Here is a 56,058-nt window from a genome sequence, read left to right on the forward strand (position 1 = left end):
GCTCGAGATGGATCTCGAGCCGCGGAGCGCTCAAGCCACCCTGCGCCGTTCACCGCTGAGTTCGGGAAAGGCCCGCAGCACCATGGTGACCAACCGGGACGCCGGTCGGCTGACCGCGTCGGTGACGGGGATGGCGAGCTCTGCCTCGTAGAGCGCGATGGCGGCGGTCAGTTCGGCGTCATCCATCCCCTCGTGGTTGATGGTCAGGCCGATCACCCGCGTGGGGGCGAAGGCCTCGATCAGCTTGATCTCACTGGTTGCCGTGGGCATGGGCAGAAAGGGGAAATCACTCAGATTCCGCCGGGCCGGGGCGTGTTGGAGGATCACCGCTTGGGGTTGGCTGCCCCGCAGGATGAAAGTAGAGGACAGGTAGGCGGGATGGCTGAGGGCTCCCTGCCCCTCGATCACGATCACGGCGGGGTGCTGGCTTTCAAATGCCTCGACAACCGCTCCCTCCACCGCTCCGGAACAGAACTGGGACGGAATGGCGTCGAGGGGGATCCCGAAGCGCCCCCCTTGGATGAGCCCGGTCTGGCCAGTGTTCACCAGCACGGCGTGGATGCCCTGGTCTTGGAGGGCCTTCACCAGCAGGGTGGCCGTGGTGCGTTTGCCGATCGCGCCGTCGGTGCCGAGCACGGCGATGCGCAGGCAGTGGGCCCTGGCAATCGACCCGTCAAACAGCCGTAAATCCTTCAGGGCGGCGGGTCGACGGACGTCTCGGATCGACACCTGCTGTCGATCCGCCACGGCGGCGAACTCGGCGTCGTCGCCAAGGAATTCGCGCATGCCGCTCACCAGGTGGAGGCCGGAGGCCATGGCCCCCAGCAGGGCCTGGCGGTCCTCCGGACGGAACAGGCCGTTGGCTGGAGCCATCCCGTAGATGAAGGTGTCGGCCCGGGCTCCGGCGAGGGCCAAGGCTGCCGCCAGATCGGCCACAATTGGAATGCCGTTGGCGATGCCATCGAGCACCATCCCCGCGTCCAGGCCCGCACGGTGGCTGTCCACCACGGCACGGATCTCAAAGGCCTCGCAGTGACGCACGAGTCCGTGGGCCGTTTTGCCATCGAGTCCGGCGAAATGGCCTTCGCAGTGGATGATGGCCACTCGGCGCTGGGCTGTCGGGAGCCTTCGGAGCGCTGGGGACAGGTCAGAGACCTGTGTTGGGAATGTCAAAGAGGCCAGGCTTCGCCGGCCGCGCACCGTTGCACAGCGCAGGCGCCAGAAGCACAGAAGTGGCCGCTGAATGGCGTGGGTCAGCCCATGCTAGGGGGGATGTCCGGGTCGAGGGGATCGGCCAGCAGCTCGGCGATCTGGTTGTGGCCGTTGCCTTGGGCCAGAAACAGGGCCCGCTCCGCCCGCAGCAGTAGATCCTCAACACCGGCATCCCCCGGTGCCAGGACGGTCAGCCCCCCGCTGATCTGGAGCCGGTGCCCACTGCCGCTGAACACGCCACCCAGTGCGGCGAACCCGCAGCGAATGGCTTCAGCCCGCTCCATGGCCGCTTCGGCATTGGCATTCACCATCAACAGGGCGAATTCCTGGTCGCCGATTTGGCCGATCAGGTCCTGGGGGCAGAGCTGGGAGCGGAGCAGCTCGGCCCCATCCTTGAGCGCCCGGTCCGAGGCCTCCTGCCCCCAGCGGTTTCGGATCTGGCTGAAGTGGTCGATCTCGATGGCCAGGAGTGCCAGGTCTGAGCCAGCCGCCCGGGCGCGCTCCAGCTCCGGTTTCGCCTGCTCCAGGAAGCTGATCCGGTTGGCGAATCCGGTGAGCGGTTGGACCGTGGCCAGTCGACGCAGTTCGAATTCGCGCAGCACCAGCTGGGCCAGGTCTTCGAGCAGCTTCACCTGGTTGGCACTGAAATGCCTTGGCTGGACATCGATCACGCACAGGGTGCCGAGGTTATGGCCGTCGCGACTCTGCAGGGGTGTCCCGGCATAGAAACAGATCTTGGGATCGGTGGTCACCAGGGGATTGGTGCAGAAGCGGGGGTCCTGTCGCGCATCGGGCACCACCAGGGTTTCGTCACCGGCTATGGCATGGGCGCAGAAGGCCATGTCGCGTGGCGTTTCCGTGGCGTCGAGCCCATGGCGGGCCAGAAACCACTGCCGATCGCGATCCACCAGGGAAATCAAGGCGATGGGGGTCTCCAGCACGGTGGACGCCAGTTGGACGAGGCGCGTGAAGTGCTCATCCTCCGGGTGGTCGAGCACGCCCTGGCGCTCCAGGTCACGCTGGCGCTGGACCTCATTGGGCAGGATCGGATAGTCGGGGTACGGCACGCAGGCATCCCGATGATGACCAGCCTAGGAAAGTCGCGGTGCGCCGTCTCAGGCTCGCCATGATCGGATCAAGACCTGCGCCAGAGAACCCATGAGCCTCTCCAAGGAAACCTGCATCCCCTGCCGGGATGGGGCCCCCACCCTCAGCGAAGCCGAGCTGGCCTCCCTGTTGCCCCAGTTGCCGGGTTGGGCCGTGGTCAGCGGCCACCACCTGCGCAAGACCTGGACGTTTCCCGACTTTCAGCAGGCCCTCGATTGGGTCAACAGGGCTGGAGCCATCTGTGAGGCCGAGGGCCATCACGCTGAGTTCAGCCTCGGCTGGGGCCATGCCGAAGCTGTCATCTACACCCACAAAGTGGATGGCCTCACCCGGGCCGATGCGGTTTTGGCGGCCAAGTTCGAAGCTCTCGCTGTCGGGGCCTAGGGCTATCCCACTTCCAGTGCCCAGGTCCAGCTTGTCAGTTCCGCCCCGAACTCCTTCACACAATCTTCCATTGAAAACCTGGTGCAGCCGTCTCGGCAGCAGCGGCTTTCTCCATAGGGTTCAGCAAACGAAGCTCCACCATGTCAGCCCAGGAGGACAGTCACCCCAACGCAGCAATTGGTTCCGACTCCTTCGAGCCCCGCAGCCTGGAATGGCAGGACAACGGTGAGCTGGCCGCCACCGAGGTGTTCGAGCTTGTCAAACGTCTGCGGGCGGTTGAAACCGGCGAGCACGTCAACGAGCTCTGGAGGTTGGGCCAGAAAGCCTGAAGGCCCTTGCCGTTGGGCGCGGCCTCGGTTTGATGGCGTGAGGCCCAACACCCTTCGGGCAGCGCACGCCATGACTGACAGCCCAGTGATCCCAGATGGTTCCGCCGTGGCGGAATGGCGGCATCGGGGCTGCTCGGTGAGGCTGATTCGTCGTTGTGCAGCCGCCGAGGCCTACCGGATTCACCACTGCAGTGGGGTGCCCATGGGCACGGCCGCCAGCCTGGAGGAGGCTCGCAGCTTGATTGATGAGCGCATCCAGCTGTTGCGGCAGCGGCTGGTGGCTGCGGCCTGAACGGGATTCAACAGCAGTGGCGAACATTCTTGTGATCTTGGCTTGATGGTGGCTCTCCTTCCCTTGAGCGCGTCAGACTGAACTCAGCGTCGTTGAGGTCTGGGCAGATGTTCCTGAAGATGCACAACGGGGAAGATGACAGCTTGGTTGAGGTGCTCAATCTCCAGCAGCTTTTCGATCCATTTGCGGGCCAGGTGCTGGGACGTCTGCACGCCGGTGAGGAACTGCAGGACCCGGCCCCCGTCGACAAGGGCCAGCTGGTGTTTCCCTCCGGTGAGACCCTGCCACGCTGCTGGCGTGATCCCCACTACGGCGACCAGGGGTAGGGAGGTTCAGGGTTGGCTTGGGCGACTGGCCGGCATCCGCTCCAGATAGGTTTTGACGGCTAGGGGTTGGGTCTGGTGATAGCCCTGGGGCAGCCAAACGTCCCCAGCACTGGTGGTGACGTGAATCTCCCAGTGGTAGAGCCCCCGATAGGCCCGGGGGTCTTCGCGGAGCAGTTGGGCGTACTGCAGCACCCCTTCGCCGTAATGCCAGCTGTTGTTGTAGCCCCAGAGCCCGCGGCGGATGTCCCGTAGGCCCCCCCGCCGCACCAGATACCGGGCTGCAGCGGCGATGGCATCGTGGGGATCACGGATGTTGCCCTGGCCGATGCCCGGTTCGGCCCAGGTCGTGGGCAGGAACTGCATCGGTCCCTGGGCGTTGGCAACGGAGACGCCATCGATCCGGCCCATGCCTGTTTCCACCAGGTTCACCGCGGCAAGCACTTCCCAGGGGATTCCGGTGGCGGCGGCGGCCTTGCGGTAGTGGCCCAGCAGCACCTCGGCCGGCTCCGGGGCGATGATCCGCCAGGCAGGCACCGCACTGATCGGTCTGCCACGGTGCATGGCCTGAAAGGCCCGCCGTGCGGCCAGGTGTCGGTCGAACACCTTGTGCCACCGATCTGGCAGGGATTCCCGCACCTGGCGGGCCAGGTCAGGCTGGCGGCTGAGCCGTCTGTAGATCACCTGTTGCTGGTGCCCGAGCTGGGGCAGCCGCGGTTCAGGGGTGTCGGTCGATCTGAGCGCCGTTTCCACCTCGCCCAGCAGGTGGGCGATGGCGGTGGCGGTGGTTGGAACCAGGGGGTAGGGGCGGCCATTGCCACTCCGGGGGAGCTGCGGCTGGGCAAGAGGTGCTCCGGCATCCGTGGCCAGGCAGCCGCTTCCGCCGAGCAGCAGGGCCAACCCTGCCAGCAGGCCGAGGCTTGTGCTGTGCAGGCTGGTGATGCGCTGGCCCTGACGGATCACCACGGCTCAGGGCCCAATGCTCACCAGCCGCCGGCGTTGCAGCTCCAGGTGGAAGGCGTGGCTGAGGGCATCCCGTCGCCCCCACCGTTGGATCCCCTGCCAGAGGGACTGCAACCGCCAGCCCAGCCAGAGCAGGCACAGCACCAGTCCCAGCCAACGCATGGTTCAGCCTTGCAACTCAACCGGTTTAAGGACGAATGTCGGCTCTGGCGAGGGCCCACCCCGCCTCTGACACAGAACGCCAGGAAGCGATCCCCGACCTGGGGAGCTTGGTTTGCTCCCGCTGACAGCGGGCGTTCCGGTGGGGCTCCCCTGCCCGTTGCTGGCCTCACTGGGCTCTGCTCGTGTCTATCGGGCGACCCCGGGGCGGTTGATCCCCACCGGTCATGGCGATCCCCTGACAGAACCCGAAATCCTGGACCAAGAACGACAGGATTGCTCCAGTTTTTACCGGGAAGCTTCCGTCATGACCACGTCAGGTTTTCCGATGTCGGACGAGGGGAACACCAATGATCTGACGCTGCGTCAGCTGCGGGAACTGGCCAGCAACCTCGGGATCGGCCGCTACAGCCGCATGCTGAAAGACCAATTGGTCCGTGCGATTGATCGCCAATCAGACCCGACCTCGGAGTCGGCAGAGCGCTCCACTGACTTGCGGGCCCTGGAAGCCGAGATGCTCCCGGCCCCCCGTCCATCGGCCCAGACTTCGGTGGTGTTCCTGCCCCGCGATCCCCAGTGGGCCTACGTGTTCTGGGAGCTGTCTGACAGCGATCGACGCCAGGCGATGGCTGATGGGGCCAGCCAATTGGTGCTCCGGGTGGCCGACGTGACCGGTCTGGGTGGTGGAGCCGCCCACCAGCACACCATGCAGGAAGTGGTGGTTAACAGTCACGCCACCGAGTGGTACCTCCCCGTTCCCCTCAGCGACCGCGACTACCGCGTTGAACTGGGCTATCGCCTCGGTGCAGGCGGTTGGCACTCCCTGGCCTTCTCGGCCGTTGCCCGGGTTCCGGCCCTGCATCCCAGCGAACAGATCCTCGACCAGTTTGTCCCCTTCTCCCTGGAGGCCCCTGCCGCCGCCGCCGCTGCGGTGACGGCCATCCCCCAGGCCGCTCCCGGCATCCACGAACGGGTTTACCAGGCTGCCACGTCCACCTTCCGTGCTTTTGGTCGGGGTTCGGAGGCCTTCCATGACGTGGACGCTGCCGGCGACCATTCCCATGGCCTGAATGCTTCAGGCGTTGGGGTCTGGGCCAGCGGCCGCCATGAATCCGGTGCCGGCGGCGTCGCCTCCCGCCAGCGTTCCTTCTGGCTGGTGGCCGATGCGGAGCTGATCGTCTACGGCGCCACCGATCCAGCAGCCACCCTGCGCATTGGCGACGAGGTGGTGCCCCTGGCGGAGGACGGCACGTTCCGCCTTCAGGTGCCGTTCCGCGACGGACAACAGCTGTATCCGATCACGGCCGTGGCCGCCGATGGGGAGCAGCGCCGCCACATCACCCTCGAATTTGCCCGCACCACCCCTGATGCCCACGTCAACAGCGCGGAGGAAGCCGTAGCCGAGTGGTTCTGAGGGACCTTGGCCCCGTTCAGGGCACCAGGTTGACGAGTTTGCCGGGGACCACAATCACCCGGCTCGGGGCCTTGCCCTCCAGCCATTTGGCGGCGATCTCGCTGGCCAGGGCCAACCGTTCCAAGGTGGCCCTGTCCGCATCGGCGGGAACCTCGAGGTTGCCCCGGACCTTGCCCTTCACCTGGATCACCAGCGGGATCGTTTCGCGCACCAGGGCCGTGGCATCGGCCGACGGCCAGGGCTGCTGGTGGATGCTGATGCGGTCATCCGGGTTGGCCCCCAGCTTGAGCCAGAGTTCCTCGGCCAGATGGGGAGCAAACGGGGCAAGCAGGATCAACAGGGTACGTAGGGCTTCGCAGGCCACCTCGGTGCTGGCGGCCTCCAGGTGCTCGCCCATCGCATTGCTGAGTTTCATCAGCTCCGAAACGGCCGTATTGAACTGGTAGTCGCCGTCGAGGTCCTCGCTGATGGCGGCAATGGCGGTGTGCACCGCCCGGCGCAGCTCCTGCTCGCCCGCACTCAGGCCATCGGCCGCCGGCTTGCCCCCATCCTCGGCCAGGCTCAAACCCCGCGCCACCGCCCCGTCCACCAGGCGCCAGAGGCGCTGCAGGAAGCGGAATTGGCCCTCCACATCGGCGTCATCCCACTCCAGATCCTTCTCGGGCGGGGCCTTGAACAGGATGAACATGCGGGCGGTGTCGGCGCCATATTTGTCGATCACCACCGCCGGGTCGACGCCGTTGTACTTCGACTTCGACATCTTTTCGTAGAACGTTTCCAGCGGCTCGCCACTTCGTGGGTCGCGGGGATCGCTGGGGTCGGCCACATCGGCTGGGGCGATGTATTTGCCGGAGTGGGGGTTCTTGTAGGTGATGCCCTGCACCATGCCCTGGGTGAGCAGGCGGGTGAAGGGTTCATCGAAGCCCAACAGGCCGCGGTCGCGCAGCACTTTGGTGAAGAAGCGCGAGTAGAGCAGATGCAGGATCGCGTGCTCGATGCCGCCCACGTATTGATCCACCGGCAGCCAGGAATCGACCGCTTCGCGGCTGAAGGGAAGGGCGGTGTTCTTGGGATCGCTGTAACGCAGGTAGTACCAGCTGGAGCACATGAAGGTGTCCATGGTGTCGGTCTCCCGCCGGGCTGGCTGACCGCAGCAGGGGCAGTCCACGCGCCACCAGCTCTCAAGCTGGGCGAGGGGCGACCCGCCCTTGCCCACCAGGCTGGCCTCCTGGGGCAGTTCCACCGGAAGCTGGTCGGCGGGCACCGGCACAGCGCCGCAGTCCTCGCAGTGGATCACCGGGATCGGGCAGCCCCAGTAGCGCTGACGGGAGATCAGCCAGTCCCGCAGGCGGTAGGTGATGCGGGCCTGGCCCCAGCCCTCCTGCTCGGCCGCCGCCGTGATCGCCTGCTTGGCCTCACGGCTGGACAGGCCATCGAAGCGCCCGGAGTGAATCAGCACACCGGCTTCGGTCCAGGCGCCGCCCTCGTAGGCGTGCTCATCACTGCCCTCGGGGATCACCACCTGCCGCACCGGCAATTCGTACTGCCGGGCAAACACAAAATCGCGTTGGTCGTGGGCCGGCACGCCCATCACGGCACCCGTGCCGTAGTCGGCCAGCACGTAGTCGGCAATCCACAGGGGGATCAGCTCGCCATTGGCCGGGTTGCGAACGTGCGCTCCGATCGGCACACCGCGTTTGGGCTTGTCGTCGGCGGTGCGCTCCTGCTCGCTCTGACGGCTCACCAGATCGCAGAAGGCCTCCACGTGGATGGTCTGCTCGGCGGTGGTGAGCTGGGCCACCAGCGGATGCTCCGGGGCGAGCACCACGTAGCTGGCGCCGAAGATCGTGTCAGGCCGGGTGGTGAACACGGTGATGCCCTCGCCCGTGTCTGAGCCCCCGCCATCCACCACCTGGAAACGGAGTTCGGCGCCGGTGCTGCGGCCGATCCAGTTGGCCTGCATGGTGCGCACCCGCTCCGGCCAGCCCTCCAGCTTCGGCAGGTCGTCGAGCAGCTGGTCGGCGTAGGCGGTGATCTTCAGGAACCATTGGCGCAGCTTGCGCTTTTCCACCAGGGCGCCGGAGCGCCAGGAGCGTCCCTCGCTGTCCACCTGTTCATTGGCGAGCACCGTCTGATCGATCGGATCCCAGTTGACGGTGGCGTCCTTCTGATAGGCCAGGCCGGCGTCGAGAAACTGCAGGAACAGCCATTGGGTCCAGCGGTAGTAATCGGCGTGGCAGGTGGCTACCTCCCTGTCCCAGTCGATCGATAGGCCCAACCGTTGGAGTTGAGCACGCATGGACGCGATGTTCTGATCCGTCCAGACCCCTGGATCAATGCCCCGTTCGATTGCCGCATTTTCCGCGGGTAAGCCGAAGGCGTCCCAGCCCATGGGGTGAAGCACCTGCTTGCCGCGCATGCGCTGGACGCGGGCGACGACGTCGGTAATCACGTAGTTGCGCACATGGCCCATGTGCAGGTTCCCCGAGGGATAGGGGAACATCGAAAGGGCGTAGTAGGCGTCTCCGGTGTCCCGATCTGGCCTGGCTGGCGTGCGGTGCTGTCCCGTGGCCGTCCACCGCTCCTGCCAGCGGGCTTCGATCGCCTGGGGTTGGTAGCGGGGGGCGTCGCTCACGGCAGCCAGGGCTGGATCAGAGCTGTGATCGTGCCACAGCCCAGAAGGGCAGGGCGGGCTCAGCCCAGGGCGCGGATCGTGCTCGCCGCCGCGCGACTGATCAGGGTCAGGGGCCGTCCTTCGTCCTGGCTCAGGGCCAGATAGTGGATGTCTTGCCAGTGGAGGGTGCCTTCCAGTTCACCCACGCCACTCACCTGAATGGCCACCGGGGTGCGGTGGCGGATCAGGTCCTGCAGGTGGCGGATGCTCGGCTGGGACGTATCGAGGGCGGTCGTCCGCTTCTCGAAAAAGCTCTGCATAGGATTTGCACGTGGCTGCGCTCGCCCCCATCGTGCTCCAGTTCAGCAAATATCAAGGCCTGGGAAACGATTTCCTCATGCTTGATGGCCGGAGTGCAGCCATCGGCGATGACGGCATGGGCCTGACCCAGGAGCGCATTCAGCGGTTGTGTGACCGACGTTTTGGCGTGGGGGGAGATGGGGTGATCCTGGCCCTGCCCCCCCGGGAGGGCGGAGAGCTGCGGATGCGGATTTTCAATGCCGATGGCAGCGAACCAGAAATGTGCGGCAACGGCATCCGTTGTTTGGCCCGTTTTCTGGCGGATAGCGATGGCGATGGTCCGGGCCGGCAGTGGCAGATCGAAACCCTGGCGGGCCGGATTGTGCCGGAGCTCCAGGCCGATGGCACGATCCGGGTGGATATGGGCGTGCCCTTTCTGGAGCCCGCCACCATCCCCACCACGCTGGCCGTTGGCGAGGCCGGTGTGCCCCAGGGCCAGCTGGAGGTTGCTGGCATCACCTTTGCGGTTGGTGCCGCCGGCATGGGCAATCCCCATGTGGTGATTCCGGTGGATGACGTGGCGGCCATTGATCTGGAGCGCTGCGGTGCCGCGCTGGAAGTCGATCCCGCCTTCCCCGCTCGCACCAACGTCCACTTCGTGCAGGCCCTGAGCCCGACCCACCTGGTGATGCGGGTCTGGGAGCGGGGCGCCGGCCCCACCCTGGCCTGCGGCACGGGTGCCTGCGCCACGTTGGTGGTGGCCCATCGGTTCGGATTGGCCGAGCGACGGGCCCGGGTAGACCTGCCCGGCGGTCCCCTCGAGATTGACTGGGATCCCGCCAGCGACCACCTGTTCATGACCGGTCCTGCCCTGGCGGTGTTTGACGGGGTGGTGACGCCCGAGCTCTGGGGCGAGTCCGTTCCCCCAACCCAGGCCGCACCGGCTGCCGATGGGGCATCCGCCAACGCCCCGTCGGTGGATTGCGCCAGCGTCTGCGTCAACGGCTGCATTCGGCCTGAGGCCTGCCCGTCGGCGGAGGCTCGCGCCCGGGTGGAGGCGCTGCTGAACAACAGCTCCCTGGACGACCTGGTGGCCCTGGCCACCGAATCCCTCGAAAACCGCACCAGAGCTCGTTTCGAGCGAGCCATGCCCCCGGGCGGTTGATGGCATCTCCGGGCCTGGCGACCTACTTCGACACCAGCGCCACCACGCCGCCCTGCGAGGCCGTGCTCCGCGCGATGGCCGAGGTCCAGGCCTCGGGCTGGGCCAACCCCTCCAGCCTGCACGGCCCCGGGCTGGCCGCTGCCGAACATCTGGAGCGATCGCGGCAGAGCCTGGCATGGCTCCTGGGCTGTGACGCCGACGAGCTGGTGGTGACCTCCGGCGGCACCGAATCCATCCACCTGGCCCTGCTCGGAGCTGCCGCGCCGCTGCAACCCGGTCGCCTGTTGATCTCCGCGGTGGAGCATCCGGCCACCCAGGCGGCCGCCTCTCGCCTGGCGGCACGGGGATGGCAGGTGCAGACCATCCCGGTGGACCGTCAGGGCCTGCTGGATCTCAACGCCCTCGACGACCTGCTCGCCCCACCCACCCGGCTGGTGTCTTTGATCTGGGGTCAGAACGAGGTGGGCAGCCTGCAACCGATTGAGGCCGTCGGCAGCCGTTGCCGTGCCGCTGGCGTGCTGCTGCATGTCGATGCGGTGCAGGTGCTGGGGCACCGTCCTGTCTGCTTCCGCGACCTTCCCGTGGACCTGCTCAGTGGGGCCGCCCACAAACTGCAGGGGCCCCGGGGCGTGGGCCTGTTGCTGGTCCGTGCCGGCGTGCCCCTCCAGGGCCAGCTCGGGGGCGGGGGGCAGGAGGGGGGCCGCCGGGCCGGGACCGAGCCGGTGGCCCTGCTGGCCGGATTTGCCAAGGCCCTGGAGCTATCCAGGCAGCTCCCCTCAGCGGCCGGACTGCGCGATCCGCTGCTGGAGCAGTTGCTGGCCATTCCGGGCCTTCGGCTCACTGGTCCTCCCCCGGGCCCTCAGCGGTTGCCCCACCACATCAGCCTGTTGGTGTCTCGGCCGGAGGGTCAGCCCCTCTCCGGACGGTGGCTGGTGGGTGCGATGGCGCGCCAGGGCCTGGCGATCAGCAGCGGCTCGGCCTGCAGCAGCAGTGGTTCGGCGGCCAGCCCCGTGCTGTTGGCGATGGGTTGCCCTGAAGACGAAGCCAGCAGCGGCGTGCGCATCAGCCTGGGCCCCTGGCATACCGCTGAGGATTGCAGGGTCCTGGCGACGGCCCTGAGACGCAACCTGGACCTGGCGTCCATGGGCCCGGTCGGGCCAACTCGTTAGCGTCAGCCGGTTAGATCCCGCTCTGATGCTTCCCCCCGACCTGCGCAGCGCCGAGGCCGAAGCCCTGGTGGCGATCCAGGCAGCCCTTGCCGCAGGCGCCAAAGGGCTGTGGTCTGTGGAACTGCGTTTTGAGGGACTGCGCCTCTTGCCGGTGGCCCTGCGCCTGCAGGCGGCCCTGGCCCCAACGGTGGCTGGCCTGCGTCTGCTGTGTGCCGATGCTGGGGCCACGGCCCTGGCCCAGCGGGATGCCCCTGAGGCGGCGTCCCAAATCGCCAGCCTGCGGGATCAGATGCGCCTGCAGCAGGCTGACGGTGGCAGCGAAGGGGTGCTGCTGCTGCTCGCTCCCTCGCCGTCCGACTACGAGGAGGTTGAGCAGGTCTGTGCCCTCCATCGCGGGGCTGTGGTGCTGTTGAACGGCAATCTCGAGGATGCCGCCGTGGGCATTGGCAGCGTGGCCCGCCAACGCCGCAAAGGATTTCTCTCGGGCTGGCAGAGCGCCTATGCCCTGATTCCCACGGGCGATGGCGCCCTGAAGCGGGCTTGCCCCGGAGCCTGGGAGCTCTATCGCCGCGATCCGGATGGGTTTCGCTTCGTGAGTCAGTTCGACCACAAGCCCGATGCTGAGGAGCAGGCCCTGGCCCTGGCCGGCGGCGCGGGTCTGGGATTGGGTGGCAATCTCAAGGTGATGGACGCCTTCATCGAGGGGCTGCGCAACTAGTCCCCAGGGCTGCCCTGGTGGGACCGGGCGAACCTCCGTACACTTCGCCGATCCCCGAGCTATCCGATGGCTGCCCAGAGCGACCCCACTCCCGCCCGCGATGGACGCGCCTGGAGCGTGGTGGATCTCGGTGCTGCCGCCGCCGTCGGACTCGCCCTCGCTGGGGTGATCTGGAGTCCCAAGCTCAGTGGTGCCGTCGCCAGTGCCACGGGTGCCCTCATCCCCGTCACGGTGCTGGTGGACGTGCGCGGTGTGGCGGTGGCCGATCCTGCCGCCCTGATTCAGGCGGCCCAACAGGAAGGCAAGGTGGCGATCGTGATTCGCAACCAGCCCCACGGCTCGGTGGCGGTGAAGCAGGTCGTGCCGTTGCAGCGCAAACTTGTGGCGGTCCAGCCCAATGGCTCCGTGGTGTCGGCTGTGGACCCCAACCAGACCACCCTGGGCACGCTGGACGCCCGTTTCGTGCTCCAGGGCCAGGGCCGGCGGAGTGGTGGCGGCGTGGTCTTCGGCAACCAGAACCTCAAGATTGGCGCCCCGGTAGAGATTGAGGGGGAGCAATACCGCATTGGCGGCACCGTGACCGGCCTGCAGCTGGGAGGCCGGTGACGTGACCTCGCTGCCCCCTTGCCGATGCGTCGCCCTGGCCCTGTTGCCCGCCAGCCTGGCTCCACTGGTGTCCCTGGCGGCACCGGCTCCCCAGACCCCGGCCGTTCCCGCCTTCGCCCCCCTGGCAGCGGCTCCGCTCGCCTCCCTGCCTCCCCTGCCCCCGCCGGTAGGCCTGCCCCTCCTGCAGGCCCAGGTGAGTTGTCCGGCCCTGCAGCAGCGCCTCCTGGCCACGGTGGGAGGCGAGGCATCGGTGTGGAGCATCAGCATTGCCGATCCCCAAGGTCGCCTGTTGGCCGACCTCAATGGCCTGCGGCCGCGCATCCCCGCCTCCAACCAGAAGCTGGTGAGCACGGCCTATGCCCTGGACCAACTCGGGCCCGATTACCGCCTGAACACCCAGCTCTGGCGCCTCACGGACGGCAGCTTCCGCCTCACCGGTGAGGGGGATCCCGACCTGGCCCTGCCCCAGTTGCAACGCTTCGCCAAGTTGGCCCTGGGATCCGGCGGCAGCACCGGGACTGTCCCCAGCGTGGTCAAACTCCAGATCGCCGAAGAACCCCGGCAAGCCTGGTGGCCGCAGGGATGGCATCCCGATGATCGCTACACCGCCTACGGCGCGCCGATCACCCGCTTGGCTGTCACCAGCAACGCCATCCATGAGGCGGTGATGAATCCGCCCTCCAGGCTCCAGAACCTGATGAGCAAAACCATGGGTCAGCAGGGCACCAAGGTCCAGTTGTCGCTGGTGTCTGCCCGCGCCCCCATGCCTGGCGATGCGGTGTTGCTGCATCAGGAACCCTCGGCACCGATGCACAACCTGCTGAGCCTGGCCAACACGGAAAGCCACAATTTCACTGCCGAGGTGTTGCTGCGTCAGGCCGCTGGCAGCTGGGATCTGGGCCAGGCGGCCCAACGGGAGACCCTCTGGCTGATGGAGCAGGGCCTGCCGATGCAGGGGGTGCGCGTCGCCGATGGCAGCGGCCTGGACCGGGCCAACCGGCTCACCAGTCGCTTCCTGGCGGCCCTCCTGCTGCGCATGGACCAGCATCCCTACGGCCGGGACTACCTGGCCTCGATGGCGGTGGCGGGCCAACGGGGCACCCTGCGCAACCTGTACATCGGCACGCCCTTGCAGGGCAGGTTCTTTGGCAAGACAGGCACGATCAGTGGGGTGCGCTCCATCAGTGGGGTGCTGATGACCGCCGATGGGCCCCGCTATGTCAGTGCGATCAGCAATGGAGCGGGATCGCCGAACGACACCATCGGTCGGGTGCTGCGCCAGGCACAGCTCACCCAGCTCTGCCCCCTCTAGCCGGCCAGCTGCTTGAGGGTGTTGGCCACCCGGCGGCGGCGGCTCAGGGGCTCCGTTGCGGCGTCTGACCCCTCCGGTGTCTGCAGTCGCACCAGCTCCCGGCGGCCGCCCAGCACCACCTGGCTCATCTCCTTGAGGCGACCTTCCAATTCACCGAGCACCTGCTCGGCGTAACGGTTGGCCCCCTCCTGAATGGTGGCGGCTTCCTGGCGGCTGCGGGCCACCAAGGCGTCACACTGCTGCTGGGTCTGCTGGCGAAACTGCAGGGCATCGTTGTGCAACCGCTCGGCTTCGACCTGGCTGTCCCGCTGCACACGTGCCCCCTCCTGGCGGATCTGCTCCAGTTCGGCCATGGCCTGTTGGCGGTTGCGGTCGTGCTGCTCCACAAGCTGGCGGTTGCGTTCGGCGCTCTCCTGCTCCAGCTGCTGGCGTCGCAGCGCAAACTGCTGCTCCATCTGGGCCAGCCGGGCCTGGTGCTCCTGTTCGGCCTGGGCCACCTGCTGGCGGGCCTGCAGCAGCAGCTGCTCACACTGCTGGCGCGCCTGATCGCGCAGCTCGGCCACCTGCCGCTCCGCCTCCTGGCGGATGGCGGCGCTGTTGATCAGTTGCTCCCGCTCGCGCTTGCCGGCCGCCACGATCTCCTCGGCCTGCTGGCGGGCCTGGGCGATGAAGTCCTCCCGTTGGCGGATCAGTTCGACGGCCTGGCTCAGTTGGGTTGGCAGGGAGTCCCGCAGGGCATCCATCACCTCGATGGCGTCCTGCTCGTTCACCAGCCGCCCACCGCTGAAGGGAATGCGGCTGCCTTCCAGCACGATCTCCTCGAGTTGATCGAGTTGGTCGAGCACGGTGATGGTGGCCTCGGCCATGGACGGCACTAAGCGGATGTCCGATTAAAAAGCCTGGTCAGGTCTTCTGCCACTCCAGCCGGCACCATGTGGCGCACATCGCCACCAAAGCGGGCCACCTCCTTCACCACCGAACTGCTCAGAAAGCTGTGGTGCACAGCGGTGGCCAGAAACAGCGTCTCCACGTGGGGGGCCAAACTGTGGTTGGTGTGGGCAATCTGCAGTTCAAATTCGAAATCGCTCAAGGCCCGCAGGCCACGCAGGATCACCTGGGCCTGGCTGCGGGCGGCGAAGTCCACGGTCAGCCCGTCGAAACTACCCACCTCCACCCCGCTGAGGTGGGCCGTGGCCCGACGGATCTGCTCCAGCCGTTGCTCCAGGCCGAAGGCGGGCTGTTTGCTGGGGTTTTGCAGCACGGCCACCATCACGCTGTCGAACAGCCGGGCGCTGCGTTCGATCAGGTCGAGATGGCCCAGGGTGAGGGGATCGAAGCTGCCGGGGTAGAGCGCACGCATTGGGCCAGCCTATGGGCGAGCGTTGCGTTTCTAGAGTTGGAACCGTTCCCTGCGTCCCCGGGCGCTCCTGTCGTCATGGCCCAGACCGCCGCCCTCAACGCCGAAGCCAAGAAAACCCTGCTGCGCAAGATCCCCCATGGCGTGTTCATCTGTGGCGTGGCAGAGGGAGAGGAGGTGAACGGCTTCACCGCCAGCTGGGTCACCCAGGGATCCTTTGAACCGCCCCTGGTGGTGATGGCCGTGCGGGCCGACAGCACGAGCAACGGCATGATCCAGCGCACCGGCAAGTTTTCGCTCAACGTGTTGGCTGCCGATCAGAAGGACCTGGCCGCCGTGTTTTTCAAGCCCCAGAAAGGGGTGGGTGGCCGTTTTGATGCCGCTCCCTTCAGCCTGGGCGACCTGGGCTTGCCGATCCTCGACAACGCTCTCGGTTCCGTGGAGTGTGAGCTGGTGGGCCAGGTGGCCCATGGGGATCACACCGTGTTCGTGGGAGAAGTGAAGACCGCCACCCTGCATCGCGATGGTGCAGCTCTGGAGCTGGGGAGCACCGGCTGGCAGTACGGCGGCTGAATTGGCGCTGCCCCTGCTGCAGCAACCCGAACGGCTCAAGGCCCGGCTGAGGGAGGTTCCTTCCGAGCCGGGCTGCTATCTGCTGCGCGACGCCGACGACCGCATCCTGTACATCGGCAAGGCCAAGGTGCTGCGCAACCGGGTGCGCAGCTACTTCCAGAGCGGCAGCGGCCACGGCCACAGCCCGCGCATCTCGTTGATGGTGCGCCAGGTGTGCGAGATCGAGTTCATCGTTACCGACAGCGAAGCGGAGGCGCTGGCCCTCGAATCCAACCTGATCAAGCAGAACCAGCCGCATTTCAACGTGTTGCTGAAGGACGACAAGAAATACCCCTACCTCTGCATCACCTGGAGCGAGGCCTATCCGCGCATCTTCATCACCCGGCGGCGCCGCTTCCGCTCCCCGTTAGACCGTTTTTATGGGCCCTACGTGGATGTGGGTCTGCTGCGCCGAACCCTCACCCTGGTGAAGCGGGTGTTTCCCCTGCGGCAGCGGCCCCAGCCCCTCTACCGCGACCGTACCTGCCTCAATTTCGACATCGGCCGCTGCCCGGGCGTTTGCCAGGAAAAGATCAGCTCCGAGGCTTACCACCGCACCCTGCGTCAGGTGGCGATGGTGTTCCAGGGCCGCAACGAGGAGTTGCTGGAGCTGCTGCAGGAGCAGATGGAGCGCTATGCCGAACGCCTTGATTTTGAGAGCGCCGCGCGTGTGCGGGACCAGCTCCAGGGCATCGACACCCTGACTGCGGATCAGAAGATGAGCATCGGCGACAGTTCCGTGAGTCGCGATGTGGTCGCCCTCGCGGCGGATGCGCGCCTGGCGGCGGTGCAGTTGTTCCAGATGCGGGCGGGCAAGCTCGTGGGCCGGCTGGGCTTCACGGCCGATGCCGTGGGCGCCGATGGCCAGCCCCTCGAGCCCGGTCGGATCCTGCAGCGGGTGGTGGAGGAGCACTACAGCCAGGTGGAGCCCGTGGAGATCCCGCCCGAGCTGTTGCTGCAGCACCCGCTGCCCCAGCAGGACCTGATCGAGGAATGGCTGGCCGAGCGGCGGGGTCGCAAGGTGAGGCTGGCCGTGCCCCAGCGCCAGCAAAAGGCCGACCTGATCGAGCTTCTGGAGCGCAACGCCACCTATGAATTGCAACGGGCCCAACGCGGCGCTGAGCAGCAACTGCTGGCCACGGAAGACCTGGCCCAACTGCTGGAGCTTCCCTCCCCGCCGCGTCGCATCGAGGGCTTCGACATCAGCCACATCCAGGGCAGCGATGCGGTGGCCTCCCAGGTGGTGTTCCTCGATGGCCTGCCCGCCAAGCAGCACTACCGCAAATACAAGATCCAGAGCAGTTCGATCCGCGCCGGCCATTCCGACGACTTCATGGCCATGGCCGAGATCATGCGCCGCCGCTTCCGGCGCTGGGCCCAGGCCAAGGCGGAGGGGGCGGACCTTCAGGCCCTGCGTCGGGCCGCAGACACCGCGCTGCACACCGCTGGACTCAACGACTGGCCCGACGTGGTGATGATCGATGGCGGCAAGGGGCAGCTCTCGGCGGTGATGGAAGCCCTGCGGGAACTCAACCTGCATGAGGAGTTGGTGGTCTGTTCCCTGGCCAAGCAGCGTGAGGACGTGTTTGTTCCGGGGGTCAAGCACCCCCTCGAGAGCGAGCCCGACCAGTTGGGCGTTCAGCTGTTGCGGCGTTTGCGGGACGAGGCCCACCGGTTTGCCGTGAGCTTCCACCGTCAACAACGGGGCGAGCGCATGAAGCGCTCGCGCCTCTCCGACATCCCTGGCCTGGGCCCCAAGCGGGTCAAGGAGCTGCTGGCCCACTTCCGCTCCATCGATGCCATCCAGCTGGCGACCCCGGAGCAGATCGCAGCGGCCCCGGGGGTTGGTGCGGCCCTGGCACGCCAGGTGTGGGACTACTTTCATCCCAGTGATGAGCGCGAGGGTGAGGAGTTGGCCAGTTGAGGCGCCTGGCTTGCTCCGTTCTCCTCCCCGTGGTCCTGGCCCTGCTGCTCCAGCTGCTGCCCGGCCTGCCCCCGCCTGCGTTGGCGGCTCCCGGTCTCTGCGTCGGACCGGTCTGCGGCGATGAGATCCATCGCAGTGCCAAGCACCATTGGCAGTTGCGCCTGCGGGTGGGGGACCAGCGGGGCCAGCACGAGCGGCTGGTGGTGGATTGCAGAAACGGGGTGCTCAGTCCCCTGGCCGGTCCGGTGGAGCGGGGCTATGCCGCCGCCGTGGCACGGCGTGCCTGCCGCTTGGCCGGTGAATCGGGGTAGGCCGGAACGGTTCTCCGCCCCTCCCCGCCGGATTGGACCGGGGCCGGCGCTCCAGAATCGGGGATCATCCCCGTGGTGCCTCCATGGCTCGTTTCACCACCCTCCGGGTCGCCGCCCGTGGCGGTCCGCCCCCCCTGCTGGTGGCCCCGGTGCTGGCCCTGGCCGCGGTAGGTGCCCTCGTGATCGTGCCGTTGCTGGCATTGGCCGCGATTCCGGTGGTGATCACCCTCCTGATGGCAATGGGTTGGCTGCTGGCCTGTGGGCTCGGGCTCTGGGCCCTGATCGAGGGCCTGGCGGCCTTGGAGCGTTGGATGGAATCCGACTCCCGCTTCCAGCAATGACCCGGCCGACTCCCGTGCAACGGGGACGGCCGTGATCGGCATCTGGATCCTGGGTGACCAGCTCTCCCAGTCCCATCCCGCCCTGCTGGCTCTGGAGCAGCAGCTCGGCCCTAGCCAGGCCCGGCGCCAATGCCGCATCCTCTTGGTCGAGAGCAGTTCGGTGCTGGCCTGGCGCCGTTATCACCGCCAGAAGCTGGTGCTGGTGTGGAGTGCCATGCGCCACTTCAGTGCGGAGCTCCACCAGGCCGGTTGGAGCGTCGATCACCTGGAAACCGATCGGTTTTCGGAAGCTCTCCCTGGCTGGATCAGCGACCATGGGATCCGCCAACTCCAGCTCATGGAGCCCGCGGAGCGGCCCTTTCGCGGCGCGATCGAGCGGCTCAGCTTGCCGATCCCGGTGCAGTGGCACGCCTCCAATGCCTTTCTCTGGAGCCGGGAGGACTTCGCGGCCTGGGCCCAGCCCTACAAGCAGCTGCGGATGGAGCTCTTCTACCGGGAGGGTCGACGGCGCTTCAGCGTGCTGATGGAGGGCGGCACCCCCCTGGGTGGCCAGTGGAATTACGACCAGGCCAACCGCAAGGCGCCGCCCAAAGGGCTGCAGGGCCCCGAGCCCCTGACATTTGAACCGGATGCCATCACCGGTGATGTGATCGCCAAGGTGGAACGCCTGGCTGGGGAGCTGGAGGCTGCGGGTGAGCCTGGCCTGCCGGGCCTGAGCCAGCCCTTTCACTGGGGGGTGACCCGAGGCCAGGCCCTGGCGGTGCTCGAGCACTTCATCGCCACCCGCCTCGATGGCTTCGGCCCATACCAGGACGCCATGGTGGGCGGCCAACCCACCCTCTGGCACGCCCTGCTCTCCCCCTACCTCAACCTGGGCCTGCTGGGCCCATTGGAGGTGATCCGTCGGCTGGAGGAGGCGGGACAGGAACGGGGCACGCCGCTGGCCTCGCTGGAGGGGGTGATCCGCCAGATCCTTGGCTGGCGCGAATACACGCACGGCCTGTACTGGTGGTTTGGCGCCGACTACCCCCAGCGCAACCACTTCGCCGCCGATCGGCCCCTGCCGCCCTGGCTCGAGGGTCTCGGTGGCAGCGGCATGGCCTGCATGGACACGGTGCTGGGGGAGTTGAAGGCCAGCGGCTACGCCCACCACATCCAGCGGTTGATGGTGCTGGCTAACTACGGCCTGATCGCCGGCCTCGATCCCCAGGCCTTCACCGCCTGGTTTCACCGACTGTTTATCGATGGTTACGACTGGGTGATGCAGACCAACGTGCTCGGCATGGGTCTGTTTGCCGACGGCGGCCTGCTGGCCAGCAAGCCCTACGCCGCCAGCGGCAACTACATCAACCGGATGGGCACCTACTGCAAGGGCTGCCAGTACAACCCCAAACAACGCAGCGGCCCGCAGGCCTGCCCGTTCAACGCCCTCTACTGGGACTTTCTGGCCCGCCACAGCGATGGTTTGGGTCGCAATCCGCGCATGGCCCTGGTGATCAAGCAGCTGGAGCGGATCGATGCTGAGGAGCTGGCGGCGATCCGGGCTGCCGCTGCGGGTCACCGGGGGCCTGGGCCATCTCCGGGATGATGGTGGGGCACTCGCATCCCCCCATGTCCACGCTGTTGACGGGCGGCCATGGCGATCCACCCCGGACCCGTCGGCATGACTACGGACTGGTGGTTCTGCAGCTCTTCTGGCGGATGCGCCTCGATCTGCTGCTGTTCGCCCTGCTGGTGGCAGTGGCGGTCTGGCGCGGCCCGCTGCAGACCCGCTGGACCCTCACACCGATGGGGATCTCGGTGCTGGGGATTGCCGTGTCGATCTTCATCGCCTTTCGCAACACCCAGGCCATCAACCGCTGGTGGGAAGCCCGCAGCCTCTGGGGGTCGGTGGTGAACCACAGCCGCAAATGGCGAGATGTGCTGCTGTGCCTGCTGCCCCACGAAAGGCTGGTCAGCCAAAGGGGGCGCTGCCTGATGGAGTACCAGGTGGCCCAGGTGTGGCTGCTCAATTTCGAGTTGCGCAATTTCTGGCGGGCCGACCTGCGTCGTGGCGTTGATGGTCTGCTCGCCGATCTGCAGCTTCAGCCCTCAACCTCCCTGCAGGAGCTCTGCAGGCAACGGGCCCGGGCGGTTGAGCGGTTGCACCGCGATGGCTGGATCGACGCCTGGGGCCGTCAGCAGTTGATGGAGGTGGGCAACCTCTGTCATGACGCGATCGGCGGGCTGCAACGCATCCGCAATACACCGATTCCCGCCTCCTACGACGTGTTCGTGCGGATGATCACCTGGCTCTACGGCCTGCAGTTGCTCCTGGAATTCCAGCGCTCCACCCATGTGCTGATCGGAGTGGTGCTCTTCATGGGTTTCCTCACGGCGGAGCGCATCGGCTCCTATGTGGAGGGGCCCTTTGACCGCGATGGCAGCAGCTTCTGCCTGCCCCTCAATGCCATCTGCAGCACGATCACGGAGGATCTGATTCAACGACCGCTCGATTTCGGCGGCTTCCGGCCCAGCCAGGACCCGACGCGTTGGGATTGAGCAGACCACGGATCGCTACGCCCTCCCCCACAGCTCCTGCCGCATCAGGATGATCGGCGGGCCTCTCGTTTCCGTTCAACCATGGGTCGGATCCTCACCTTGGTGCTGGGCCACCTGGATCTGTGGAGCCGTCACGAGCGCACCCGGATCAAGGCTTGATCGACCGGGGATCGGAGGCCCTACCTTGAGGCTCGCTCTGTTCACCACCGCCATGCAGCTGCTGGCCCTGAGCTGGCCTCCGGAGGCCTACCTCTGGTTTAAGACCCTGCACATCGTCGGGGTGGTGGTGTGGTTTGCCGGGTTGTTCTATCTCGTGCGGCTGTTCATCTACCACCGGGAAGCGGAGGAGCTGGATGGCACCCTGCGGCAGGCCTTTCAGGATCAATACGCCCTGATGGAGCGGCGCCTTGCCAACATCATCACCACCCCCGGCATGGTGGTGGCCGTGGTCTGTGCGGCCGGTCTGCTGAGCGTCAACCCGGCCTGGCTCCAGCAGGGCTGGATGCACGCCAAGCTGGCCTTTGTGGCAGCCCTGCTGGCCTATCACGCCTTCTGTTATCGCCTGATGGGCCAGCTGCAGGCGGGTCGCTGCAGTTGGAGCCCCAAACAACTGCGGGCCCTCAACGAACTGCCCACGCTGCTGCTGGTGATCGTGGTGATGCTGGTGGTGTTCAAGGCCCAGTTCCCCACTGGAGCGGCCACCTGGCTCATCGTGGCCCTTGTGGTGTTCATGGCGGCCTCAATCCAGTTCTACGCCCGATGGCGTCGCCTCAGGGCCGAGCGCCTGGCGTCCGGTGCCTGAGCATCCCCTGCGGTCGGTGTTGCGCCAGGTCACCCCGACCTGCTGCCCGACCCGGGTCAACTTTCACTGCCACACCACCTGCAGCGACGGCAGCCTCTCGCCCCAGGACTTGGCGTCCCAGGCTCTCAGGATCGGTCTGGACCACCTCGCCATCACAGACCACCACAGCGTTGCTGCCCACGCCGTGGTCGAGGCGGCCTTCCACGCTGCCGCCCTGGGCGGCCATCCGGTGCCCAGGCTTTGGCGGGGTGTGGAGATCAGTTGTCTGCTGGAGGGCTGCCTGGTACATGTGCTGGCCCTTGGCTTCGGCGAGGAGCACCCCAGTCTTTGGCCCTACCTCCAGGGCCGATCCGTGGTGGGGCCCGCGCTCCAGGCGGGGGCGGTGCTGGAGGCGGGTCGCCAGGCCGATGCCCTGATGCTCCTCGCCCACCCCGCCCGCTACCGGCTTCCCTTTCAACGCTTGATCGCAGCGGCCGATCGGCTGGGATTTGACGGAGCCGAGGCCTGGTACGACTACAAGCTGCAGGCTCGCTGGGCGCCCACGCCGCTGGTCTGCGAGGCCATTGCGGCCGAGCTCCAGCAGCGCGGCCTTTTGCTGAGTTGTGGTACGGATACCCATGGTCTTGCCCTCAATGGCCGCTAGGGTTTGCTGACGCTTTCCTGCCAGCCGATGGGTCTGTTTGATCGCCTGTTCGCCTCCCGCGCCGGCAACGCCAGTTCCAACGCCTCTCCTGCCAAGCCAAAGAAAGAGGCCGAAACCTTTTTCCTCGATGCCGATGCCTCCAGCAGCATGGGCAATGTGGAGTTCATGCGGCGCTCCAACACCATTCGCCGCACCTTCCCCGGAACCGCCGACAGCCCCGGCAACAAGGAGATGGTGGCTGAGGTGGCGTCCATGGAGGCCAAGCTCGAAAAGATGTCCGAGGGCCTGGGGGGCAAGACCACCACAGAGGAGACCGTGGATCTCACCGGTGGCATCCCCAAGCCGGTGAAGAAGACCTTCGCCCAAACCATGTCGGCTGCCGAACTCGAGCAGCGCAAGAAGGGATCGGCCATGGGCGTGAATGTGCCGGGCGGGTCAACGGGGATCGGCAAACCGAAGGAGCAGGAAGCCTCTGCCCAGCCCCAGATCAACCAACCCGCCACGGGCAAGGCCGGTGCGATCGATCCCTTCAAACAGATGGTTAGGGATCTGAACAACTGAATCAGGAGCCCTCGATTCGTCCTTCGCTCTCCAACACCAGCTGGCGCAGGTGCTCCAGCTGGTTGTTCTGTGCCCCTTCCCACAATCCCCGGTTGTGGGCCTCCAGCAGTCGTTCGGCCATGTCCCGCAGGGCCCAGGGGTTGCTCTGCTCCAGAAACGCGAGCACTTCGGGGTCGCGGAGCCACTGGTCGCAGAGGGCGCCATAGCCCCAGTCCGGTACCCGGCCGGTGCTGGCGTCGTAGGCAAACAGGTAGTCGAGGCTGGCGGCCATCTCGAAGCCGCCCTTGTAGCCGTGCTGCTGCATCGCCTGGATCCAGCGGGGATTGAGCACCCGGCTGCGCAGCACCTTGTCCAACTCCCGTTCCAGCCGGTGCAGCCGGGGTCGAGCTGCCCGGGAGTGGTCGCCAAACCACAGGGCCGGCCGCTGCCCTGAGACCCGCTCCACCGCGGCACTCATGCCCCCTTGAAACTGGTAGTAATCGTCGGAATCGAGCAGATCGTGTTCCCGGTTGTCCTGGTTGTGCAGCACCACCTGCACCGCCAAGAGGCGCTGCTCCAGGCCAGCCCGGTCTGCCCGGGCCTCGATCCCCGCCTGGCCTGGCCCCCCTGGCTGGCCGTCGTAGCGCCAGCTGCTCCAGTTGAGGAAGGCCTCGCCCAGGTCGCCCCGCTGCTCCCACTGGCCGCTGTCAATCAATCCCTGCAGCCCGGCCCCATAGGCCCCTGGGGCTGAGCCGTACACCCGGGCGCTGTGGCCTTCCCGTCGGTAGGCGGCCGCCAGGGGGTTTTGGTCCTCCGGTTCCTCCAGGACCGCCACCAGCTCGGTGGCCCGGTTCACCCAGGTCACCAGCTGGGGAAAGGCGTCGCGGAACAGCCCGGAGATGCGCAGGGTGACATCCACCCGCGGGCGGCCCAGGAGGGAGAGCGGGATCACGTCCAGGTCGACCATCCGCCGGGTGGGACCATCCCAGACCGGCCGCACCCCAAGCAGGGCCAACACCTGGGCGATGTCTTCACCGCCGTTGCGCATCGTTGCCGTGCCCCAGACCGACAGCGCCAGGGTCTGCAGGTGCTCCCCCTGGTCCTGCAGGTGTAATTCGAGCAGCAACTCAGCACTGCGGCGGCCCAGGTCCCAGGCGGCCTCGGTGGGAAGGCCGCGGAGATCAACGCTGTAGAAATTGCGGCCCGTGGGCAGGAGGTCGGGCCGGCCCCGGGTGGGGGCGCCGGAGGGACCTGCGGCGATCCGCTCCCCTGCCAGTCCCCGCAGAAACCCCTCCCGTTCGGCCTTGTCGCAGGCGAGCAGGCGGGGCAGCAGCACCTGGCGCAGATGGTTCAGGGCCTGGGTCAAGGCGGGGCCATGGTTGGCCCGCTGCCGCTCCTTGGCCAGGCCGGCGAGTTCCTCAGCCACGAGGCAGAGCGCTCGCTGCTCCAGCAGAGCCACCCCGTCGCCCACCAACCGCGGCGGATCGCCCCCGAAGGTGGTCTGGAGCAGCCCCCGATCCTCCGGCTCCAGGGCTGTGGCGTCGGAGTCAGACCAGGGATCAAAGCCCAGGCCGAGGTCACGGGCCAGGGCCTGGGTGAGACCGGGCTGCTCGGCCAGGGGGCAGCGGGCGAGACAGAGCAGCAGTTCCGCCAGCCGCTCCGGTTCCGGCAGGGTGCCGTAGGTGTGCAGTCCCAGGCGGATCTGGGCTTCTTTCAACTCACAGAGATAGCCGTCGGCGGCATCGAGGCGCGCATCCAGTTCGTCGGCGGTGCCCAGGGGCAGCTGGAGCTGCTCCAGCTGTTGGGCCAGGCGCTGGCGCAGGGGAGCGGCTCTCTCGCTCCCCAGTTGGCTCGCTTCCCAGTACTCATCCAGCAGGACCTCCAACTGCTGCAGCTCGCCATGGAGTCCGGCCCGCCCCAGGGGTGGGGTGAGGTGGTCGAGGATGACCGCCTGGCTGCGTCGTTTGGCCTGGGAGCCTTCCCCCGGGTCGTTGACGATGAATGGATAGAGGTGGGGCATGGGGCCGAGGGCCCACTCCGGAAAGCAGCGATCGGACAGCCCCAACCCCTTGCCCGGCAGCCATTCCAGGTTGCCGTGCTTGCCCACGTGCACCACGGCATGGGCGCCGAACCCTTGGCGCAGCCAGAGGTAATGGGCCAGGTAGGCATGGGTGGGGGGCAGATCGGGGCTGTGATAGCTGAGGCTCGGATCGCGGTCGTAGCCCCGCTCGGGCTGAACCAGCACGGTTACGTGGTGCCAGCGCAGGCCTCGGATCGGAAATCCGGCCGTGCCCCCCCGCGGTGTTTCTAGGCCGGGATCCTGGTGCGGAGCCCCCCAGGCCGCCTCCAGTCGCTCCCGCCCCTGCCTCGGCAATTGGTCATACCAGGCCTGGTAGTCCTCGAGAGGGAGGTGGTCGAGGGGGGGGCGGTGGCCGCTTTCCGGGTCATTGCTGCGGCCGGCGAGCAGCTGCTGGATCAGCTCCTCCCCGCTGCTGGGCCACGCGGGCCCCAGGCCATAGCCCGCTTCGGCCAGCCAGCGCAACATCAGCGCCGTGGAAGCCGGGGTGTCGAGTCCCACCCCATTGGCCAGGCGACTGTTGCGGGTGGGGTAGTTGGCCAGCACCAGGGCGATGTGCCGCTCGGCGGCGGGGGTCTGGCGCAGGTGGATCCAATTGGCAGCCAGTTGGGCAATCCATGCCAGGCGCTCCGGATCCGGTTGGTAGCGCTGTAGGGCTGAGGCCAGCTGCGCACTGGCCCCCACCGTTTCCTTGAAGGCGCCGATCCGTGTGGTGATACGGCCATCCAGCTCCGGCAGGGCCACCTGGAGGGTGAGGTCGGTCGGACCCAGGCCGATGCTGCTCTCCTGCCAGTGGCTGCGGGGTTGGCTGCTGCAGAGCAACTGGAACACGGGAACCCCCAGCTGCTCCCACAGCGGAGCCCCCAGCCCGGCCTCCTCAAACTGCACCGAGGCAAAGGAGGTGCTGCACAGCACGGCCTGCACCTGTTCCCGGCCCAGGAGGTCGGCAACCCCCCGCTGCACGGCCCCATCCCGCAGGCCGCTCACCCAGAGGGCACGGGGGCACAACCCCACCCGGCGGAGGGCGGCGAGGCTCGCCTCCATCAGGGCCAGATCACCGGCCTGCAGCAGGGCCCGATAGGCGATCAGGCCGATCCGGGGGCCCGTCTCCTCGCGCCAGTCATGGGGAAGGGGATCGGCCAGGGGCTCGGGTGTCGGGGGCGCGGGCTGCTCCCCCTGCAGCAGGGCGCGAAGGCTGCCCAGCAGGTGCCGCAGGTTGGCGGGGCCCCCTTCCCGCAGGCATTGGGCCAGGGCCACGGCCAGGGCCGGGTCCACGGTGCCCAGACTGGCCAGGGCGCCCTCCTCCTCCAGGGTGCCGGCCAGCACCAGCAACTGGCGCCCGGCCTGGGTGCGGACCCACTCCTGCAGGCGTTCGAGTCCATAGCTCCAGTGGCCCCGACCGCCCAGCAGCCGCACCACCACCAATTGGGCGTGGCGCACCGTTGAGCTGAGGTAGTGGTCGATCTGGGCGGGATGGCCCAGGGCCGCGAGGTTCAGGCCCCGCAGCTCCGCCCCGAGGAGCTGGGGCTCCTGCGCCAGCAGCTGATCGATGGCCAGCAGATCGGTGTCAGCGCTGCTGAGCAGCAGAACCGACGCGGGGGGTTGCTCCACCAGGGCGCCCCAATCGGCGGCTGCCGTTCCCCCCGGTACCGATGCCAAGCGATGCATGGCCCCATCCTGCTTGCTGCAGTGAGAAGATCGGGGCATCCCGGCCACCGGCCGTCGCGCCTGCACCGCCCGCTTCGCCTCCACCATGCACCAGTTCCTGCCCTTCGCCTGGTTCGGTGGCCGCTGTGTGCCCTTTGCGGAGGCCACCCTGTCGGTGGCCACCCATGCCCTCCACTACGGCACCGGAGCCTTCGGCGGCATGCGGGCCCTGCCGAATCCCAGCGATCCCGCCGAGATCCTGTTGTTCCGCGCCGATCGGCACGTCCGTCGGCTCAGCCAGAGCGCCCGGCTGCTGCTCACTGAGCTGCCGGAGGCCACCATCCATGACGCCATCGTCTCGTTCCTGAAGGCCAACAAGCCCACCTGTCCGGTGTACCTGCGGCCCTTCGTGTACACCAGCGATCTGGGCATTGCGCCCCGCCTGCACAACATCGAGACCGACTTTCTGATCTACGGCCTGGAGCTGGGTGATTACCTCTCCCCGGACGGGGTGAGCTGCCGCATCAGCTCCTGGACCCGTCAGGAAGACCGCTCCCTGCCCCTGCGGGGCAAGATCAGTGGGGCCTACATCACCAGCTCCCTGGCCAAAACCGAGGCCGTTAAGAGCGGCTTTGATGAGGCGCTGCTGCTCAACAGCCGCGGCAAGGTGAGCGAAGCCAGTGGCATGAACCTGTTCATCGTTCGGGATGGGGTTCTGATCACCCCCGGCGTCGACCAGGACATCCTGGAGGGCATCACCCGTGCCAGCGTGCTGGAGCTGGCCAAGGCGATGGGGATCCCCACCCTGGAGCGGCCCGTGGACAAGAGCGAATTGTTCGTGGCCGACGAAGTGTTCCTCAGCGGTACCGCCGCCAAGGTCACCCCGGTCCGTCGGGTGGAGACCACGGACATGCCGGGCCATCGCCCGGTGATGACGGCCATCCGGGACCGGCTCACCGCGATCACAGAAGGCCGCGATCCCGCCTATGACCATTGGGTGACCCGAATCCGCGTCGACGTTTGAGCGCCATGACAACGGCAGTGGCATCCCGGGTGGGACAGCGGATCGGCTTTCTGGAGAGGCTCCATGGCCCGGAGCGCCCCGTGCTGGTCTTCGACGGAGCCACGGGCACCTCGCTCCAGCAGATGGACCTGACCGCCGAGGATTTCGGCGGTGCCGCCCTCGAGGGCTGCAATGAACATCTGGTTTTCACCAGACCCGACGCGGTGCAGGCCGTGCACCGGCAGTTTCTGGAGGCGGGCGCCGATGTGATCGAAACCGACACCTTTGGGGCCACCTCCCTGGTGCTGGCGGAGTACGACATCGCCGATCAGACCTTCGCGCTCAACAAGCGGGCCGCCGAATTGGCCCGGGAGATGGCCGATGCCTACTCCACCCCTGAGAAACCCCGTTTTGTGGCGGGCTCCATGGGGCCCACCACCAAGTTGCCCACCCTGGGGCACGTCGATTTCGACACCATGAAGGCCTCCTTCGCCGAGCAGGCGGAGGGTCTGTTGGCCGGTGACGTTGACCTGTTCATCGTCGAGACCTGCCAGGACGTGCTGCAGATCAAGGCCGCCCTGCAGGGCATTGAGGACGCCTTCCAGAGGACGGGACAGCGGCGGCCACTGATGGTGAGCGTGACGATGGAAACCACCGGCACGATGCTGGTGGGCTCGGATATCGCTGCCGTCGTGGCGATCCTCGAACCCTTCCCGATCGACGTGCTCGGCCTCAACTGCGCCACCGGCCCGGAGCAGATGAAGGAGCACATCCGCTACCTGAGCGAGCACAGCCCCTTTGTGGTGAGCTGTATTCCGAACGCCGGCCTACCGGAAAACATCGGCGGGGTCGCTCACTACCGGCTGACACCTGTGGAGATGAAGATGCAGCTGCTGCACTTCGTCGAAGACCTGGGCGTGCAGGTGATCGGTGGCTGCTGTGGCACCACCCCAGCCCACATCGGTGCCCTGGCCGAGCTCGCCGCCGAATTGCATGCGGCGCCCCGTCCGGTGCGCACCCCCCAGACCCAGCACGAGCGGCCGCTGCTTCAGGTGGAGCCCTCGGCCGCCTCGATCTATGGCACCACGCCGTATCACCAGGACAACTCGTTTCTGATCATTGGCGAACGGCTCAATGCCAGTGGCAGCAAAAAGGTGCGGGAGCTGTTGGCTGAAGAAGACTGGGATGGCCTGGTGGCCGTCGCCCGGGGCCAGGTCAAGGAAAACGCCCATGTGCTTGACGTCAACGTCGACTACGTCGGTCGTGATGGCGAGCGCGATATGCATGAGCTGGTGAGTCGTCTGGTGACGAACGTCAACCTGCCATTGATGCTCGATTCCACCGAGTGGCAGAAAATGGAGGCTGGCCTGAAGGTGGCCGGTGGCAAGTGCATCCTCAACTCCACCAACTACGAAGACGGCGATGAGCGCTTCTTCAAGGTGTTGGAGTTGGCCAAGGCCTACGGCGCTGGTGTGGTGGTGGGCACCATCGACGAAGAGGGCATGGCCCGCACGGCTGAGCGCAAGTTCGCCATCGCCCAGCGGGCCTACCGCGATGCCCTGGAGTTCGGGATTCCGGCCCACGAGATTTTCTACGACCCCCTGGCTCTGCCGATCTCCACCGGCATCGAGGAAGACCGTCTCAACGGGGCGGCCACGGTGGAGGCGATTCGTCGCATTCGCACCGATCTTCCCGGGGTGCATGTGGTGCTGGGGGTCAGCAACGTGAGCTTTGGCCTCTCCCCGGCGGCCCGCATCGTGCTCAACTCGGTCTTCCTGCACGACTGCTGCGAGGCCGGCATGGATGCGGCCATCGTCAGCCCGGCCAAGATCCTGCCGCTGGCCAAGATCAGCGAGGAGCACCAGCAGGTTTGCCGCGACCTGATCTATGACCGTCGCCGCTTTGAGAGCGACGACGCCGGGGCGATCTGCAACTACGACCCCCTCACCGTGCTCACCACCCTGTTTGAGGGGGTGAGTGCCAAAGAGGCCCGGGCATCCGGTCCCTCCCTGGCCGATCTCCCGGTGGAGGAGCGTCTCAAGCAACACATCATCGATGGGGAGCGCATTGGCCTGGAGACCTCGCTCAATGAAGCGCTCCAGACCTATCCGCCCCTGCAGATCATCAACACCTTCCTGCTGGATGGCATGAAGGTCGTGGGCGATCTGTTTGGTTCGGGCCAGATGCAGCTTCCGTTTGTGCTGCAGAGCGCGGAAACGATGAAGGCAGCGGTAGCCCAGCTCGAACCCCACATGGAGACCGTGGAAGGGGAAAGTTCGGCCAAGGGCAAGTTCCTGATCGCCACGGTGAAGGGCGATGTGCACGACATCGGCAAAAACCTGGTGGACATCATCCTCACCAACAACGGCTACGAGGTGATCAACCTCGGCATCAAACAGAGCTGTGAGGCGATTATCGAGGCCCAGCGCGAGCACCAGGCCGACTGCATCGCCATGAGTGGTCTCCTGGTGAAGTCCACCGCCTTCATGAAAGACAACCTGGAGGCGTTCAACGCGGCCGGTATCGCCGTTCCCGTCATCCTCGGCGGTGCCGCCCTCACGCCCCGCTTTGTGCATGGTGACTGCCGTGCGGCTTACCAGGGTCAGGTGATCTATGGCCGCGATGCCTTCGCCGATCTGCGCTTCATGGATGCGCTGATGGAGGCCAAGGCCGCCGGCAGCTGGGACGACCGGCAGGGCTTCCAGGGGCCGATTCCGGAGGGCCTGGGGCTTGCCAGTACGGACAGCGCCACCCCCACCTCCCCGGGGGACGAACCGGCCGCCACGGCGGTGCCCACAGATGGGCAGGTGGCTGGACCCAACGATCACCGTTCCGAGGCCGTGCCCGAGGAACCGGCCCTCGATCCCCCGTTCTGGGGCAGCCAGGTGCTCACCGAGCAGGACATCAACCTGCAGGAGGTGTTCGCCTACCTCGACCGCAACGCCCTGTTTGCGGGCCAATGGCAGCTGCGCAAGACCCAGCAGCAGAGCCGGGAGGAGTATGAGGCGATGCTGGCTGAGAAGGCCGAGCCCGTGTTGCAGCAGTGGATGGAGCGCTGTCTTGAGGAGGAGCTGCTCACCCCACGGCTGGCCTACGGCTATTTCCCCTGTGGGCGCAGTGGCAACGCCGTGGTGGTCTTCGATCCCACCCAGCCTCAGCAGGAACTGGGGCGCTTTGGCTTGCCCCGCCAGCGGTCGGGGAATCGCTACTGCATCGCTGATTTTTACCGTGATCTCTCGCTCGGAGTCGATGGCGCTGTCACGCCTACTGACGTGTTGCCGATGCAAGCCGTGACGATGGGGGAGAGGGCCTCTGCCTTTGCCCGGGAGCTGTTCAAAGCTGACCAATACAGCGACTATCTCTACTTCCATGGGCTTGGGGTGCAGATGGCCGAGGCCCTGGCGGAGTGGGTGCATGCCCGGATTCGGCGGGAACTGGGCTTTGCCGATCCCGCCGACATGCCGTTGCGGGATGTGCTCGCCCAGCGCTACCGCGGCAGCCGCTACTCCTTCGGCTATCCGGCCTGCCCCAATGTGGCGGACTCCCGCCAGCAGCTCATCTGGCTGGGTGCTGATCGCATCGGTCTCACCATGGATGAAAGCGATCAGCTCGACCCCGAGCAGAGCACCACGGCCCTGGTGGCCCTGCACAGCCAGGCCCGTTATTTCTCGGCCTGACCGGACGCGCTCCCTCTTAGCCTGCAGGCGTTCTTGCTGAGCAGGCCATGGCCATTGCAGGCCCCGGCGGCGTTGACGCCGCGATCGCATCGGGCATCGATCTCGATGGCACACCCATCCCCGCGGAAATGATCGCCCTGTACACCGAGGTGATGGACCTGGAGAGTCAGCGCGCCCGCAGCGGCGTTAAGAAGTCGATGCGCAACCGCATCGTCAAGACCGGATCCAAACACTTCGACCAGGCCACGTTGGATGCCCGCCTGCAGGCGGCCGGATGGGAGGGGCTTAAAGCCAAGGAGATTGCCTTCTTTTACTCCTGATCCCTAGCTGCACATCTCCTCGAGGGCATCGATCACCTCTTGCTGAAACTCCTCCAGATCGGAGGAGTCGCTCAGGTCGATTCCCTCTCCGGCGGCATTCTGGGTGAGCTCCTGGAAATGGAAGGCCCCTTCGCCGTGGGCGAGGAATTCCATGGCGGAGGGTTCACCGCTCTCTTTGTAGGCGTCGCAGAGGGCCAGGAAGGCCGCATCCTCGGTGAATTCCCAGCTCATGAAGGGGGCCGCGCTGAAAAACAGGGTGAACGCGCTAACCGACCTTTAACGCCTCCCCCCCGGAATCCGTCAACCACCTCGCCCCACTTTGTGCCGGTGTGTTGCCTTTGGTGCAGCCCTGTGGCTCCCCGGAAAGCCTGGGTTCCGGCCCGATGCGGCGCCCGGATCCCTTGGCCAGACTTGCGGCACTGCCGTTGCCAATCCCTGTCGTGAGCGATTCCAGCCCCAGCCTCCCGCCCTCGCTCAATGTGCTCGGTGAGCCGCTGGAGGTGTGTGGATGCCAGCCCATGACCGGCTGGTTCCGCGATGGCCACTGCCGCACCAATGCCGCAGATCTGGGCCGCCACAGCGTCTGCTGCGTCGTGACGGAGGCGTTTCTGCGCTACAGCGCCGCCCAGGGCAACGATCTGAGCACCCCGGTCCCGGCCTACGACTTTCCCGGACTCCAGCCAGGGGACCACTGGTGTGTGTGTGCCCCCCGCTGGCTGGAGGCCTATGAGGACGGCATGGCCCCTCCCGTGCGGTTGGAAGCCACAGAGGACTCCACCCTCGAGGTCATTTCCCTGGAGCTGCTGCGGGCCAACGCCGCCTAGGCGAACTCCGGGCACTCCTCACCAGGGGATGGGTTGGCCGTCCCAGGCCCAGAAGCCGCCAGACCGCTCCGGGCTGAGCCCTTCCAGGACCCTGAGCAGCTGGGTAGCTGCGCGTTGGGGGCTGAACAGCCGGCCAGGGGGCACGCCGGCCTGGAATGGCGCTGAGAGGGCCGTTGCCGTGGTTCCGGGATGGAGCAGGCTGACGCATCCTTGGGGCTTGCGGCGACGCCACTCGAGGGCAAGGGTGCGCAGCAGCTGGTTCTGGGCTGCCTTGGCGGCGCGGTAGGCGTACCACCCACCCAGCTGGTTGTCGCCGATGCTGCCCACCCGAGCCGACAGGCTGGCGAAGTGGAAGGGGGCATCGCCGGGCAGGCAGCACTCGATGGCTTGGGCCAGCAGCAGCGGTGCGAAGGCATTGATCGCAAAGCTCCGCTCCAGGCCGAGGCGGTTCACCTGGGCCAGGCGCTTCTCGGGTTGGAGCCCGGGCCCGTGCAGCACCCCAGCGGTGTGGATCACCAGGCGCAGGGGAGGGCGATCCCTCAGGCTGGCGCCAAGTCGCTCCAGGCTGGCGTCATCGGTGAGGTCGAGGGGCAGGTAATCGACCCCCTGACAGTCCGCTGACGCTGCGGAGCGCCAATCCCTTCGGGAGGCCCCCACCCGGTGCAGGTGGGGCGCCAACGGAGCGAGCTCCTGCAGAAGGGCCTGGCCGATCCCCCCACAGCCCACCACCAGGGCCGTGCCTTGCCAGGAGCTCCAGTTCGATCGCAGGGGCGTGACCACAGAACGCTTCGGGGGCTGGGACGGCACCGCTCCCTGGCGCATGATGGCAGCGCTGTTCTGCCTGCCGCCTCACACCCGATGGGCCTTCGCATCACCGTATTGGGTCTGGGCGCCTGGGGGCAGACCCTGATGGGGCGCTGGCAAGCCCAGGGCCACCGGGTGGAGGGCTGGTCCCGGAGTTCGGGCGGCAGCCCGATCGATCTGCTGGTGGATTGCGAGCTGGTGGTGTCGGCCGTGGCGATGGCGGGGGTGCAGCCCCTGGCTGAGGCCCTGGCCCCCCACTGGCCCCCAGGCCTTCCCCTGCTCAGCTGCAGCAAGGGTCTCGACCTCTCCAGCCTGGCTACGGCCACCCAGCTCTGGGCCGCCCCATTGCCTGCCACTCCCCTGTTGGTGCTGAGTGGGCCGAATCTGGCGACGGAGGTGCGGCAGGGTCTGCCAGCGGCCAGCGTGTTGGCCGGAACCGACCACGATCTCACCCGCGAACTGCAGCGTCAGCTCAGCGATGAAACCCTGCGTCTCTATACCAACGGCGATCCGATCGGTACGGAGGCTGCTGGTGCCCTCAAGAACGTGATGGCCGTGGCGGCGGGGATTGCCGATGGCCTGGCCCTTGGGGCCAACGCCAAGGCCTCCCTGCTCTGCCGGGGTCTGGCGGAGATCGGCGTGGTGCTGGAGGGGCTCGGCGGGGTGACGAGCACCCTCTATGGCCTGGCCGGTCTAGGCGACCTGCTGGCGACAGCCAACAGCACCCTCAGCCGCAACTACCGCTGCGGCTTGTTGCTGGCGGAGGGATGCAGTGAGGAGCAGGCCCGGGAGCGCATCGCGGCCACGGTGGAGGGCCCCCGCACGGCCCGTGCCGCCTTGCAGCTGGCTGCTCGTCGGGGATGGCATCTGCCCATCTGCGAGCAGGTGGTGCGGGTGCTCGATGGCGAGGCCAGACCGGCAGACGCCGTGCGGGCCCTGATGGAGCGGGACCTGCGACCCGAATGGAGCCAGCCATGATCAGCTCCACGCCCGCGGTACTGGTGGAAGCCTTCGCCGCCGGACCCTGCCGGGGGAATGGGGCCGCCGTCGTGCTGCTCGACCAGCCCTTGGGGGATGGGGGCCTGCAGGCGATCGCCCGCAGTCTCAACCAGTCGGAAACGGCCTTTTTGTTGCGCCAACAGGATCGCTGGTGTCTGCGCTGGTTCACCCCCACCTGCGAAGTGCCCTTGTGCGGCCACGCCACCCTGGCTGCCCTGCTGGCGCTGGGGCATTGGCAGTTGCTGGAAGCCGGGCAGCCGGTGTCGCTCTGGACCCGCAGCGGTCCCCTGGCCGTGCGGCTGGAGCTCCCCGGTGGGCCAAACCAGCCCGCGAGTGGCTCCGTCGTGCTGCCCAGCGCCGGCTTGCTTCCCGCCGAACCGACTCCCCCCCTGATTCGCCTGTTGCAAGGGCGCTTGGGCGTCAAACCAACGGACTACTGGGGCTCGTCCCTGGGCTACCGGATCGCCCTGCTGCCACCGGAGGCTCCGTTGGCGGCGATGGCCAGTGTGGCCTCCGAGTTGCAGGGGCCGGATCGGATGGGATTGGTGCTGATGCAGTCGCTTGAAGGGCTGGAGCAGGATCCGCCCCCCTCCGTCCTGGGTCAACGGGCCGACTATCAATTGCGCTTCTTTGCCCCAGGACTGGGCATCGAAGAGGATCCAGTGACCGGGTCCGCCCATGCCTTGGTGGCGCCGTTCTGGCTCGACCAGTTGAAACGGCCATCGGTCGTGGGCTGGCAATGCTCCCCCCGACCGGGCGGCATGGTGCTCGAAACGGCGTCTTCAGGCATGATCCGCTTGAGCGGTACGGGCCATCTTCTGTGGAACGGCACATTGCACGTGCAAGCCGATGGCTGCGGAGTCGAGCCATGGGCCGCGTTGCTCGCCTGAGCCTGCTCCCGTCTGGGCTGCGGCTCCGCAGTCCCTTCAACCGCCGCTTGATGGTGGCGGGTCCCATGGCCATCGCGGCCGTGGCGGTGGGCTTCGCCGCCCAGGGACTCGTCCCAAAGCCCTACGGCGCCGCCCAGGGCGAACTGCTCGACGCGCTGATTGAGACTCCGCCGCCTCCGCAGGACACCACCGCCGCCGCTGAGGGCCTGCGCCGGCTGGAGGCCCGCCGTGCCGCCGTCCCCACGACGGCCGGCTCCGGCGGCACCCTCGGCCTGGCCGAACCCGAGGCCGGGCCGACGGTGGATCTGGAGATCCGCGTGGCCCTGCTGACTGCTGGATCCAGCCCTGCGCTCTCAGCCACTGGCCCCTGGCAATTGGTGAGCCGGGATGGCCAGTTGTTGCAGCAGGGGGACGGCGGTGCGCCGGTCAATCTGGCTGAGCTCTGGTCCCAGGGTCCCGAGGCCTGGCTCCAGACCACGGGGGGGGCGCTTCTGGTCAATGGCAGCCCCTATGGCGGCCGTTTGCGGTTGATCCGAGACAGTGATGGGCTGCGCCTGGTGAACCATCTCGGCCTCGAGACCTACATCGCGTCTGTGGTGGGTGCGGAGATGCCCAGCAGTTGGTCGATGGAGGCCCTGCGGGCCCAGGCCGTTGCCGCCCGCTCCTACGCCCTGGCCCACATGGCCAGGCCAGCCAACCGTCACTGGCATCTCGGTGACACCACGCGCTGGCAGGCCTACAAGGGCCTCTCCAGGAGTAACGCTCGCACCCGTCAGGCGGCCGCAAGCACCGCAGGTTTGATTCTCAGTTACCAGGGTGGAATCGTGGAGAGCCTCTATGCCGCCAACCGCCAGATCAGTCTTGAGGCCCACGGTCACCTGGGGGCCAGCATGAGCCAGCACGGAGCCCAGGATCTGGCCCAGCAGGGCTTCCGGTACAACCAGATCCTTGGCCACTACTACCAAGGGGCGTCCCTGGCACGCCTCAAGGCCGGTGCGGGCTGAGCAGTACTGGAACAGGGCGCTGGAGCGTTCCGTCGAGGCCCAGCGCAGCGGGGCCCTGGTCCCTCTGGCCACCGAGGTGGTGGATCTGCCGGGGTTGGAGCCGTTTGTGCTGCGCCGGTTGCTCAGCCGCACGCCCAAACACCTGCGCCGTGGCGGGCCCAAACCCAATCCCTTCCTTCCCTGGGAGCCTGAGTTGGAGGTGGAATGCCTCGCTTCCGGACATGTGGTCCTGCTCAACAAATATCCCGTGCAGCCTGGCCACCTGCTCGTGATTACCCAGGCCTGGCAACCCCAGGCGGGCTGGTTGCGTCCTGACGATTGGGCAGGTGTGGCCCAGGTGGCCTCCGATACGGCGGGGCTGTGGTTCTTCAACAGTTCCCCCGCCTCCGGCGCCAGCCAGCCCCACCGCCACCTGCAGCTGCTCCCCAGGCGTAGCGGCGAACCCAGCTGTCCGTTGGCAGGGGCCCTGCAGGCCCAGCTGGAGGAGCGTCAGGAGACCGGGGGCCGTGCCAGCTCGGCCTGGCCTTGGGCCTATTGCTTGAGTCGCCGCCGTGATCCTCTGGCTGGCAGCGACCTCGAGGACCTCTACCTCCGCCATGCCGAGCAGCTGGGCCTGGGCTCACCGCTCCACGATCCCCAACCCCTCCACCCGTACAACCTGCTGTTTGACGACCATTGGATGCTCACGGTGCGGCGCACCGAGGAACACTGTGCCGGTTTCAGCCTGAATGCCCTGGCCTTTGGTGGGTCCCTCCTCGCAACCGAGCGCTCGGATCTCACCTGGTTGCAGCGGGAAGGGCCCTGGCAGTTGCTGCGATCGGTCGCCAGCCCTCCGCTGTCATGAACCGGGTTCCGTAATTTCCCGGTTGCGGAACCACCTGTTGCCGGGCCTGGTTGGAAAGCAAGGGGGAACTGCCCCTGCTGAATCACTCCTGTCACGATGACCAAACCCCTCAAGACCCCTGCCAAAGCCGGGGGCTCGACGTCCCGCCGTGCCCTCCTGCAACGGAACCAGCGGGTCAACCAGTACCGCGCTCTAGTGACCCCGATTGCGGCGCACTATTGCCGCCGTTGCCCCGAACCATTCGATGATCTGATGCAGGTAGGCCTGCTTGGCCTGCTGCGAGCCGCCGAGCTCTATCAAGCCAAGACCGCAACCCCGTTTGAAGCCTTTGCCAGACCCCACATCCGCGGGGCGATCCTGCACTATTTACGGGATTCCTCCCAGGCCGTACGGCTGCCCCGTCGCCAGATGGAGCTCCAGGACAAGCTGCGCCAGCTGAGGGCCGGCTGGTGTGCCCGCCATGGCCAGGAACCAACGGCTGAGGAGCTGCGTCAGGCCCTCGACCTCACCCGTCAGCAGTGGCAAGACCTTCTCAGAGGTCAAGCCATGGCCCGTCCGTCAGCCCTTGGGGCCACGACGGAAGACCTTCAGGCCCTGGCCGCCGATGGCGAGGAGAGCTGGATGGAGCCCATGGAGACCGACCAAACCATCTTGCGCCAGTTAGCCCGGCTGGAGCCCTGTCTCCGATTGGTGATCCAAAAGGTGGTGCTAGCCGGCTGGACCTATCGGCGTACGGCTGCCCTGCTGGAGGTGAGTCCGATGACCGTGCAGCGACGACTCAAGCGGGGGTTGGCCCTGCTTCAAGAGGGCTTTCCCGCTGCGGTGGCGGATGACGCAGCCCTACTAGGGCCCCTCAGCCGTTCCCGGACCCTGCATCACGCTGCATCTGTTGCTCCAGGGTGGTGATGGCTGCCGTGACGGCAGCCAGTTGCCGTTCCGCGCCGTCCCGCCAGAACCGCAGCATGCGCAGTTTGCGTTCCTGATGGCGACGCCAGCTGCTCTGGCCACCTTCGTCGCCGTTGCCGCAGCAGCCAAGGAGGGGGAGCATGAGAAAGTGGAGAAGTGCCCTGAGGTTCTAGCGACCTCGGTGCGTCACCCGAGTGCCGTGTTGCCCGCCCCAACGGGTGTTTCCCCCAGCAATGGTCATGAAGCACTGCTGGACCCGACGACCCTGGCTAGGCCGGCCAGATGCGGCATCCCGTCTTCGGATCGGTCCGCTGTCTGTCCTGTTGATTGCCGGGCTTGTGGGTCCAGGGGTGCTGGTTCAGGCCCCTGCCGCCATGGCCTACGTGGCGCTGATGGCCGGACAACAAGCTCGGCCCCTCAAGGGCAGTTTCAACCAGGTGCCCGTTCTGCACTCCAACCAGCCCGAAGAGGTTGAAGGCGAGGGCATTCTCATCAATACGGCACCGGGCTACGCCTATGCCGCTGAAACGGGCCAGCCCCTGCGCAATGCCGAATACACCTTCAACGGTGAGTTTGGCGTCCACATGCATCACAAATATTTCCCCCCCAACCGGCGCCAGCTTTCGGCATCAGGGCGACGTCCGGAACTCACCCTGGGGCTGATTTTGATCAACCCAGGCGGGCGAGCCGTTCACATCCGTTTCGAAAATGGAGCTGTGCGCAACAGCTTTGAGGCCCCCTACTTACAGCAGTACAAGATGGGCGTGCGGCCCTTGGGACCGAGACCCTGGAATACGGGGCCGGGGGATGCCACCGCGATCCAGATGTTGCGGGGCCGTTTGGATTCCAAGCTGAGCCAAGAGATCACCATCCCGGCCCGCAGCCGCATTGTGTTGTTCCACACCCAGCTCCCAGCCCTGGGGATCGCCAATGCGTTGCTCAAGGGGCGCAGCGACGGCCCATTTCAGATGGCCGTGGTTGCGGCCAAGAATCCCCAGAGCGACTGGGAGTTGCTGTCGGTGCTCGACCAAGGTCGGCTGGCCCCCGGGCGGGTCTATCTGAACCGGATCGCTGACATCAATGGAAGGCGGGTGTTCTCCCGAGTGGGTGGTGTCGCCATTGGCGATGCCTACCAGGCCACCCTCAGCCATGACCTGGCCCAGCAAGGGCCCCTGCACGTCCCCCTCACGAGCACCCATCGCCACAATTTCGGCACCCGGGAAGTGCAGGTGAACCCCCTGGTGAGTCGGATGATCGACTCCTCCCTCGACAATGTGGGCACCTACGGCGTTCGCTTTGACGTCGATCTCAACCTCAAGGGTGCGGGGCCCTATGAGCTGGTCTTGAGCCATCCATCCACCACCGGCAGCAGCCGGCCCTTCACGGCCTTCCGGGGATCGTTTCAGGTCCGCACGGAGGAGGGCCTGCAGGAAATGCATGTGGGCCTGCGCTCCGGCCAGAGCGTGGCTCTCACAACCTTGAATCTGCGTGCCGGTGTAGCGAACCCCGTGCGCGTGAGCTTGGTGTATCCCGCTGACGCCACACCCGGCCATCTCCTGAGTGTGGTGCCAGCCAGTCAGGTCGCCATGGTGCAGGACCGTGAACGCCAGCTCGAGCTGGCCCGCAACGCTGCCAGCAGTACGGCAGCGCCTCTCCCCTCAACCCTGCCGGCGTTACCCGATCCGGACGAGGGAGCCGCCGGAGGGCTGCCCAGCCTCCCCCCCCTGGTGCTGCAACCGGGAGCCCCGACGCTTCAGCCAGAGCTCTCCCCCTATCGCTCCCTCCCGCTGGCCCCCCCACCCCCGCCGGCCCCAGCTCGGACGACCCAGCCACGCTCCACAGCCCCCACTCCAGGCATGGCAAGTGAATCCCTGGTGGATCGCTACCGACAGGCCCTGGAAGCGCAGCAGCAGATGATGCGCGGCTTGATGGGCCGTTAGGAATGGCTGGAAGGGACGATCCGCGTCGGCGCCGGTTCAGCCTGGAGCTTCCGGTGGACCTGCTGGACAAAATCGATGGCCTCAAGGCCGAACTGGGACTGCGCAGCCGCGGCGATCTCGTCGAACGGTTGCTCGAGGACCTCTTCCCCAGCGACAACGACGCCAGCGACGGCAGTGACGCCAACGCCGCTGGTGATCTCCAACGCGATCTGGGTACCAGTTCTCCAACCAGCTTCAACGAGCAGGGTGCCCTTGTGCTGGTGACCCGTGGCGCCGGGGGGGAACTCACCCTCGATCTCGACGAGTCCGACGACAACTGGGCGGATCCCACTCGCATCACCACCCCCCAACCTCGCCAGAGCGGTATCGACCTGCCCGGATTTGTGAGGCGCCAATCCGACCAGCTCAAGCGCAGCCTCCACCCCCGTCAACCCGACGTTCAGGCATCGCTCGAACCCCTGCCCCAGGTTGGCGGAGAGTTGATCGCCCAGGCGTTGGTGCGGGCTCGCACGCACTGGATGGAGCTCTACGGCAACGATGCCAATGAGGCCGTTCTTGAGGCTGCCATGGTCTGGCTGGCCCAGGACATCTGGCCCCAAAGTGACCAGAGCGACAACAGACCGTTCACCTGGTCCCTGGCCTGTGATGTGGTGGGTTCTACCGCCCCGAGTTGGGGTCGCGAACCTGCCAGTTTTGAGCGCGTGATGGTGATGGCGGGACTGCTGGAAGATCCATTCAGCACCTCCACCCTGGAGCTGCGTTTGCCCACGCTGATTCGACGCTTTGTCCATCGCTTCCGCAAACGGCGCAAAGGCACGTCTTTCCAGACCCTGGAGCACACCATGACCCTGCATGGAGCGCTGAAGTTGTTGAAGTTGCCGACAGCACCGGGCCACCGGCTCACCCTCGGACAAATCCGAGACGCCTACCGAGATCTGGCGATGAGCAACCATCCGGATGCTGGCGGCAGCGAAGACAGCATGCGCCGCCTCAACGAGGCCTACCAACTCCTCAAGGAGCTCTACCGCAATAAATAAGTGTCTTGCCTGGCTCAAACACGTCTAGCCTCAAGACCCAATAAGAGCCCCGGCTGAGTCGAATGATTGATCGTGTTGTCGCCGCCTCGCCGACCGACGGTGCCTGCGTTCCCGTTTACCGGACCGCCCGGAGCGAACATTAAACAATCTTCAGTCTTAGCTGAGTCTGGTTATGAGTCTATTTACGATCTTCATCAGCAATTGGCGTGACCTGCCCAACGCCAGCAGAAATAAACGGAGCCATCCAGTCGCATACGTCATATTCTCGGCAACAAGCAAGTCCCAGGTTGTGTCGCAATCACGAGCAATGACCGCAGAATTTTGCGCTCCGTTGCAGCCCTTGTTCGTAGGAAGGAGCTGCGACTCTTGCCATCAGCGGAAAACCGCAAAAACGCGTCATTCTGTCTGTAGCGCTTAGCCAACGAATACCCAGCGCGGCCCTTGGCTGCGCCCTCGTGAATTCTGCCCTCTTTTCCATCAGGGCTTGTCCCGTTTCCTGTCCAATTCTGGTGCGCGGTTCCAAACCGCTGCTCTCTCAGCGTTCTTGGGTTTGAGTACCTGTGTCATACACAGGTACTCACTTGGAATCCCTCTCCTATTCAGCGATTGGTCGTCTCGGCCGGTCTTACGGAAGCGACATTGACATCGTGACCCCTTGGATTACTCCTGCTTGTCTTGTCTCAAACTTGCACTAAAACCCATAATAAGAACATACTGAGAACAATAAGACCATTCACTTGGCCGTTGCCAAGACGTCACGCCACGAGCAGCCCACGCAGGTGAGGTTGAAACGGCCAAGGGGGTAGCAACGGCCTCGCCTTCATTCTCGCAATTCTGGAATGGGTCTCACTAACGTCTAGAAAAAAGACCCAGCTGAGACCGATGTCGGCTGGGTCTGGAGAGTCTTTGACGAGGAATCAGGTGCTGGTCTGCATCCCCTGGATCAGGAAGTCGAAGTAGGGGCCGGCCATCGCGGCTTGTTCCGTGCTCAAGAGTGCAATGGCCGCATCCTTCATGGTGCGCATGGCCTCCACCATGCCAGGCATCGGCACACCAAGGCTGTTGTACATCTCGCGGGCACCCACAAGACCGATCTGTTGGATCATCTCGGTGCTGCCGGCCAGCACCCCGTAGGTCACCAGGCGGAGGTACCAGCTGTAGTCCCGTAGGCACTGGGCCCGTTGCTTTTGTCCGTAGGCGTTGCCCCCGGGGGCGACGTAGTCAGGCTTGCGTTGGAACAGCTGCTTGGCAGCCTCATCCACAATCTTTTTCTCGTTGTCCGTGAGCACCCGAACCACGGCCAGCCGGTCGGCCCCACGGCTGAGGTACTCCACCATGGAGCGCAGCTCGCCGCCGCTCGGATAGCGCAGCTGATCATCTGCCTGGAGGATCAGATCCCGAACGACGCTCATCGCAGCGACCACACGCGTGCATCACTGTATCGACTCCCTCGGGGGAACCTGCCTCTCGATACCAAGGTGTAACGCCCCTTTGCACGGCGTAGGGTGAGGGATTGCCTGGCGCGCGTGGATAGCCTCACCACCGGCAGCAACCTGGACCTATCCACCGGCAGCCGGGTGGAGGTGGAGATCACGGGCCTCTCCCATGACGGACAAGGGGTGGCCCGCCTCAACGATCGGGTTCTGTTCGTGTCTGGGGCCCTGCCTGGGGAACGGGTGAAGGTGCGGCTCACCCACCGGGCTCGGCGCCATTGGCTGGCCGAATTGGACCAGGTGTTGGTTCCTGCTCCGGAGCGGCAGCGCCCTCCCTGCATCCTGGCGGAGCACTGCGGTGGGTGCAGCGTGCAGCACCTGGCGGACTCTGGGCAGCAGCACTGGAAGCACCAGAAGGTGGTCGACGCCATCCGGCGCATCGCCCATCTCGATACCCCAGTGTCTCCCTTGCTCGTGGCGCCCGACAGTCTGGGCTATCGCAACCGCGCCATCATCCCCTTGGAGCGTTGTGAGGATGGTCGACTGCGGGCAGGCTTCTATCGCCGCGGCAGCCACACGATCGTCAACATGAACCACTGTCCAGTGCTGGATCCCCGCCTGGACAGCCTGATCGCTCCGCTCAAGGCCGATCTGGAATCCAGTGATTGGCCTGTGGACCGGGACTTTCGGGAGGGGGGCGGCCTTCGCCATCTGGCCCTGCGTCTTGGCAGTCACAGTGGAGATGTGTTGATCACCCTGGTGAGCAGCCACGCCGAGCTGGAGGGCCTCGAAGTTCTGGCGGCGGCGTGGATGCAGCGCTGGCCCCAGGTGGTGGGCGTGTGTCTCAACCTGCAGCCCCTGGCCACCAACACCCTGATGGGACCGGAGACCCGGGTGGTGGCCGGTCGGGGTTGGGTGGAAGAGCGCTTCAGCGGTCTCACCCTGCAGATTGCGGCTGACACCTTTTTTCAGGTTCACACCCGCCAGGCTGAGCGGGTCGTGCCGTTGGTCCTGGCCGCGCTGGACACAGTCCCCACCGGGATGATGGTGGATGCCTACTGCGGGATCGGCACCTACACCCTGCCGGTGGCGGCCGCTGGCTGGCAGGTGCATGGCATCGAGCTCAGTGCCGAAGCCGTGCAACAGGCCCGAACCAATGCCCGGGAGAACGGTCTCACCGATCGGGCCTCGTTCGAGGCCGGCGTCGTCGCGCAGTGCCTGGCAGCGCACCTGGCCCACTGCGATGTGTTGTTTCTCGACCCGCCCCGGAAGGGTCTGGAGCCCGCCACCCTGGCGGCCATTTTGGAGCGGCCACCGGCCCAGATTCTCTATCTCAGCTGCGATCCGGCCACCCTCGCCCGCGACCTGGCCCAGCTGGTGGCCCATGGGGGCTACCGGCTGGAGTCCCTGCAGCCGCTCGACTTTTTCCCCCAGACCAGCCACGTGGAAACCCTGGCCGTGCTGCGGCGTGGTGCCGCTGGTCCCGGGCCAGGGGCTTAGGCCCGCAGCTGGGCGCCCAGCTGCTTCTCCAGGGCTGCCTGCACCGCGGCATGGGCCTGTTCCACGGCCTCATCGGTGAGGGTGCGCTCGGGATCCCGGTAGCGCAGCCGAAAGGCCTGGCTGCACTGCCCATCGGCCAGCTGATCACCCGTGTAGCGATCGACCAGTTCGGCATGTTCCAGCAAGGGCTTGCCGGCCTTGCGGATCACCTGGAGGAGGTCGGCGGAGCGGCAGTCGGCGCTCACCACAACCGCCAGATCCCGTTCTGACGCTGGCACCGTGGCAAAGGGGGCAAAGGCTGGTTGCGAGCGGTTGCGGCGCGTGGCTGCGGTGAGCAGCGCCCCCAGCTCCAGTTCGAACAGGTGGGTGCTGTCGGGCAGGTCGAGGGTTTGGGCCTGTTCCGGATGGAGTTGGCCAAACCATCCCGCCGGTCGGCCCTCCACCACGATCTGGGCGGCCCGGCCCGGGTGCAGCAGGGCATGGTCTTGCAGGGGACGGTCTTCGCAGGGGATGGCCAGGGAGGCCAGGGCCTGCTGCAGCACCCCACGGGCCTGGCCGTAGGAGAGGGGTTGGGGCTTGCCGCTGCTGGTCCAACGTTCGGCCCGCCGTTCGCCGCAGATCACACCCACGAGCAGGTGTCGCTCTCCGGTCGCACTGAACACCTGGCCCATTTCAAAGGCCCAGAACCCAGCTTGACCGCTCTGCAGGTTGCGGCGGGCAGCGGCCAGCAGCTCGCCGTGCAGGTTGTCGCGCAGATGGCCGTAATCGGCCAGCAATGGGTTGGCCAGGGGGATCCGCCCCGGTGCTGACGCCACCAGGGACATGCTGCAGGCCTCCTGTAACCCTGTGGCACAGAGTTGGCGCCGCAGTCGCCGCTCAACCTGCTGGGCCGGCTCCAGGCCCCCGGGTTCGAGTGGATCGGGCAGATGGCAGGCAAACCGGTCGTAGCCGACCAGCCGCGCCACTTCCTCGATCAGGTCCACCTCCCGCTGGAGGTCCATGGAGCGGGAGGGGGGCACGGTGACCTGCCATCCCTCCCCATCGGGAGTCTCCACCAGGGTGCAGCCGAGCGCTGTGAGGGTTTGCAGGATCTGGCCATCGCTCAGATCGCCCAGCTCCTCGCCCTCCTGCACGGGGCCCAGCAAGTTGTGGAGCGCGTCGCGACGCAACTGCAACGGAACGGCCGGTGCCTGGGGGCGCTGGTGAAGCCAGCGTTCCACCACCTGGGCTCCGCAGAGCTCCTGGAAGAGTTCAACGGCTCGGTCGGCGGCCGTGAGGGTGTTCTCCAGCGGCAGGCCCTTCTCAAAGCGGCTGCTGGCTTCGGTCCGAAGTCCCACGCTGCGGGCGGAGCGACGAACGGATTGGGGGGCAAAGACCGCCGCCTCCAACCAGATGGCCGTGGTGTTGTCACTGACGGCTTCTTCCGCGCCACCCATCACGCCCGCCAGGGCGATGGCCCGGCCCCCATAGGTCACCACGAGGGCTTCAGGCGTGAGGGCCTGCTCCGATCCGTCGAGGGTGGTGAAGCGTTCTCCGGCGCGCGCTTGACGGAGCCCTACGGAGGCCACTTTGGCCTGGCCTCCGCTGAGCGCCGCAAGCCGGGCGCGATCGAAGGCATGCAGCGGCTGCCCCGTTTCCAGCATCACCAGGTTGGTGATGTCCACCACCGTATTGATCGGCCGGATGCCGGCCTTGACCAGACGTTGTTGCAGCCAGCGCGGCGAGGGACCAACTTTCACGCCCTCCAGAGCTGTGAGGCTGAACAGCCCTCCCTCCTCCATGGCCGCCCGGTCACTGGCGTCGACCGGCAACTCTGAAGCTGTCACGGCCGGTGCCGGCATGACAAAGCACGTCTGGCCGCCCACCAAGGCGGCCACCTCCCGGGCAATGCCCTGCATCGACAGGCCATCGGGGCGGTTGGCGGTGATGGCCAGCTCCAGCACCTGGTCATCCAGCCCCAGACTCGGCCCCACCGGGGCCCCTACGGCGGGCACCGATTCGAGCAACTCCTCGAGAACGGCGATGCCATCGGCCTCGGCATTGAGGCCCAACTCCGCCAGGGAGCAGATCATGCCGCTGCTGGGCACGCCGCGCAGTTCGGCGGGCTTGATCGTGAGGTTGACGGCCGGCAGGTGGGCCCCCACCAGGGCCACGGGGACGTGGATGCCAGCTCGCACATTGCTTGCCCCACAGACGATTTGGAGCGGTTCAGGCGCCCCAACCTCCACCACACAGACACTGAGCTTGTCGGCGTTGGGGTGGGGCTGGCGATCGCGCACGTAGCCCACCACCACCCCTGCGGCCTGGGCGGCCAGATCCTCAATGCCGTCAACTTCAAAACCGGCGAGCGACAGGCGCTCCGCTAGGGCCTCCACCGCGAGCGCCTCGCCTGGGGCGGTCACCAGCTCCTGCAACCATTGGAGCGAGACCCGCATCAACCCATCCCATCAGGAAGCGGGATCCTAGGGATCCACAGGGTTCCGGGTTCTGCCGCCAGGTATGGTGGCAGCTTGTCCTTTCGCATCGCACCAGCGGCGCAACGTCCTTCATGGCTAAAAACAAGGGCGTCCGGATCGTGATCACTCTTGAGTGCACGGAATGCCGGTCCAACCCCGCCAAGCGGTCTCCCGGTGTGTCCCGGTACACCACCGAAAAGAACCGCCGCAACACCACCGAACGGCTTGAGCTGAAGAAGTTCTGTCCGCATTGCAACTCCTCAACGGTTCACAAGGAAATCAAGTGAGTCTGGTTTCAGGGCCCTACCACCTGGTGATCGCCCTGTTCCCCTTGCCTTTTCCCTGGCCTTGACAGGCGTCGGCTTCCCTTCACCTCAGCGTTTTTTTCAATGTCCAGTTCCTTTTTCAAGAAGCGTCTGTCGCCGATCAAGCCCGGCGACCCCATTGACTACAAGGACGTCGATCTGCTCAAGAAGTTCATCACGGAGCGCGGCAAGATCCTGCCCCGCCGTCTCACTGGCCTCACTGCCAAACAGCAGCGTGACCTCACCAATGCGGTCAAGCGAGCCCGCATCGTGGCCCTGCTGCCCTTCGTGAACCCCGAAGGCTGAGGCGCATCCGCTGGTCTCAGCAACATTCCAACCCGGCGATCTGGTCGGCCTCAGCGACGAGCGGGGGCCCCAGGTCGCCGTTGTTTTGACTGTCCAATCCACGAAGGCCTCCGTGGCCATTGGTGGTTCAGGACGCCAACAGATCATCCCCCTGCGGCAGCTGCAGTTGCTCTGCCCCCTGCCAGGCCTGGCCACCGTGCCCCAGCGGGTTAGCCAGCCCCCCTGGGGCATCAACGAGGCCAGCCTGGCGGCAGCGCTGCCACCCCGGCGCGATTTTGGTGCGGCCTGGCTGTTGCTTCAGGACGACGGTGCTGCCCTGCCCCTGGACCAGTGGGTCGAACTGGTGTGTTCCCAGCGCGACGGTCTGGCGGTTGCCGCCTGTTGGCTCTGGTGCCAGGGGCCCCAGACCCTGTTTCGCCTGCGTCAGGGACTGGTTCAGCCCCGCAGTCGCGACGACCTGAGACGGCTGCGGCGTGAGCGGCGCCACCAGATGCTCCACGTCCAGGCGGAACAGCGATGGCATCAACTGCTGCGAGCACGGGCCAAGCTCGATCCCCAGTTCCTCGATCCGGAGCAGCAGCAGCAACTGGAGGTGTTGCTGGCTTGGGCCGCTGGTGACTGTGACACCCCCTTGCCCTTGCCCCTGCGGCAGGCCCTGCAGGCTGCCGATTGCAGCCCCGATACTGGCTCCATCCGCCACTTGCTGGTGGATCTGGGGCAATGGGAAGCCCACCATCTGCCGTCCCTCCGTGCCACCACCTGGGAGCAGGGCTTCTCCGCCGCGTTGCTCGCGGAGGCCGATCGCCTGGTGGCGGCTGCCGAGCAGGAGCAGCCGGGCGATGCCACCCGCCTCGACCTCACGGCCCAGCGCAGCGTCACCATCGACGATGCGGACACCTGCGATATCGACGACGGCCTCGCCCTCGAAACCACGCCCTCAGGCCAGCAGCGGATCTGGATCCACGTGGCGGATCCGGGGCGCCTGATCCCCGTGGATTCACCGCTCGATCTGGAAGCGCGCCGACGGGGCACCAGCTTGTACCTGGCCAGGGGCATCCTGCCGATGTTTCCCGAGGCCCTGGCGACCGGGCCGATGAGCCTGCGGGCGGGGCAGCGCAGCGCCGCCTGGAGCGTCTGGGTGGAGCTGGATGGGGCTGGCGCCATTGCCGCCTCGGGCCTCCAGCGCAGCTGGGTGTCGCCCACCTATCGGCTCTCCTACGCCGATGCCGATGAGTTGATTGATCTGGCACCCCCCCAGGAGCGCGACCTCGCCGATCTCCACGTCCTGCTGGAACGCCGCCGCCAGTGGAGGGTGCAGCAGGGCGCCCTGCTGTTGGACCAGCCGGAAGGGCGGATTCGCGCCGACGGCGATCAGGCGCTGCTGGAGATCACCGAGCCAAGTCCGTCCCGGTTGCTGGTGGCTGAGGCCATGATCCTGGCGGGAGCTGCCGTGGCAACTTTTGGGAGGGAGCAGGGCCTTGCCTTGCCCTACCGCAGCCAGTTGCCAGCAACCCTGCCGCCGGAAAGCGAACTGACCGCCTTGCCTGAGGGGCCCGTGCGTCATGCGGCGATCAAACGCTGTCTGAGCCGGGGGCACACCGGTACCGAACCCAGTGGCCACTTCAGCCTCGGGCTGCCTGCCTATGTGCAGGCCACCTCACCCATTCGTCGCTACGCAGATCTGGTGGTGCAGCGCCAGCTGCTGGCCGTGCAGCAGCACACCCCACCGTTGGCCGCCGAGGCCCTTCAGGATCTCCTGACTCAGCTTGATGGGGCTATCCGCCAGGGCATCCAGATCAGCCGCGAGGATCAGCGCCACTGGCAACAGGTGTGGTTCCACGACCACCGCCAGGAGCACTGGGCTGGCCTGTTCCTCCGTTGGTTGCGTCCCCAGGACCGATTGGGCCTGGTGCATGTGGACGCCCTGGGCCTGGATCTGGCGGCCGAGTGTCCCGCCGGATCCCAGCCCGGGGATGGACTCTTGCTGCGAGTGCAGCTGGTGGATCCCCTGCGGGACCAGCTGCGGTTGCTGGCCACCGGCTAGTCAGGGGCCAGCCGGGATGCCCGCAACCAAGGCCCCCAGGGATTCGCACAGCCGATCAGGCGGGCCGATGTCGGCCGCTCCAGGTCCTGGAGCCAGCGGTTGAGCCCGGGTTCGAGAGTGATCAGGGGCCAGGTGTGGGCCTCGGTTCCGCTGGCATCGACTGCCGGCCCGGGGGCGACCGTGATCTGGAAGCCACCCTGGCCATCGGGCGCGACCATGCCGGACCAGAGGGTCTCGAGCCGCTCCGCATGGCTCCTACGGGGGTCAACGGGACGGGCAAAGCTCTGGGCCAGTTGGCCATGGGCCTCCACCAGATCGGGGGCATCCAGCAGCTGCAGCTGGCGGTCGGCCCAGTCCTCGGCGTCCCACGGGGTGTCCCAGAGCGGCACCACCGCTGCCGGTGCCCAGGCATCGCCGATCAGCTGTTCCTGCAGGGTCCGCACCGGCAGGTCCGCTGGCAGCACGTTGTGCCGTACCGCCAGCGCCGCCGCGGCACCGGCGGCCTGGCCGATGTTGAAGATCAAGGGCTGCAGCCGGGTGGCGCCGTTGGCCATGTGGCTGACGCTGAGGCACTTCTCGGCAGCGAGCAGGTTGTCACAGCCGTTGCTGAGCAGGGCCCGGTAGGGAATGGTGAATGGCGTCCCACTCCAGCGGCCGCCCCAGCGGATGCTTTTGGGGGCGAGTGGCCAATCGGGGCCGGGATAGTGGTGGTCGTTGGCATAGTTGCCCACCGCCACCGACTCGACCTGGCCGTTCTCGTTGAGGGGCAGCGGTGCCTGGGATTCACCTGGCCCCAGGGGCAGGAGGTGCTGTTCCAGCACCACCGTGCGCCCCGCCAAACGACGCCCCTCCCGCCAGTAGGGCATCAGGGCCAGAGCTGACGGCCCCTCGAGGGCCGAACGCCCCCCGCTGCTCACCCCGGGCAGGGGGAAGCAGGCCGCCGGCCGGAGCCATCCCCCGGAGGCTGCTTGCAACGCTGTACTGAAGGCCTGGCTGTGGGCCTGCATGGCCGCGCCGATCGGGCCGTCAGGCGCCTGGGGCTCCAGAAGCTCCAGGCCTGATCCATGCCAATCGTTGCCGCCGAGGGGCCAGTTGAGCATCACCAACCCCCCCGGCAACCTGCCGTAGCTGATGGTGCGCTCCAGCCCGAAGGCCTCGGTAGCGGTCCCAAACGGCGCCGCCAGCCGGGGTGTCTCCCCCATGGGCAGCGAGCCGGGTGTCGCACCGGATGGCAATTGGCCCATGGCCACCCAGGTGGGCGACTGGAGCGGATGCTCCCGAAAAAAAGGATCTTTCTCGAGCCTTGCTTGGGCTGGGGCACTGGGCTCCTGCCACTGTTCCTGGGCCTCCCAGCCTTGGCGGTAGGGAGCGGCGCCATGGGCCAGAAGCTCACCGCGGTCGCTGCCGTCAATGACCACCGTGGCTCGGATCTGCAGCACCTCACCCCGATGCTCCACGTCGATGGCGTCAAGGCGCTGACCCTGGCGGTGGACCGCCTTCAACACCACGCCGTCGAGCCATTGCAGGGTTCGCTGGCCCTTGCACCAGTCCCGCAGGATTGCCTCGGCCGTCGCGGGTCGATAGCCAAAGCAGCTCACCCAGTTGTGGTCGAGGCCTTCCGGTTCGCGCCGCTGCAGCTCCCGCAGGAACGCGCCCCAGAGGCCCGTCTGCCAGGGGGAGAGCTCATTTCCATCGGGGGCGCAGACCCCGGCCGCACTCACCATGCCCCCCAGCCAGGGGCCCGGGGTGAGCAACAAAACGTTGGCTCCGCTTCGGGCCGCTTGCAGCGCGGCCGCCACCCCGCCGGTGCCGCCGCCCCAAACCACCACCTCGACCTGTTCGTGCCTGATCGCCATGGCTAGCAAGGGTCAAGGACTGGCTCCCCAGCGTGTCAGGGTGGGCCCCGGTCCAGGCGCCGCGTGCCCCCCTCCCGGCTGCATGTCTTACACCCTCACCACTCCGCTCTACTACGTCAACGACCGGGCCCATCTCGGCAGCGCCTACACCACGCTCGCCTGTGACACCATCGCCCGCTTTCAGCGCCTGAAGGGGGAGCAGGTGGTGTTCATCACGGGCTGCGATGAGCACGGCCAGAAGATTCAGCGCACCGCCGAAGCTGCGGGGCTCACACCCCAGGCCCACTGCGATGGGGTGAGCGAGGGCTACCGGTCGTTGTGGAACCGCTGGCAGATCAGCCATGACCGCTTCATTCGCACCACGGACCCGCGGCACCGTCAGCTGGTCGAGCAGTTTTTTGCCAAGGTTGAGGCCAATGGGGATGTGGTGGAGGGCCGCCAGCAGGGCTGGTACTGCGTGGCCTGCGAAGAGTTCAAGGACGATGCGCCGGGGAGTGAAGACCCGGAATGCGGCATCCACCGCAAGCCGCTGGAATGGCGCGATGAGGTGAACCTGTTCTTTCGCCTCTCGCGCTATCAGAGCCAGATCGAGGCCTTGATCCGGCGCCCGGGCTTCATTGCACCGTCTAGCCGACAGAAGGAAGTGGAAAATTTCGTGGCCCAGGGGCTGCGCGACTTTTCCATCTCCCGTGTGGATCTCCCCTGGGGCATTCCAGTTCCAGGCCATGCAGGCCACACGTTCTATGTGTGGTTTGATGCCCTGCTGGGCTATCTCTCGGCCCTGCTGACCCAGGACGATCCTGTCGACCTGGATCTGATCCTGGAGCGCGGTTGGCCCGCCCAGCTGCATGTGATCGGCAAGGACATTCTGCGCTTTCACGCCGTGTACTGGCCCGCCATGCTCCTGTCGGCTGGCCTGCCCCTACCCGAGCGGGTGTTTGGCCACGGCTTCCTGACGCGAGAGGGCCAGAAGATGGGCAAATCCCTCGGCAACGTCCTGGATCCGGATGTGCTGCTGGAACGCTGCGGCCGGGATGCGGTGCGTTGGTATTTGCTGCGGGATATTCCCTTCGGTGATGACGGCGATTTTCAGCAGCAACGGTTCATCGATCTGGTCAACAACGACCTGGCCAACACGATTGGCAACCTGCTCAATCGCACCTCCTCGATGGCGCGGCGCTGGTTCGCTGATGCCGTGCCGCCAGCCGGCAGCGCCATGCAACCGGACCACCCCCTGGCGGTTGCGGCCCAGAGCGCCGGCCAGACGGTGTCCGATGCCCTGGAATCCCTTGATTTCCGCACCGCCGCGGAGGCTGCCCTGCAGCTGGCCACGAGCGCCAACGGCTTCCTCAATGACCAGGCTCCGTGGAAACGGATGAAACAGGCCGGTGAGGAGGCCCAGGTGGCGGCTGATCTCTATGCGGTGTTGGAGGCCACCCGCTGGGTTGCCGTGTTGCTGGCTCCGTTGGTGCCCGAGCTGTCCGGGCGGATGCTGATCCAGCTCGGTCAGCCACCGTTTGACAGTGAGCACGCCCATGGCGTCCCCTCCGCCTGGCGGGACGCCCAACGCTGGGGCTTCCTGGCCCCGGGCCTCCCCTTGATCGAACCCCAGCCGGTGATGCAGCGGCTTGAGTTGGAGGCGCCCCTGTGATCGGTCAGCTGCTGCTTGGTCTGGCCTTGGTTCTGGGCCCGCAGCTCCTGGGGGGCTGCCGCGCCCCCGCCCCCAAGGAGGAGCCCGCCCAGCCCTTTGTGTTCCGCTCGCTCAACCTGCGCCAGAGGGATCCGAGTGGTCGCCCCTTGTGGGAGCTCAGCAGTCCCGAGGCCCGCTATGACCTCAGCCGGCGCGTGGCCCAGGCCAGGGACCTGAGGGGGGTGATCTACGCCAAGGGCCAACCCCTCTATCGGATCACGGCCAGCAACGGTACGGTGATCAATGACGGCGAAGTCGTGCAGCTGGAGGGGCCGACCCGGCTCCAGCGGGTGGGGCCGAAGCCGTTGCTGGTGAGTGCGAGTCGGGTGCGCTGGTATCCCAAGCAGGAGCGGATGGAGATCGACCGCCGTCCCCGGGCGAGCCAGGGTGATCTGCGTCTCACCGCCCAGCGGGCACGGTTTTGGATCCAGCAGGACAAGCTGGAGTTGCTGGGCCGGCCCGTGTTGGAGCGCACTGGCGTCAGTGGCATGACCCTCACGGTCAGCTCCGCGGATTGGTTCCCCGGAACCGGCCAACTGCTGGGACGTGGTCCGGTTCGGGGCGAGCGCCGTCTGCCAGGGAAGGGGCTTCAGACCCTCAGCTCACCGGCCCTCACCGGCAACTCCCTCACCCAGGTGATCGACTTGCAATCCCCGGTCCAACTGCTGGATCCAGGCCGCAAGGCCAGGCTCGATGCCCGCCAGACCCGCATCCAGCTGGCCGACGAACGGATCAGTAGCCCCCACCCCTTCACCGCCCGGCTCGATCAATCCCTGTTGACGGGCATCGGCTTCGAGGTCCTGGGGCCCATCCAGACCTTGGTCATTCCCCAGGCCTGTCGACTCAACCAACCCACCGATGCCCTGCGCGCCGATCGCTGCAGCTGGAACTGGAAGACCAACCAGGTGGAAGCCACTGGCCATGTGGAATTCCGCCGCACCGCCTTTCAACAGGTCACCAAGGCCCAACGCCTCACCGGCCTGGTTTCGAAACAGGGGCAGGCGGTGTTCAGCAGTCCCGGGAGTCGGGTTCAAACCCGGATGACCCTGCCGCCGGCCCGGAACCGACCCCAGACAAAGGAACGGAAAGCGCCTCCAATTTCCCTCTGATCCGCTGGGACCAGCCCTCGAGCCAGGTGAGATCACTGCGGCTGAAGCAGCGCGGCGACCACCCGCCCAGCACCACCAGCCCATCGCGGCCCAGGGGTTGGACCACCACGGCAGGCAAGCCCGGCAGCAGGGAGGAAAATTCTTCCCGCCCTGGGTACAGGCGTAAATCCACCAGCGAAATGACACCCCCCTTGTCCTGGGCTCGCTGACAGATGGCTCCGGGAACAAAGGTCCCTTCCGCCAGCAAACCCCGGCGCAGCAAGCATCGGCCCTGCCAGCTCACCAGCACCACGGCGGCCGCACTCGCCGTCAGCAACATCTGGCTGCCCCAGCCCAGTTCTTCGGCCAGATCGTCCGGCAGCCCCTCTGCGAGGACCAGGCCCTGGGCGCCCTTCAAATCCACGCGGGCAGCCGTTTCCGGGATGGCGCGTGTCCAGAGCACCCCTACCAACATCAGGGCCACCGCCAGAAAGCTCGCCAGCACAGCGGCCCGTTCCAGGGACGGATCGGTGCTGGTGGCGGTGGTCTGGTTCAGAACCACCAGGCCCAAAGCGGCCACGCCTGACCAGAAACTGACGCGGGCGGGGATGGAGGCGGTCATGGCCGGAGAGCAGGAGGCGACAGCTGGGCCCGCAAGCGGCAAACTAGGGCCAAGCTTGGCCTGATCCATTGCCGACTTCCCCTCGCGCGACCCGTTGGACTCCCCTTCTGGCGTTGCTGGCTGCCCTGTGTTGCAGCCTCGGCAGCCTGGTTTGTCCCGCCCCGGCCCTGGCCATCTCCGCTGCTGGCTTACCCGCCGCTGCCCCCCAGGAGCGGGTGCTGGACACGGCTGATGTGCTGAGCAGGGCCGCCCGTGCCGAACTCGGTAAGACCCTGGAGACGTTCAGTGCCGATCGGGTGGATGCCCACCTGGTCACCGTCAACCGCCTCGACTATGGGTTGAGCCTGCCCGCACTTGGTGCCGACTTGCTGCAGCGCTGGGCCGATGCAGGGGCAGAGCCCAACCAATTGCTGTTCCTGATCGACAGCCAGACCAACAGCGCCGCTGTGGTGGCCGCCCCTGCCCTCAGTGCCCAGCTGGACGCCAACCTGCTGCGCAGCACGGCCCGAACCACCATGGCCCAGCCGATCCGTGATGGGGGTCGCTACCGGCAGGGCAGCCTGGACGCCATGACCCGCCTGCTCACCGTCTTGGAAGGGGGGGAAGATCCGGGGGAGCCAGTCACCGCCGAAGTCGTCACCCAACCCACCAACATTCCGACCAAGGAAGAAACAGCATCCAGCAACGCGTTCACCTGGGTGGTCGTCCTCTTGGTGCTGGGCACGATCGTGCCGATGCTCACCTGGTGGGTTTTCTCACGCTGAACCGATGGCACTCACCAACTGGATGGGCGCCTTCGGGCGTGCCCAGGCCCAAGATGTCAGCCATGACCTGGAGCGGGGTTACGAATCCGCCCTGCTGATCCAGAGCATTGAACTCGAGCACTACAACGATCGCCCCGTTCGCCCCGAGCTGGATCTGCGGATCCCCAGGACCGCCCAGGCCCAGTTGTTGCGCCGATTCCGCGCTGCCCTCGACGTCTGTCGCCAATCCATCAGCACCGTGGGGCCCCACCGGGGTGAACTGGCTGGCCAGGAGATCCGCCAATTCCAACTGATCGAAACGGTGGTGGCCCGCTATGGCGCCAAGCGGGATCCACTTCCGGCCATCAGCCGATCCCCGGAGGTTCTGCCACGCAGCCTGATTGGTGTGGTGGATCAGGTGCGGAGGCAGCTGGATCCGGAGGCCGAAGCCAACGTGGTGGCTGGCTTCCGCCGTCGCCGCGACTCCACCTTGGTGTCGCTGCGCATCCTGTTGCTGTTGATTCTGGTGCCAGTCCTGGTCCAGCAGATCAGTCGCACCTATGTGGTGTCGCCCCTGGTGGATCGTTTTGCACCCGATAACGCCTTCCTCACCTATCCCAAGCCCAAATTGGAGGAGAAGGCCGTTGAAAAGCTGCGGGTCTTCCAGGCGGAGATTGAGTTTGACGCCCTGTTGCAGGGCAATCCACTACCCAGCCGCGAAGAGTTGCAGGCGCAACTCGCCAGTCGGGCCCAGGAGCTCAAGGAGGAGGCCGATCTTGAGAGCACCCATGCCATCAAGAACGTCTTGGCCGATCTCGGCGGGCTCGTGGGTTTCGTGTTGGTGTGTGTGTTCGGACGCCGCGATCTTCAAGTGCTGCGTGGCTTTCTCGATGAGCTGGTGTATG

General features: G+C 66.6%; 55 protein-coding genes (2 of these 55 running past the window's edge). 38 read left to right on the forward strand and 17 right to left on the reverse strand.

Annotation, left to right across the window (positions count from 1 at the left end):
* The 3 genes from H6G16_RS06565 to H6G16_RS06575 all read right to left on the reverse strand — a co-directional run.
* Nucleotides 1-34 carry the 5' end (the start) of an alanine/ornithine racemase family PLP-dependent enzyme gene (locus H6G16_RS06565; RefSeq protein ID WP_190389489.1) on the reverse strand. It extends 1,049 nt beyond the left edge of the window, so only the first 34 of its 1,083 coding nucleotides appear in the window; the start codon lies at nt 32-34; the stop codon falls past the left edge of the window.
* Nucleotides 31-1,104, reverse strand: a complete 1,074-nt coding sequence (locus H6G16_RS06570; RefSeq protein WP_347238817.1) for a DUF1611 domain-containing protein — start codon at nt 1,102-1,104, stop codon at nt 31-33. The genes H6G16_RS06565 and H6G16_RS06570 overlap by 4 nt, the downstream gene beginning before the upstream one ends.
* A gap of 149 nt (nt 1,105-1,253) precedes the next feature.
* Nucleotides 1,254-2,279 carry a diguanylate cyclase gene (locus tag H6G16_RS06575; protein WP_190389491.1) on the reverse strand — a complete coding sequence of 342 codons (1,026 nt, stop codon included), beginning with the start codon at nt 2,277-2,279 and terminating at the stop codon, nt 1,254-1,256.
* Nucleotides 2,280-2,370: 91 nt separating this feature from the next.
* Here H6G16_RS06575 and H6G16_RS06580 point away from each other — a divergent pair, with 91 nt between their 5' ends.
* The 4 genes from H6G16_RS06580 (at nt 2,371) to H6G16_RS06595 (ending at nt 3,650) form a co-directional block, all read left to right on the forward strand.
* The gene (locus H6G16_RS06580) at nt 2,371-2,703 is read left to right on the forward strand and encodes a 4a-hydroxytetrahydrobiopterin dehydratase (protein ID WP_190389492.1); all 333 of its coding nucleotides are present in this window, start codon (nt 2,371-2,373) and stop codon (nt 2,701-2,703) included.
* Nucleotides 2,704-2,843: 140 nt separating this feature from the next.
* Nucleotides 2,844-3,032 carry a hypothetical protein gene (locus H6G16_RS06585; RefSeq protein WP_190389493.1) on the forward strand — a complete coding sequence of 63 codons (189 nt, stop codon included), beginning with the start codon at nt 2,844-2,846 and terminating at the stop codon, nt 3,030-3,032.
* Nucleotides 3,033-3,102: 70 nt separating this feature from the next.
* Nucleotides 3,103-3,324, forward strand: a complete 222-nt coding sequence (locus H6G16_RS06590) for a hypothetical protein (RefSeq protein ID WP_190389494.1) — start codon at nt 3,103-3,105, stop codon at nt 3,322-3,324.
* Nucleotides 3,325-3,431: 107 nt separating this feature from the next.
* The gene (locus H6G16_RS06595; RefSeq protein ID WP_190389495.1) at nt 3,432-3,650 is read left to right on the forward strand and encodes an acetyltransferase; all 219 of its coding nucleotides are present in this window, start codon (nt 3,432-3,434) and stop codon (nt 3,648-3,650) included.
* Nucleotides 3,651-3,656: 6 nt separating this feature from the next.
* Here H6G16_RS06595 and H6G16_RS06600 read toward each other — a convergent pair whose 3' ends face one another.
* Together H6G16_RS06600 and H6G16_RS06605 are read right to left on the reverse strand one after the other, a co-directional pair.
* Entirely contained in the window at nt 3,657-4,517 is an 861-nt protein-coding gene (locus H6G16_RS06600) for a lytic transglycosylase domain-containing protein (protein ID WP_242036276.1), read from the reverse strand.
* 99 nt (nt 4,518-4,616) lie between these two features.
* Complete coding sequence (locus tag H6G16_RS06605; protein WP_190389496.1) at nt 4,617-4,772, reverse strand: hypothetical protein; 156 nt, start codon at nt 4,770-4,772, stop codon at nt 4,617-4,619.
* Nucleotides 4,773-5,076: 304 nt separating this feature from the next.
* On the opposite strand from H6G16_RS06605, the gene H6G16_RS06610 reads away from it, so the two are divergent.
* On the forward strand, nt 5,077-6,183 hold the full coding sequence (locus H6G16_RS06610; protein WP_242036234.1) for a DUF4912 domain-containing protein: 1,107 nt from the start codon (nt 5,077-5,079) through the stop codon (nt 6,181-6,183).
* A gap of 16 nt (nt 6,184-6,199) precedes the next feature.
* Here H6G16_RS06610 and leuS read toward each other — a convergent pair whose 3' ends face one another.
* Entirely contained in the window at nt 6,200-8,857 is a 2,658-nt protein-coding gene (leuS, locus tag H6G16_RS06615; RefSeq protein WP_190389759.1) for a leucine--tRNA ligase, read from the reverse strand.
* Between the two features lie 20 nt (nt 8,858-8,877).
* On the reverse strand, nt 8,878-9,117 hold the full coding sequence (locus H6G16_RS06620; RefSeq protein WP_190389497.1) for a hypothetical protein: 240 nt from the start codon (nt 9,115-9,117) through the stop codon (nt 8,878-8,880).
* Between the two features lie 32 nt (nt 9,118-9,149).
* Here H6G16_RS06620 and dapF point away from each other — a divergent pair, with 32 nt between their 5' ends.
* From dapF to dacB, 5 genes are all read left to right on the forward strand, one after another.
* A complete protein-coding gene (dapF, locus tag H6G16_RS06625; RefSeq protein ID WP_190389760.1) occupies nt 9,150-10,262 on the forward strand; it encodes a diaminopimelate epimerase in 1,113 nt (370 codons plus the stop codon).
* Nucleotides 10,262-11,431: an aminotransferase class V-fold PLP-dependent enzyme gene (locus H6G16_RS06630; RefSeq protein WP_190389498.1), complete on the forward strand. Its 1,170-nt coding sequence runs from the start codon at nt 10,262-10,264 to the stop codon at nt 11,429-11,431. The genes dapF and H6G16_RS06630 overlap by 1 nt, the downstream gene beginning before the upstream one ends.
* A gap of 25 nt (nt 11,432-11,456) precedes the next feature.
* Nucleotides 11,457-12,149: a DUF1995 family protein gene (locus H6G16_RS06635; RefSeq protein ID WP_190389499.1), complete on the forward strand. Its 693-nt coding sequence runs from the start codon at nt 11,457-11,459 to the stop codon at nt 12,147-12,149.
* A gap of 66 nt (nt 12,150-12,215) precedes the next feature.
* Nucleotides 12,216-12,755: a DUF4330 domain-containing protein gene (locus H6G16_RS06640; protein WP_190389500.1), complete on the forward strand. Its 540-nt coding sequence runs from the start codon at nt 12,216-12,218 to the stop codon at nt 12,753-12,755.
* Nucleotide 12,756: 1 nt separating this feature from the next.
* Nucleotides 12,757-14,067: a D-alanyl-D-alanine carboxypeptidase/D-alanyl-D-alanine-endopeptidase gene (gene dacB / locus H6G16_RS06645; protein WP_347238818.1), complete on the forward strand. Its 1,311-nt coding sequence runs from the start codon at nt 12,757-12,759 to the stop codon at nt 14,065-14,067.
* On the opposite strand, the gene H6G16_RS06650 is transcribed toward dacB, so the two are convergent.
* Complete coding sequence (locus H6G16_RS06650; protein WP_190389501.1) at nt 14,064-14,933, reverse strand: hypothetical protein; 870 nt, start codon at nt 14,931-14,933, stop codon at nt 14,064-14,066. The genes dacB and H6G16_RS06650 overlap by 4 nt on opposite strands.
* 8 nt (nt 14,934-14,941) lie before the next feature.
* The gene (coaD, locus tag H6G16_RS06655) at nt 14,942-15,427 is read right to left on the reverse strand and encodes a pantetheine-phosphate adenylyltransferase (RefSeq protein WP_190389502.1); all 486 of its coding nucleotides are present in this window, start codon (nt 15,425-15,427) and stop codon (nt 14,942-14,944) included.
* 75 nt (nt 15,428-15,502) lie between these two features.
* On the opposite strand from coaD, the gene H6G16_RS06660 reads away from it, so the two are divergent.
* The 9 genes from H6G16_RS06660 (at nt 15,503) to H6G16_RS06700 (ending at nt 23,159) form a co-directional block, all read left to right on the forward strand.
* Nucleotides 15,503-15,997 carry a flavin reductase family protein gene (locus H6G16_RS06660; RefSeq protein WP_190389503.1) on the forward strand — a complete coding sequence of 165 codons (495 nt, stop codon included), beginning with the start codon at nt 15,503-15,505 and terminating at the stop codon, nt 15,995-15,997.
* Nucleotides 15,948-17,960: an excinuclease ABC subunit UvrC gene (uvrC, locus tag H6G16_RS06665; RefSeq protein ID WP_190389504.1), complete on the forward strand. Its 2,013-nt coding sequence runs from the start codon at nt 15,948-15,950 to the stop codon at nt 17,958-17,960. Before H6G16_RS06660 ends, uvrC begins: the two co-directional genes overlap by 50 nt.
* A 29-nt stretch (nt 17,961-17,989) precedes the next feature.
* A complete protein-coding gene (locus H6G16_RS06670; protein WP_190389505.1) occupies nt 17,990-18,271 on the forward strand; it encodes a hypothetical protein in 282 nt (93 codons plus the stop codon).
* An 83-nt stretch (nt 18,272-18,354) separates the two neighbouring features.
* A complete protein-coding gene (locus tag H6G16_RS06675; RefSeq protein ID WP_242036235.1) occupies nt 18,355-18,612 on the forward strand; it encodes a glypican in 258 nt (85 codons plus the stop codon).
* Nucleotides 18,613-18,643: 31 nt separating this feature from the next.
* Complete coding sequence (locus H6G16_RS06680; RefSeq protein ID WP_190389506.1) at nt 18,644-20,200, forward strand: cryptochrome/photolyase family protein; 1,557 nt, start codon at nt 18,644-18,646, stop codon at nt 20,198-20,200.
* Between the two features lie 23 nt (nt 20,201-20,223).
* Nucleotides 20,224-21,153, forward strand: coding sequence for a bestrophin family ion channel (locus H6G16_RS06685; protein ID WP_190389507.1), 930 nt, complete (start codon nt 20,224-20,226; stop codon nt 21,151-21,153).
* Nucleotides 21,154-21,379: 226 nt separating this feature from the next.
* Nucleotides 21,380-21,955: a protoporphyrinogen oxidase HemJ gene (hemJ, locus tag H6G16_RS06690; RefSeq protein WP_190389763.1), complete on the forward strand. Its 576-nt coding sequence runs from the start codon at nt 21,380-21,382 to the stop codon at nt 21,953-21,955.
* Nucleotides 21,948-22,598, forward strand: coding sequence for a PHP domain-containing protein (locus H6G16_RS06695; RefSeq protein ID WP_190389508.1), 651 nt, complete (start codon nt 21,948-21,950; stop codon nt 22,596-22,598). The genes hemJ and H6G16_RS06695 overlap by 8 nt, the downstream gene beginning before the upstream one ends.
* Nucleotides 22,599-22,625: 27 nt before the next feature.
* Nucleotides 22,626-23,159, forward strand: a complete 534-nt coding sequence (locus H6G16_RS06700) for a hypothetical protein (protein ID WP_190389509.1) — start codon at nt 22,626-22,628, stop codon at nt 23,157-23,159.
* A 1-nt stretch (nt 23,160) separates the two neighbouring features.
* On the opposite strand, the gene cobN is transcribed toward H6G16_RS06700, so the two are convergent.
* Entirely contained in the window at nt 23,161-26,883 is a 3,723-nt protein-coding gene (gene cobN, locus H6G16_RS06705; RefSeq protein ID WP_190389510.1) for a cobaltochelatase subunit CobN, read from the reverse strand.
* An 85-nt stretch (nt 26,884-26,968) separates the two neighbouring features.
* Between cobN and H6G16_RS06710 the strand changes: the two genes are divergently transcribed.
* From H6G16_RS06710 to H6G16_RS06720, 3 genes are read left to right on the forward strand one after another with little or no spacing between them, the layout of a single operon-like run.
* Nucleotides 26,969-27,886, forward strand: a complete 918-nt coding sequence (locus tag H6G16_RS06710) for a branched-chain amino acid transaminase (protein WP_190389511.1) — start codon at nt 26,969-26,971, stop codon at nt 27,884-27,886.
* A 5-nt stretch (nt 27,887-27,891) separates the two neighbouring features.
* Entirely contained in the window at nt 27,892-31,542 is a 3,651-nt protein-coding gene (metH, locus tag H6G16_RS06715; protein ID WP_190389512.1) for a methionine synthase, read from the forward strand.
* Nucleotides 31,543-31,589: 47 nt separating this feature from the next.
* Nucleotides 31,590-31,862: a DUF4090 family protein gene (locus H6G16_RS06720; protein ID WP_190389513.1), complete on the forward strand. Its 273-nt coding sequence runs from the start codon at nt 31,590-31,592 to the stop codon at nt 31,860-31,862.
* Between the two features lie 3 nt (nt 31,863-31,865).
* On the opposite strand, the gene H6G16_RS06725 is transcribed toward H6G16_RS06720, so the two are convergent.
* The gene (locus H6G16_RS06725; protein WP_190389514.1) at nt 31,866-32,093 is read right to left on the reverse strand and encodes a hypothetical protein; all 228 of its coding nucleotides are present in this window, start codon (nt 32,091-32,093) and stop codon (nt 31,866-31,868) included.
* Between the two features lie 209 nt (nt 32,094-32,302).
* Between H6G16_RS06725 and H6G16_RS06730 the strand changes: the two genes are divergently transcribed.
* Entirely contained in the window at nt 32,303-32,686 is a 384-nt protein-coding gene (locus H6G16_RS06730) for a DUF2237 domain-containing protein (protein WP_347238819.1), read from the forward strand.
* Nucleotides 32,687-32,704: 18 nt separating this feature from the next.
* Here the strand turns inward: H6G16_RS06730 and H6G16_RS06735 are convergent, their stop codons facing one another.
* Nucleotides 32,705-33,508, reverse strand: a complete 804-nt coding sequence (locus tag H6G16_RS06735) for an SDR family NAD(P)-dependent oxidoreductase (RefSeq protein WP_190389516.1) — start codon at nt 33,506-33,508, stop codon at nt 32,705-32,707.
* A 36-nt stretch (nt 33,509-33,544) separates the two neighbouring features.
* On the opposite strand from H6G16_RS06735, the gene H6G16_RS06740 reads away from it, so the two are divergent.
* The 5 genes from H6G16_RS06740 (at nt 33,545) to H6G16_RS06760 (ending at nt 38,133) form a co-directional block, all read left to right on the forward strand.
* On the forward strand, nt 33,545-34,468 hold the full coding sequence (locus H6G16_RS06740) for an NAD(P)H-dependent glycerol-3-phosphate dehydrogenase (protein WP_190389517.1): 924 nt from the start codon (nt 33,545-33,547) through the stop codon (nt 34,466-34,468).
* A complete protein-coding gene (locus tag H6G16_RS06745; protein ID WP_199289248.1) occupies nt 34,465-35,379 on the forward strand; it encodes a PhzF family phenazine biosynthesis isomerase in 915 nt (304 codons plus the stop codon). The genes H6G16_RS06740 and H6G16_RS06745 overlap by 4 nt, the downstream gene beginning before the upstream one ends.
* Nucleotides 35,358-36,383, forward strand: a complete 1,026-nt coding sequence (locus H6G16_RS06750) for a SpoIID/LytB domain-containing protein (protein WP_242036236.1) — start codon at nt 35,358-35,360, stop codon at nt 36,381-36,383. The genes H6G16_RS06745 and H6G16_RS06750 overlap by 22 nt, the downstream gene beginning before the upstream one ends.
* Complete coding sequence (locus tag H6G16_RS06755) at nt 36,328-37,227, forward strand: ATP adenylyltransferase (RefSeq protein ID WP_199289249.1); 900 nt, start codon at nt 36,328-36,330, stop codon at nt 37,225-37,227. Before H6G16_RS06750 ends, H6G16_RS06755 begins: the two co-directional genes overlap by 56 nt.
* Before the next feature lie 96 nt (nt 37,228-37,323).
* Complete coding sequence (locus H6G16_RS06760; protein WP_190389518.1) at nt 37,324-38,133, forward strand: sigma-70 family RNA polymerase sigma factor; 810 nt, start codon at nt 37,324-37,326, stop codon at nt 38,131-38,133.
* On the opposite strand, the gene H6G16_RS06765 is transcribed toward H6G16_RS06760, so the two are convergent.
* Nucleotides 38,081-38,275 carry a sigma factor SigF gene (locus H6G16_RS06765; protein ID WP_190389519.1) on the reverse strand — a complete coding sequence of 65 codons (195 nt, stop codon included), beginning with the start codon at nt 38,273-38,275 and terminating at the stop codon, nt 38,081-38,083. The two genes, H6G16_RS06760 and H6G16_RS06765, sit on opposite strands and share 53 nt — an antisense overlap.
* Before the next feature lie 232 nt (nt 38,276-38,507).
* Between H6G16_RS06765 and H6G16_RS06770 the strand changes: the two genes are divergently transcribed.
* Both H6G16_RS06770 and H6G16_RS06775 read left to right on the forward strand, forming a co-directional pair.
* Nucleotides 38,508-40,073: a DUF3370 family protein gene (locus H6G16_RS06770; protein WP_242036280.1), complete on the forward strand. Its 1,566-nt coding sequence runs from the start codon at nt 38,508-38,510 to the stop codon at nt 40,071-40,073.
* Between the two features lie 2 nt (nt 40,074-40,075).
* Nucleotides 40,076-41,110 carry a ribbon-helix-helix protein, CopG family gene (locus H6G16_RS06775; RefSeq protein ID WP_190389520.1) on the forward strand — a complete coding sequence of 345 codons (1,035 nt, stop codon included), beginning with the start codon at nt 40,076-40,078 and terminating at the stop codon, nt 41,108-41,110.
* A gap of 917 nt (nt 41,111-42,027) precedes the next feature.
* Here H6G16_RS06775 and apcD read toward each other — a convergent pair.
* Entirely contained in the window at nt 42,028-42,522 is a 495-nt protein-coding gene (apcD, locus tag H6G16_RS06780; protein ID WP_190389521.1) for an allophycocyanin subunit alpha-B, read from the reverse strand.
* Between the two features lie 114 nt (nt 42,523-42,636).
* On the opposite strand from apcD, the gene rlmD reads away from it, so the two are divergent.
* On the forward strand, nt 42,637-44,043 hold the full coding sequence (gene rlmD / locus H6G16_RS06785) for a 23S rRNA (uracil(1939)-C(5))-methyltransferase RlmD (protein WP_347238820.1): 1,407 nt from the start codon (nt 42,637-42,639) through the stop codon (nt 44,041-44,043).
* On the opposite strand, the gene pheT is transcribed toward rlmD, so the two are convergent.
* Nucleotides 44,040-46,478, reverse strand: coding sequence for a phenylalanine--tRNA ligase subunit beta (gene pheT, locus H6G16_RS06790; RefSeq protein ID WP_190389522.1), 2,439 nt, complete (start codon nt 46,476-46,478; stop codon nt 44,040-44,042). The two genes, rlmD and pheT, sit on opposite strands and share 4 nt — an antisense overlap.
* 113 nt (nt 46,479-46,591) lie before the next feature.
* Between pheT and rpmG the strand changes: the two genes are divergently transcribed.
* The 3 genes from rpmG (at nt 46,592) to H6G16_RS06805 (ending at nt 49,154) form a co-directional block, all read left to right on the forward strand.
* Entirely contained in the window at nt 46,592-46,786 is a 195-nt protein-coding gene (gene rpmG / locus H6G16_RS06795) for a 50S ribosomal protein L33 (RefSeq protein ID WP_190389523.1), read from the forward strand.
* Nucleotides 46,787-46,888: 102 nt separating this feature from the next.
* Nucleotides 46,889-47,110, forward strand: a complete 222-nt coding sequence (gene rpsR, locus H6G16_RS06800; protein WP_006041316.1) for a 30S ribosomal protein S18 — start codon at nt 46,889-46,891, stop codon at nt 47,108-47,110.
* Between the two features lie 85 nt (nt 47,111-47,195).
* The gene (locus H6G16_RS06805; protein ID WP_199289250.1) at nt 47,196-49,154 is read left to right on the forward strand and encodes an RNB domain-containing ribonuclease; all 1,959 of its coding nucleotides are present in this window, start codon (nt 47,196-47,198) and stop codon (nt 49,152-49,154) included.
* Here H6G16_RS06805 and H6G16_RS06810 read toward each other — a convergent pair.
* The gene (locus H6G16_RS06810; protein WP_190389524.1) at nt 49,151-51,010 is read right to left on the reverse strand and encodes an FAD-dependent oxidoreductase; all 1,860 of its coding nucleotides are present in this window, start codon (nt 51,008-51,010) and stop codon (nt 49,151-49,153) included. The genes H6G16_RS06805 and H6G16_RS06810 overlap by 4 nt on opposite strands.
* Before the next feature lie 82 nt (nt 51,011-51,092).
* Here H6G16_RS06810 and H6G16_RS06815 point away from each other — a divergent pair, with 82 nt between their 5' ends.
* Nucleotides 51,093-52,661, forward strand: coding sequence for a methionine--tRNA ligase (locus tag H6G16_RS06815; RefSeq protein ID WP_190389525.1), 1,569 nt, complete (start codon nt 51,093-51,095; stop codon nt 52,659-52,661).
* A gap of 26 nt (nt 52,662-52,687) precedes the next feature.
* Entirely contained in the window at nt 52,688-53,809 is a 1,122-nt protein-coding gene (gene lptC, locus H6G16_RS06820; RefSeq protein WP_190389526.1) for an LPS export ABC transporter periplasmic protein LptC, read from the forward strand.
* Here lptC and H6G16_RS06825 read toward each other — a convergent pair.
* A complete protein-coding gene (locus H6G16_RS06825; RefSeq protein ID WP_190389527.1) occupies nt 53,709-54,410 on the reverse strand; it encodes a cofactor assembly of complex C subunit B in 702 nt (233 codons plus the stop codon). The genes lptC and H6G16_RS06825 overlap by 101 nt on opposite strands.
* A gap of 68 nt (nt 54,411-54,478) precedes the next feature.
* On the opposite strand from H6G16_RS06825, the gene H6G16_RS06830 reads away from it, so the two are divergent.
* Together H6G16_RS06830 and pxcA are read left to right on the forward strand one after the other, a co-directional pair.
* A complete protein-coding gene (locus H6G16_RS06830; protein WP_242036237.1) occupies nt 54,479-55,174 on the forward strand; it encodes a TPM domain-containing protein in 696 nt (231 codons plus the stop codon).
* Nucleotides 55,175-55,178: 4 nt separating this feature from the next.
* Nucleotides 55,179-56,058: the 5' portion of a proton extrusion protein PcxA gene (gene pxcA / locus H6G16_RS06835; protein ID WP_190389528.1), read on the forward strand. It continues 266 nt past the right edge of the window; only the first 880 of its 1,146 coding nucleotides appear in the window; its start codon is at nt 55,179-55,181; the stop codon falls past the right edge of the window.

The organism is Cyanobium sp. FACHB-13342 (genome assembly GCF_014697415.1).
Classification (GTDB): Bacteria; Cyanobacteriota; Cyanobacteriia; order PCC-6307; family Cyanobiaceae; genus Cyanobium_A.

Bases quoted from the DNA above. Each gene is read 5' to 3' on its own strand.
- H6G16_RS06595 (WP_190389495.1), top strand. From the start codon at position 3,432: ATGTTCCTGAAGATGCACAACGGGGAAGATGACAGCTTGGTTGAGGTG.
- H6G16_RS06610 (WP_242036234.1), top strand. From the start codon at position 5,077: ATGACCACGTCAGGTTTTCCGATGTCGGACGAGGGGAACACCAATGAT.
- H6G16_RS06770 (WP_242036280.1), top strand. From the start codon at position 38,508: ATGGCCTACGTGGCGCTGATGGCCGGACAACAAGCTCGGCCCCTCAAG.
- uvrC (WP_190389504.1), top strand. From the start codon at position 15,948: ATGGTGCAGCTCTGGAGCTGGGGAGCACCGGCTGGCAGTACGGCGGCT.
- H6G16_RS06750 (WP_242036236.1), top strand. From the start codon at position 35,358: ATGGGCCGCGTTGCTCGCCTGAGCCTGCTCCCGTCTGGGCTGCGGCTC.
- cobN (WP_190389510.1), bottom strand. From the start codon at position 26,883: ATGCATCGCTTGGCATCGGTACCGGGGGGAACGGCAGCCGCCGATTGG.
- H6G16_RS06590 (WP_190389494.1), top strand. From the start codon at position 3,103: ATGACTGACAGCCCAGTGATCCCAGATGGTTCCGCCGTGGCGGAATGG.
- rpmG (WP_190389523.1), top strand. From the start codon at position 46,592: ATGGCTAAAAACAAGGGCGTCCGGATCGTGATCACTCTTGAGTGCACG.
- H6G16_RS06710 (WP_190389511.1), top strand. From the start codon at position 26,969: ATGCACCAGTTCCTGCCCTTCGCCTGGTTCGGTGGCCGCTGTGTGCCC.
- H6G16_RS06660 (WP_190389503.1), top strand. From the start codon at position 15,503: ATGGCCCAGACCGCCGCCCTCAACGCCGAAGCCAAGAAAACCCTGCTG.
- H6G16_RS06735 (WP_190389516.1), bottom strand. From the start codon at position 33,508: ATGCGCCAGGGAGCGGTGCCGTCCCAGCCCCCGAAGCGTTCTGTGGTC.
- H6G16_RS06685 (WP_190389507.1), top strand. From the start codon at position 20,224: ATGTCCACGCTGTTGACGGGCGGCCATGGCGATCCACCCCGGACCCGT.
- H6G16_RS06725 (WP_190389514.1), bottom strand. From the start codon at position 32,093: ATGAGCTGGGAATTCACCGAGGATGCGGCCTTCCTGGCCCTCTGCGAC.
- H6G16_RS06585 (WP_190389493.1), top strand. From the start codon at position 2,844: ATGTCAGCCCAGGAGGACAGTCACCCCAACGCAGCAATTGGTTCCGAC.
- H6G16_RS06760 (WP_190389518.1), top strand. From the start codon at position 37,324: ATGACCAAACCCCTCAAGACCCCTGCCAAAGCCGGGGGCTCGACGTCC.
- H6G16_RS06630 (WP_190389498.1), top strand. From the start codon at position 10,262: ATGGCATCTCCGGGCCTGGCGACCTACTTCGACACCAGCGCCACCACG.
- H6G16_RS06635 (WP_190389499.1), top strand. From the start codon at position 11,457: ATGCTTCCCCCCGACCTGCGCAGCGCCGAGGCCGAAGCCCTGGTGGCG.
- H6G16_RS06640 (WP_190389500.1), top strand. From the start codon at position 12,216: ATGGCTGCCCAGAGCGACCCCACTCCCGCCCGCGATGGACGCGCCTGG.
- H6G16_RS06775 (WP_190389520.1), top strand. From the start codon at position 40,076: ATGGCTGGAAGGGACGATCCGCGTCGGCGCCGGTTCAGCCTGGAGCTT.
- pheT (WP_190389522.1), bottom strand. From the start codon at position 46,478: ATGCGGGTCTCGCTCCAATGGTTGCAGGAGCTGGTGACCGCCCCAGGC.
- H6G16_RS06815 (WP_190389525.1), top strand. From the start codon at position 51,093: ATGTCTTACACCCTCACCACTCCGCTCTACTACGTCAACGACCGGGCC.
- H6G16_RS06620 (WP_190389497.1), bottom strand. From the start codon at position 9,117: ATGCAGAGCTTTTTCGAGAAGCGGACGACCGCCCTCGATACGTCCCAG.
- H6G16_RS06675 (WP_242036235.1), top strand. From the start codon at position 18,355: ATGGCTCGTTTCACCACCCTCCGGGTCGCCGCCCGTGGCGGTCCGCCC.
- H6G16_RS06740 (WP_190389517.1), top strand. From the start codon at position 33,545: ATGGGCCTTCGCATCACCGTATTGGGTCTGGGCGCCTGGGGGCAGACC.
- rpsR (WP_006041316.1), top strand. From the start codon at position 46,889: ATGTCCAGTTCCTTTTTCAAGAAGCGTCTGTCGCCGATCAAGCCCGGC.
- H6G16_RS06650 (WP_190389501.1), bottom strand. From the start codon at position 14,933: ATGGCCGAGGCCACCATCACCGTGCTCGACCAACTCGATCAACTCGAG.
- apcD (WP_190389521.1), bottom strand. From the start codon at position 42,522: ATGAGCGTCGTTCGGGATCTGATCCTCCAGGCAGATGATCAGCTGCGC.
- H6G16_RS06810 (WP_190389524.1), bottom strand. From the start codon at position 51,010: ATGGCGATCAGGCACGAACAGGTCGAGGTGGTGGTTTGGGGCGGCGGC.
- H6G16_RS06720 (WP_190389513.1), top strand. From the start codon at position 31,590: ATGGCCATTGCAGGCCCCGGCGGCGTTGACGCCGCGATCGCATCGGGC.
- H6G16_RS06745 (WP_199289248.1), top strand. From the start codon at position 34,465: ATGATCAGCTCCACGCCCGCGGTACTGGTGGAAGCCTTCGCCGCCGGA.
- H6G16_RS06605 (WP_190389496.1), bottom strand. From the start codon at position 4,772: ATGCGTTGGCTGGGACTGGTGCTGTGCCTGCTCTGGCTGGGCTGGCGG.
- metH (WP_190389512.1), top strand. From the start codon at position 27,892: ATGACAACGGCAGTGGCATCCCGGGTGGGACAGCGGATCGGCTTTCTG.
- H6G16_RS06825 (WP_190389527.1), bottom strand. From the start codon at position 54,410: ATGACCGCCTCCATCCCCGCCCGCGTCAGTTTCTGGTCAGGCGTGGCC.
- H6G16_RS06580 (WP_190389492.1), top strand. From the start codon at position 2,371: ATGAGCCTCTCCAAGGAAACCTGCATCCCCTGCCGGGATGGGGCCCCC.
- coaD (WP_190389502.1), bottom strand. From the start codon at position 15,427: ATGCGTGCGCTCTACCCCGGCAGCTTCGATCCCCTCACCCTGGGCCAT.
- H6G16_RS06700 (WP_190389509.1), top strand. From the start codon at position 22,626: ATGGGTCTGTTTGATCGCCTGTTCGCCTCCCGCGCCGGCAACGCCAGT.
- H6G16_RS06765 (WP_190389519.1), bottom strand. From the start codon at position 38,275: ATGCTCCCCCTCCTTGGCTGCTGCGGCAACGGCGACGAAGGTGGCCAG.